Source organism: Paenibacillus sp. Aloe-11 (genome assembly GCF_000245715.1).
GTDB classification, from domain to species: Bacteria; Bacillota; Bacilli; order Paenibacillales; family Paenibacillaceae; genus Paenibacillus; species Paenibacillus kribbensis.
This window is the reverse complement of the sequence record NZ_JH601040.1, coordinates 64,581-112,022: the sequence shown is the minus strand read 5'-3', so window position 1 is coordinate 112,022 and position 47,442 is coordinate 64,581. Positions and strand designations below refer to the sequence as shown.

Sequence of the window (47,442 nt, the reverse complement as noted above, 5' to 3'; positions counted from 1 at the left end):
CCGGCAGCGGTATTGGCAACCTCGGTATTTGGCTGGTTTGTTTTGCAAAATTACAACGATACCATTGGCAGCGGCTGGTCCATCGCGGTACTAATCTTGGGGATCTTTGGCACAGCGTTACTGGTAATAGCACGACTGAAATCAGAGAAGCTGACGAAATTCGCCGTCATTGCAAGTGTACTCGCAATGTTCATCGGCCCTGTGTACTGGGCACTGACACCGATCACCTACGGGGGGAACAGCATGATTCCACAAGCCGGACCGACTCAATTTGGCGGTGGTGGAGGTGGTGGCGGAATGCCAGGCCGCAATGATGGCAATCGAGGCCAAAGCGCCAATGGACAACAAGCTGAAGGAACTCAAACAAGCACAGACACAGAACAGAGATCTTCTGCCCGCTCCAGAGGAATGGGTGGACCGAACGGAAGCCAAAGCTTAGATCAAAAAACGTTGAGCTATTTGCAACAGCATAACACAGGTGAAACCTACCTTTTCGCAGCAAGCAATTATTCAACAGCCGCTCCTTACATGATTGAAGCCGGACAAAAAGTGATTATTATGAACGGCTTTGTATCCTCCGATCCGGTGTATACCGTCGACAAGATCAAGGCGCTGGTCGAAAGCGGTCAGGTAAAATACTTCATGATCAATGGTGGAGGCGGCGGTGGACCAGACAGCGGCAACTCCGAAGTCACCACATGGATCAAAGAGCATGGCAAAGTAATCCCTACAGATGATTGGAAAACAACAACTGGCGAAGCAAGTACAGATGTTCAGGCATCCGACAGCGGAAGCGACAAAACGAACAGTAATTCAAATGCTCAGGATGGCCAAGGTGGACCTGGCGGAGACGAGCGTGGCGGAAGCGGTACTTTATACGAAATCACATTATAAATTAGGGAGGAATTACTCATGAGTGAACAAATTCGCTATTCCATAGTTATACCGATGTACAACGAGGAAGCCGTCATTACAGAAACCTATCGGCGGCTAAAACAAGTCATGGGCTCGATGGGCGAGCCCTACGAGCTGATCTTCGTAAATGATGGGAGTTCGGACCGCAGCGTCCAGCTCATCAAGGAATTCAGTCTCAGAGATGACACCATTGTATTGATTGATTTTTCCCGCAACTTCGGTCATCAACTGGCCATTACCGCCGGGATGGATTATGCGGTGGGAGAGGCGGTCGTCGTCATTGACGCCGATCTCCAGGACCCGCCAGAGCTAATTGTCGAGATGGCTAGCAAATGGAAGGAAGGCTATGAGGTGGTCTACGCCAAACGGCTGAAACGCAATGGCGAAACTCGCTTCAAGAAATGGTCAGCCAGCCTCTTCTACCGTGTGCTCAAAGCCTCCACGGACATCAATATCCCGGTGGACACCGGGGACTTCCGCCTGATGGACCGCAAGGTTATAGATGAGTTGAAGCGGCTGCCGGAAAATAACCGATTTGTCCGTGGACTGGTCAGCTGGATCGGCTTCAAGCAAACTGCTGTTGAATATGAGCGCGATGAGCGGCTCGCAGGCGAAACCAAGTATCCGCTGAAACGCATGATCAAGCTCAGCCTGGACGGGATCACATCCTTTTCGATTAAACCGCTCAAGCTGGCGGGTTACATTGGAGCACTGCTGTCGATGTCCGGCTTCCTGTATCTGATGTACGTGTTATTCCTCAACTTTTTCACCGATTCCTACGTGATGAAGGGCTGGTCGTCCATGATTAGCATCAGCCTGATCTTTGACGGTGTAATCCTGATCATTCTCGGTATTATGGGTGAGTATGTAGGACGGATTTATGATGAGACCAAAGCCCGTCCGCTCTACATTGTGCGTGAGCATCTGGGTGGACAATACGAAAACGGACCGACACATGCCAAGAAAGCTCCTGAACAACGTGACTCCCTGTATCAAGGAGCCCGAGACAGTCTGATTTCTGCCGGACGTACAGTACGCGGCAACAGTGCGGTATATCCCGGCCCCAAATCCGGTCATGGAGCATAACCCATGAAAAGTCGCATTGCCCCGCTGCTTCCTATAATCCGTTTTGGCATGGTAGGATTGGTCAATACGGGCGTAGATTACATCATTTTTATGCTACTGGCCTGGGCCGGGGTTCCGGTCCTGGTGGCGCAGATCATTTCGTATAGCTGCGGCACAGCCAACAGTTATATTTTAAACAGCAAATGGACATTCAACAAACAACGACCAGACGATACTAACAAAAGTCAATTACCCAAATTTATCGTCATCAACCTGATCATATTGGGTCTAACCGCCTTATTATTGCAACTGCTTCACGCTGGAACCGAGCTGCCTCTTGCCTTATGCAAGCTGATCGCCACCGCAGCCGGAATGATCATTAATTATATCGGGAGCCGATACTGGGTATTTGGTTCCCCATCCCGAAAGGAAAGTGAATCTCTATGAGAAAAATTACAAAAGCCGTTATTCCAGCCGCCGGACTAGGAACCCGTTTTCTGCCTGCCACAAAAGCTTTACCCAAAGAGATGCTTCCAATAGTCGACAAGCCGGCTATTCAATATATCGTAGAAGAAGCCATCAAGTCCGGGATTGAAAGCATCATTATCGTCACGGGTCGCAATAAGAAAGCCATCGAGGATCATTTTGACAAGTCTGTGGAATTGGAGCAAGTGCTGGAGAGCAAAGGTAAGTACGACCTTCTGCGCGAGGTTCAAAGCATCGGGGGCAAAGCAGTCATTCACTATATCCGTCAAAAAGAACCCCTCGGCTTGGGACATGCAGTACGTTGTGCCCGTCAGTTCATTGGCGATGAGCCCTTCGCTGTATTGCTGGGTGATGATATTATGAATTCCTCTACCCCGGCCATTCGTCAAATGATGGATGTCTACGAGGCGACGGGCAAGCAAGTGGTCGGCGTGCGTACGGTGGAAGAACAGGATGTAAGTAAATACGGCATTATTGACTCCACCCACCAGAATGGCCTTATACACGAAGTCGGTGGACTTGTTGAAAAGCCTTCCCCTGCAAATGCTCCTTCACGGCAGGCAGTCATTGGACGGTATGTATTGGAGCCTTCCATTTTCTCTATATTGGAAAACATGTCCACCGGTGCGGGTGGTGAATACCAACTGACAGATGCCCTCCACCAGGTAGCATTACAGAACCAACTCCTTGCCCTAGAACTGGAAGGCACGCGTTATGATATTGGTGATAAGGCTGGATATCTGGAAGCCGTGCTCCACATGGGCATGCAGCGCGCAGATTTGCGCCCTATGCTGGACTCCATGATACGTGAAGCGCTGGCTTCGCGATAAAATAGGGAAATCTCCTCTGAAATCCGATAGTTGCTGTGCAATCACAACAGTAGATGAATAAACATATAAAACTGTACAATGTAAGAGTACAGCAGCATCGGAATCTGCTCGGCCACCCGGTCGAGGCCAAGGAGGAAAAAGCTCTTATGATACCAAAAGGAAATCTGCAAAGTAACGTGGACCGTTTTAGTGGTTTTGCCGACAACTATGATCAGCATCGACCAGAAGCACCGTCACTCGTCGTGGAAATCATTAGTCGCTATTTGGAACGAAACGTAGAGCTTGTTGCCGATATTGGCTGTGGTACAGGGCTTTCGACCTTCATCTGGAAAGATGCAGCTCGGCAGATCGTCGGCATTGAGCCTAACCCGGACATGAGAGAGAAAGCTGGGCGTAAGCTGAAAACAGCAGGAACGACAATGGCAGAAGCCATCTCCTTCCAAAGCGGGTTCTCCAACAGCCTGCCTTTTGAGGATGGAACTGTAGACGTCATCACCTGCTCTCAGTCCTTTCACTGGATGGACCCTGAGAGCACGCTCCAGGAAGCGGGCAGAGTCTTGGCTCAGGGCGGCGTGTTCGCAGCCTATGACTGTGACTGGCCTCCGGTGCTGCAATGGCAGATAGAGCAGGCGTATACAGAGCTTATCGCCAAAGCGGATACCATTTTGGAGCAGGTAACCCCTGTAGAGCAACAAGCCCATAAATGGAGCAAAGATCAACATTTGGCTAATCTGCAGCGCAGCGGACAATTTCGCTACACCCGGGAAATTATCTTCCACAACCGTGAGCAGTGTGACGCCGCTCGCTATACAGGGCTTGCCCTGAGCCAAGGTGGCATTCAGAGTGTCTTCAAGCTCGGCAACCGGGCACTGGATGATGATTTGGCACGCTTTGTGAAGCAGGTAGAGGATCATTTTCAGGGCAAAACACTGGATATCCTGTTCAGCTACCGTATGCGGCTTGGCATCAAGTAGGAAAGGAATCAGGTTCTCAAAAAAAGACTCTTCTTCGCCTCGTAAATACGTGAGCGTGCAGGAGAGTCTTTTCACTTCAGTTCAGTTTGCTTTGTTTAGGAAGAGTGGACAGCTAAAATGTGCGACAACCGATCAGGATAGTCCGTGATAATGCCGCTCACCCCGGCCTCCAGCAGACGCTTCATTTCCTCCGGCTCATTCACTGTCCACGGATGGTAGACTACACCTATTGCCAAAGCCTCAGCTACGGCTTCTGGTGTAACAGCATGCTTGTGGGCATGAAGTGCTGTGACTCCAAATTGGGCTGCATACTCCGATGGACGAACCATAATCTCGATATACAGCGCACCCGTCCTAATCTCAGGAGCGAGCTGCGCACAGAGCGCCAGCGATTCGTGATTGAAGCTGGATAGGATCACCCGCCTTTCCAACCCGAAACGCCTCACGGCAGCAACGACTTCTTCCTCCATACCGGGATAGCGATAAATGCTATTTTTCAATTCAAGATTAATCACTGTATCAGAGGACTGCGCCAGTTCCAACAGCTCATCCAGCAATGGCACCCGCTCGTCCTGGAATTTCTCGTCAAACCAGCCGCCCGCATCCAGCGTATTCAGTTCTTGCAGCGTAATATCCCTTACATCCAGCGGTGAACCTGTCGTACGCTCCAGCGATTCATCGTGAATCAGTACCAGATGTCCATCTTGGGTACGCTGCACATCCGTTTCTATGCCTGTTGCTCCCAACTCCAGCGCGTGTCGGAACGCCGCCATCGTATTTTCAGGACATACCCCAGAAGCTCCGCGATGTGCAAAATTAATCACTTTTTCGGTCGTAGTCACAGCCTGATCCCTCCTGTCATTTCACAAGAAGATAATACGCGCTCATTGTTTCGGCTGTATAAAAAAAAGCCCGCCTTCTACTCCTGTATGCCATTACAAGATAGAATGCGAGCTTTATTTAGCTATAATGAGGCCTACTTATTATAGAAAAGAATTAATGAGACTTAGCGAGACGAATGACATTCCACGATGCTTTACCCAAGTGAGATTTTACAATTCCATCCTCCAGCTTGGCATTGCCGCCATTGTGAGGCGCAACCTTTTCCCCTGCGGGGCTGTTGGTCGCCTTGAGATCGTCATGCTCCAGCACGGTATGCTCTACAATGCGGTAGCCTTCAAAGCTGCGTACATCTACCGTCAGCTCCAGCGACTCGGACAAGTGACGGTTAACCGCAAAAATGGTCAGAGCGTCTCCCTCTTCATCATATACCACAGCGCTGTCCAGATAAGGGATGTCTGTGAAATCCTTGGAATCGTATTTTTCGGAGTCCACTACAGGCATCAACGATATTCCACGACCATAGCGGGACGCATGCAGGTACGGATAGAAAATCGTTTGTTTCCACGCTCTTCCGTTATTTTCGGTCATGATCGGAGCAATAACGTTGACCAGTTGGGCGAGACAAGCCATCTTCACACGATCCGCGTGACGCAGGAACGTAATCAGCATGCTGCCCACCAACAGTGCGTCCTCGAAGTTGTAGATATCTTCAAGCTGCGGCGGTGCCACAGACCATGGATCGATTTTTTTGTCCGCATCGTTGGAATGGTACCACACATTCCATTCGTCAAAGCTGAGCATCATTTTTTTCTTGCTGCGTTTCTTCGCTTTGATATAATCGCAGGTCGAAATGACCGTTTGAATAAAATGGTCCATATCCATGGAACGCGCCAGATAATTTGGAGTATCATTGTCGTGATTGCCGTAGTATTGGTGCAGGGAAATATAGTCGGCTACCTCATAGGTATGATCCAGCGTCGTCGCTTCCCATTCCGGGAACGTCGGCATCGTCGAACTGGAGCTGCCGCAGGATACAAGCTCAATGTCAGGATCAATCAGCTTCATGGCTTTGGCAGACTCTACAGCCAGACGGCCATACTCTTCCGCTGTCTTATGTCCGATCTGCCAAGGACCGTCCATTTCGTTGCCAAGACACCACGTTTTGATCTTGTGCGGTTGCTCTATCCCGTGACTCCGACGCAGATCACTCCAATAGGAGCCGCCCGGATGGTTGCAATATTCAACTAGATTACGCGCCGCATCAATTCCACGCGTACCCAGATTTATCGCCATCATCACTTCGGAACCAACATCCTTGGCCCATTTAAAAAATTCATTCGTACCCACTTCATTGGGCTCGACCGTTCTCCACGCCAACTCCAGCTGTCTAGGTCTGGACGCGACAGGACCGACACCATCCTCCCAATTGTAACCGGATACAAAATTACCTCCCGGATAGCGAATAATTGGAACATCAAGCTGTCTCACTAATTCTTTCACATCATTACGGAAACCCCCTTCATCACTGGATGAATGAGAGGGCTCATAAATACCGCCATATACCGCACGTCCGAGATGCTCTACAAAAGAACCATAAATGCGTTTATCGACTTCAGCAATACGAAAAGATTTGTCTACAATCATTTTTGCTTTTACAGCTGCTGCCATCTAAACCATCCTCTCTGAATGCGAAAATAAAATCTGTTGTACCTCAAAGACTAACAAGCCGTTTTATTTACGCTGTTAATATAACACACCATAATTATAATGGTCAATATTATTATTAAATACTTAATATTTTAGTTAAGTATAATGATAAACGATAAGAAATTGGTTACGCTTTCTGTGATTATCCGCTTGCCAGCAATTGTTCTATACATGTATAACAACGATCTATATCTTCCACGCTTTGGTTCCGAATGACCCATTCTTCCCTATATTCATGCTCTACCCGTACCGAAATTTGAATCCGTTCAGCTTCCGCGATCTCTATCAAAGAAAGCTCAATATCAATCCCTGATAGGCCTTGCTCCTTGGAGTAATCCGTAACATCCGAAGCCTCTGCACACAAAATGACGATATCCGCATAAGCGCTATAAGCCATTGTACCAGCGACATATATCCGTTCCTGTAATCCAGTGGTTGCATCGGCAGGAGGCAAATACTCCATGTCATGCAGCACCGCCGCAGGCTGATCCACTGCAATCCAGCTTTGGTATCCATCCCGGGTAAAGGCCTCTCTCAAAACATGCAAGAAATAAATGATGTCAGCGCCCCCGCTATAATACATATAAATAAGCGGAATATGAGAATCATCTATTGGAATCATCTCCTCCCGCTTCATCTTAAAACGCTCATCCGGCTGCCAGCAGCGCAAACGACGAAATGAACCATCCAGAACCGGGGTGTAGCATTGCTTATTAGGGATATGCACTATATGTTTTCCAAACCGTAAAGCCAATTGTTTCACATCCTGCCATGCCACCGGCTCCATATCCCCTAGCAAGACAATCGTATCCGCCAGGTCACCCATCCGTATTCCAGCTTTAATGTCCAAATCCCGCTCTGCCTGCTCCCGCATAATTACTTCTTTGATGACCGAAGCTGCTTTAGTACGGGGGAACTTAGTTTCATAGGCGACCCGAAAATAATAAGGTGCTTGTGATCCAACTCCGCAATCCTCCTTAAATACATATGCACGCCGTATCCAATCTGGATTTTTGTAACGCGCCACGGGGAATACATTATCCTGTATTGAATGATAGCTATACTTATGTAAAATATGTTTTAGCTTTTCTATAGAAGGAACGCGCTTGGACTGCTGGAGTACTTTACATACCTGTGCTGTAACGAATGGAGTGGCGTAGCTATTGCTGTTGGGGCATTGAACAGTCTCTCCGGCTGCACCTACCAGCTCATGTCTGGCAAAAGCGGTAAAATCGATACCGCTTGAGAATGCTTTATCAGCATCATATGTATATTGACCTGCTGTAAGTATGCCGCTACGATCGCAGCGCACTCCAATCACATTAGCAAAAGAGGCCGGATAAGTAAGAAGTCCTCCGTTTTGTGCAGCACATACCATAATTAATCCTGCCATAGCTGCATCATTTACAGCTTCCCGCAGCATGCTTCGATCCCGATAACTTACACTTCCCAGGCTGATATTGGCTACCTGCACACCATGCTTTACACACCAGTCCAACGCGGCACAGAGCTGAGCTGCATTTCCTTTTCGATGGTTCATTATTTTCACACTGCTGATGATCGCATCCGGAAAATACGTTTGTACAATAGCAGCACATAGCGTACCGTGATTTAAGCTACGTCCATCTTCTACACCTCCATGAGCTATTTCGACGTTATATAATAAATGCGTATTTAAAAAGCCAGCATAAACCCCGTCGTCAATAATGGCTACATGGATTTTGGCACTCATTTTTTCTCCCCCTGCCCTGTTCATTTCCATAAGAGTAAGCAGAGGGTGCCTCTGCGAACGATAGCGTTCGTCTGAAAGCACCCTCCTAATTTAGCGTACCATGCACATGATAGCCGGATCAGACTGCAATATTTACCTTCGTGCCTGCAGTCTTCGCTCCGTCTTTAGCCGAGTCCAGATAGGCAGTGAGCTCTTGTTCAGTCCACACCCTGCCTGTCTCTGCACTTGATTCCTTCTCATCCTTTGGTTCTTCCCGATCTGTAATCGCCGGTTCGTTATTCACTGCTTCGCTGATACGCTCATTGATATTCGCAGCGATTTCCATGATCTTTCCATTAAGTCCTTCTGCCTTCTCACGCAAAGCCGCTGATTTTGCAGGGTTAGCGTTTTCCCAGCCCTTAGCCTCGCTTCCCAATGTGATTTGTGCCATTTTAGCTATTTTGGCATTCTTCAACTCATTGTTTGCAGATACAATACTATGCATTGTATAGGTGATCAGACTTTGCTTCTGTTCCTCTGCAGTCTTGGGCGTATATTCTTCCCTTTTACCTTTCTGAGCCTCTTTTTTACTTTCCTCATCCATGCCTAAAGCCTTTTTTTGCTCTTCCAGTGACTGCTTTTGAATGTTCTCGTCAATTTGCTGAATCTGCTTATCTATCTCTTCCATTTCAGCTTTTACAGCTTCTGGACCGAGACCACGCTTGAGAGCATTACTTAAATAGTCCGAACGCCTTTCCATCAAATTTTGCTTTTGCTCTGTCAATTGTTGAATAACCTTGTTTTGTGGCTTGCCTATACTCTTCCTTTCAGCCTGAGCGGAAATGGAATGCCGTAGTCCAAGTCGGTTGTTATCTGTGGTGCGGAACGGCGATTGGTGAGATGATGTAAATGATACATTCATCCTAAAACCTCCAATTCTCTTCTAATAAGTGATTCTAGAGGTATATCGGATCTTTTTGTATGTTTTTGTATGTTTTATCATCATTTTCACAAATCCTTCATTCCTTTTCCACTGCCAGGCAGTCCGTTATCGTCTCGTACAAACTGTTATATGTAAGCAACCCCCCTCCCAATATACGCTCTTCCGGAATTCGGATAGTAAAGCTTTTTTCCACTTCAAATAATAGATACACCAGATCTCTGGGAAACAACCCCATAGCGGGACCAAGTAAAGTAGCCTCTTTATTTATCTCTCCCGCTTTTATGTTAAAAAGCTTCCAAAATATATTTTCCAGTTTTACTCCTGTTCCTGTTACATCCTGAGTAAAGTTCATGTTTTCCCCTCCATTACAACTGAACTACATGATGATCAACCGAAAAATAATGTAAAATATCCTTCGTCAGCTTATTCATATCTTCATCGTTGGACAGATTGAGTACAGGCACGGAATAATTGGAAAACTCTTGTTTTTTCTCTTCCACGAAACGATGATCGACAGATGCATATTGCATATTCACCGTGGAAGAAGAATAACTGTCGAATACATTGTTACATAAGGCGTATCCCAATAATGAAGAGGAAAAACGGTTTTCCATGTACTGTTTCACATGCTCCAAATATTTTATATTGTATTCATCATAGTGGAGGCAACAGATCAGACCATCCGGTCTGACAGCACGGGATACCAAAAATGAAGTTACTCCAAAATAATTCGTGAACGTATTGTTAAAAGGAACAATCCCGCCCGGAATGCCAACGAGTATTAGGTCAGGCTTTTCGCTCTGCTCTATTTTTTTCAAATATCGATTAAACATGATAATCTTCTGGGCTTCCGTCATACCGGCCTCAAACATAAACTGTGGAAAAGAATGTGCACCAATCAGCTCACCGCATCCATTAGACGTGATTTGCGACACCTGATACCCTTGAGCTTCAAGCTTCTGCCGAAGGTTAAGCTGCAAATTAAGCTTATGCGTTCGTTCGTTCAGCCCTAATACAAACATAACCGGTGTAAAAAAATCATGAATAACGGAGCCTGGGTCAGGCGGTGAGATATCCTTCGTGCGTACATCAAATGTATTTTTTAGAATTAGCTTATCATCATGCTCCTCACATGGTTCGATGAATTCCATACATGGGTCTGGCAAAGTGAAATTGCACAAGACTTTTTTGCCAAGTTGTCCAGCTTTCTTGATCACCGGGAGGTAAACCTCTGCGATATCAAGTTTAAAATTCGATTTCACCAGTAGGATTGCATCACAACGCTCTATTTCTTGCTCCAAACAAGACTCCGGCTTCACTATGAAGCCTGTCACTTCCCCCTTGTCCGTTACACAGGCATCTTTCCCGATCATCCCCGACCCTTGAAAAGAAATAAGTACAACTTCCCCATAACTTCCTAATAGATTCATGTTCCTAACCAGGGCTATCGTTTCATAATCAAACGGAAAAATGATTAATTTATTGGTCATGGAGACACCCCTCATGCTTTTTCAAAATCGAGAATCGTATCCTCAGAGAAATCATAGCCCAGCTCATTCATCATGCAAAAATCAAGCAAGGTGTGCCTAATATCGTTTTTGACTACGGAACAGTGACTCAGCTTCTTTTCTTTGGACAAGGTATGCAAATCATCTGCTACAGCAACACACAGCGTACAAAAACGGAAATTCCAACAGTTTTTACATGCATCCTCCGTGATTGTCCCTACATTTAAAATTTGGCTGATTTTATCCACTTCAAAGCCTGTGTCCACCTTTCCAATCTGCACCACCTCCGACTGTTCGCTCACCCGTTCACATGGATACAGGTTTCCATGCACATCCGCAAACAATCGCTGAACACCAGGCACACAGGGTCCGCCATGATGCGCTTCTATCGGCATCCCCGCAGAAGGCTTTCTATAATGAAACATTCGGAAATAAATCGAAATATAATAGTCCTTAATCAGCTTGGAGACATGTCCTTCATCCACTCTTCCAAACTTGGAGAGCATCATTTTAACAACCTCATAGCCTCTCTGTTCAATAAATTCATTCCTGTACCGTATCTCATCCTTCACATAAGCATCGTTAATGTAGGACGACTTCACACTGTACAGACTTTCGAAGGTTTCATAATTCGTATAAAAATCATTGATGCAACCAAAATCGTTGCGAGTATCCAGCACCACATTAAAATTAATCCATTCAAAGAGGCCCGGGTAATTGCTTTTAATCTTGTCCACATTGGCAATGATCGTATCGAAGGAGCCCCGCCCGTTAACAGCAAACCGTCTGTTTCTGTCATGATTCTCCCGATCTCCGTCCAGACTGATCGTAAGCACAAAATGATGTTCATCGAGAAAGGCCAAAATATCGTCATTAAGCAGCGTGCCATTGGTCGTCAAATGAAAGCCTACATCTCTATACGCTACCTGCTCCTGGATATATTCCACACATTGCTTGATCAACGGAAAATTAATGAGTGGCTCTCCCCCATAAAAACCAAAATCCAAACGGTCACTGTCTACTGACCTATCAATGACAAAATCTATGCACTTGCGCGCTGTCTCAAAATCCATCATCAGACTGGTATGACCTCGATTTTCATATCCTCCTGAATAAACGCAATAAGAACATCTAAGATTGCAATTTTGAGTGACCTGCAAGGTGAGAGTCTTCAGCTGATGCTGAAGCATATGCTCCAGGTGCTTCGTCTTGGGATGATTTATAATCTGCGGGCGCTGTGAGGATAAAAATCCGTTGTCTAACAAGTCACGGATATACTGCTGCAATTCAGGTGTAGTCTCCATCTGATCCAGGTCAAAGCTGGAATGCGAATTCAGAAAATGATAAGCCTCCTCTTTAATCCGCAAAATCAAGTTGGTATTTACATCATATACATAATGGTGGAGTCTCGTCTGAAATGTGTATATAAAGGGTTGGCACATATTCATGGTTCACACCTACTCTGTTTTGATGTGGACAGAAGAGCCTGAAAATTCCAGGCTCCTCCATACAGATACAAGCTTAATAATTACCAATTCCAGTTCCATTATCTCTGCGATAAGAGCCGTCGCTTTCTCTCTGAGTATTGGAACTTCGAGTCCGACTGCCCGCACAATAACAGGAGCAAGGACAATAACAGGAACAACCACAGCCAAATGCCTCAATCGTGTCGCCTACATTCGCACTTCTTTTCACAAGCTTACGCATGTTAAACTACTCCTCCCATTCATAATATGATTTAAAAGGGTGTTCACCCATACTAATTCCATACCAAGCATAAAATCACCACATAGAATCATTTGTTTTTTTCATCATTTGACTGTGGCCTCTTCATGCTCTAATACCCATTCTCTATAACCGGCATGGCAATTCATAAAATAGGAATGTGACCCTATTTGAGCGGGTTCGCCTTTCTCCAGCAAAATGACTTTATCGACATGCGCTAATACCTCGCTGCGATGTGTAACGATCATTACGGTCTTGTCACGTAAACGGGTCTTCAACAATTGCTGGACATTTAGCCTGGCTGCTGCATCCAGATTGGAAGTCACCTCATCAAAAATAATCAATGGCGCTTCTCTGACCAATGCCCGAGCCATGGCAATTTTCTGTCTTTGACCACCCGACAACCTGGAGCCATTCGAGCCTATTGGGAAGTCATCTGGCAAGCTCTGGACCAATTCTTCCAGACCAACCTCCACGATCATTGCCTCTATTGCTTCATTAGCAACTTCTGCGCCCAAGCGGATATTGCTGAAAATAGTAGTATCAAATAAATACACCTGCTGGCTGACCAAGGCTATTTGACTTCGATACTCATCTATTTCATAGCTTTGAATGTCAATGCCGTCATAAGTGATTATCCCCTGATCAGGCTGGCTGAATCTCATAATCAGATCCAGCAGCGTAGACTTCCCTGCCCCATTTGCTCCAATGATAGCTACCTTTTCCCCTCGGGCAATCCTAAAGCTCAAGTGGGCCAGAATGTGTTCATCCTTGGCATAGGAAAAAGAGACATGATGAAAGGCAATATGATCTTCGAGTGGCGGCTCAGTGAGGACAGACGATGGAGTAGCTAAATTAGATGCCTCTTCCTCTGCCCAATCCAAAAACTGATAATATCGAACGGCGGAAGGAACCACTTCAGCCAGCATGTAGCCAATGTTTAAAATAGCGAAAACAGGAGTGGTAACATAAGCACTGTAAGAAACAAAGGCAAAAATACCGCCTACAGTGAGCTGTAAACGAAAAATAAGATTAGCTCCAACAACGTACAGAAGCATCAGCAGCAGTTGAATTAAAACCGATTCCGAAGCGGTATTCCACGCGTCCAGGAGTGATATTTTCCGCTCTGAATCTACGATTCGACGCTGCCTGGATGAGAACTGCTGGTGCTTATGTGGAATAAGACCAAACATTCGCTGCTCCCTCATGCCTCCGATCGATTCCCCAAACCACTGGGCAAAATCACTACTGCCTTCAATTAAATCCCCCACCAGTTTTTTTCTACACTTCACAAAATGCTTCACAACAACATATTTGATAGGTAAAAAGCAAAGCACAATTACAGTCATTTTCCAGTTAATGAGCAGCAGACCACATAAACCACCAATCATGCTGAACGCCTGCATAATGATAAAAAATACTCCACTATCTGTGATCCTCGATACATTGCCTACATCCGTACTGATTTGATTAAGCAACTCTGCTTCATTGGTTCGGGTAAAATAGCTCATTCTAACTCTCGTCAGATGCAGATACGCCTTTTCAAATAAGGAAAAGGTAACCTGTGCGCTTAAGCCTGCCCGAAAGGTTTCTTTACACACGTTCAGCAGCTTATCCAAGCAAACGATTAAAAACGCAGCAGAAGTGTACAGAATTACAGCCTGCATATCCTCTTTCAAGAGACCTTGATCCACAATAATCTTGCTTGTCAAAGGCAATAATATATTCAAGCCCGCTGATACGATTAGACATGCCAAAATGATAGCGATTGTTTTCAAATGAGGTCTAAATGTTGTCGCCAAACGTTTGTATACTATTGATTCTTTCATCCTTTCTCCCCTCCCACCTGATGCATCCTCTCCCCCTATTAACTAATTCCGTCCCCGCATCAAAATCACCTTAAAATATCTCCTAACTGTTCTAGTAATTCCATACTTACGAGATTAAATATGATTTTTGTCATTATATTCAATTGGAATTAATGTATATGATTGGCATGCGCAAATGTTATTTATCTTTTTTATCCGTCCAAAGGGGGCTTGAACAAAATGCCGACCACGATGGTTATCGACTGTTGCAAAGAGGATCAATGCAGAGGTAGTTCCAGATGTTTTTACAGAAAAATTTGCGAACTTTATCTGAGTGAGGTATATCGTTTCTGTATGCATTTAATCAAGAATCAGTCTTGCTTTAAATTTATGGCAGAAGAATGTACACAAGATACTTTTGTAGCGGCAAGACAGCAATTGGTCAAGCTCAAGCATCACCCCAACGTAAAGGGTTGGCTGTACCTTACGGCTAAAAATCTCATTTATAAATCATTTAGGTGCTACTATACACAAAAAAAGCATGAAACTACGTTAGAATGTGAGAAGATTTGTGGTTTTTCAAATTCGGTAGAGGAGGAGTGGGAAAATCGAAGGCTTGGAGATATGGATACGGTTATCGTTAACATACTGATGCAGCTTTCAAAAAATGAATATACACTCTATCAAGACTACTTTTGTCGACATATGCCTGTACCCTTTCTCGCTGTCAAATATAATATTTCCATTACGGCTACAACGACTCGCATCTACAGACTGAAAAGAAAAATTCGTATATTATCCCATCAATATTGTTTGACTCATATATAAATATGTCCAGGTAGAGGAAAAATAGCGGAGCCCCTCTTTCAAAGAGAAGCTTAGCCATTCTGATATCCTAAAAAAGATGATATAATTAATACTAAACGGAGGGCTTATCAACTGGCTATTGTTTCTCAAAGGCGCAGATCCATCCAAATGGGAGGTTTTGAAAATGAACGAGCCAGGACTGGAAAAAGCCATGGACACACTGCAATTCTTGAGTCAGGATTCAGAAGCAAGACGTCAGTATGAAGCTCGGCAGAAATACCTGCACGATGAAGCCTCAATGATCGATAGAGCAGAATCTATCGGTATGGCGAAAGGTTTAGAGAAAGGTCTATCCAAAGGTAAAGAAGATGAGAAAAAGAATATCGCCAAAAATATGCTGTCCATGGGTCTGGACATAGCAAATATTGCAAAGGCCACCGGATTAACCGAGAAAGAGATCAAATCTATTTAAATATGAGAATTTCTACGAGGAGTGCCCTTTAAGTGGTGCTCTTCTTTTTTTATAAAACAACAAAACGGCAAAGTCTCCTCGGTTAAAAGGGAAACCCGCCGTTGTACTACTACTTAATACCCGAAATTGTATAGTTCTCGATAATATACTTTTGAAAAACAATGAAGATAATCATAATCGGTAAGACCATAAAGGTTGAGCCGGCCATCTGGAGCGCGAATTGGCTCTCGTTCTGTCCCTTGAGCAGCGACAGACCGACGGACAAGGTGTACAGCTTCTCATCGTTCGCAATAATGAGTGGCCACAGAAAGCTGTTCCAGCCACCAATGAAGGTCAGGATGGCCTGCACTGCCAAAATCGGTGTTGAAATAGGCAGTACAATTTGCAGAAAGGTTCGAAATTCGCCTGCCCCGTCCAGACGCGTCGCCTCCAGCAATTCTTCGGGAATATCCGACATGAACTGCCGAAACAGGAAGATGGCGAATGCTCCTACCAGACCAGGCAGGACGATCCCCATCATGGTATTGGTCAATCCCATCTGGTTCAGAATCAAATACACGGGAATCATCGTTACCTGCCCCGGAATCATCATCGTGGCCAGCACCAGATAGAACAGAAAACCTCTGCCCTTAAATTTGAATTTGGCAAACCCGTAGCCTGCCATGGCGTTCAGGAATAATCCGAAAAAGGAAGCTAATACAATGACCAGCGTATTGGTTAGATAGGTGCCAAAAGCCATGCTATCAAATAGTGTTTTAAAATTATCCAATGTGAAATGCTGCGGCCAGATGGTCGGAGGAATTTGGGTTACCTCCCCCTCGGTCTTAAAGGAGGATAGAATCATCCACGCAAAAGGCAGCACCATCAACAGACCTCCCACGGTCAGGAGAATCGCCACGAACGATTGAAATGTTTTTTCACCACTGCGCGAGTTGGCGCGGGCTTGCTGAACAGCTGTTTTCACGTTCATCACCTCTCTCTATCAGGACTCCGCTTTATTTTGCAAACGGAACTGAATCAGCGTCACCGCGATGATCGCAAAGAACAGAATAAATGATCCCGCCGCGGCATAACCGAATTTACTAAACTGGAAGCCGTTATTGTATATAAACAGAGATGCTGTCAGCGTGCCGTCAAGCGGTTTCCCTTTGGTCATGACGAACGGTTCCTCGAAAAATTGCAGCCAGCCGATCATCGTCGTAATGGAGACGAAGAAAATAGCGTAACGGAGCTGCGGAAGGGTGATATAACGAATTTGCTGCCATGTGTTGGCCCCGTCAAGCTGAGCCGCCTCATAGTAAGAGCCTGGAATTCCTTTGATGGCTGCAATAAAAATAATCATATTCAAGCCTATGCCCCGCCAAACCGCCAGCACAATCAGCGAAATTTTCGCCACGGTCGGATCGGTCAACCATGGAACAGGGCCCAGATTCACCAGGCCAAGCACATAGTTGAATAACCCGAGCGTCGGATTATACAGATAGCTCCATACGACCGCGACCGCAACCACATTCGTTACAGACGGCAGATAGAACACGACGCGGAATATTTTGAAAGCACGTGATTTACCCATATTAATCAGGATCGCAATGCTTAGCGAAAATAACAGCACCAACGGAACACCGATAATGACGAAGAACAGGGTATTACCCACGGATTTTATAAAAGAAGGATCTAGCAGCACATTCTTATAATTTTCCAGTCCGATAAAGCGAATACTATCATAATTAACGAGTCCTGACAGATCCATATCGGTGAAGCTGATCACGAGCGCCAGTAAAATCGGCAACAGCGAAAACAGCGTCAGCAGGATGATGGAGGGACCGATAAACAAGTATGGTGCAAGCTTCTGCGAGCTTCCTTTCATGTCTTCACTCCCTTTGACAATGACGGATACGGATCATTATTTTTTCATCATACTTGCAGCCTGCTGATTAAAGTCATCCATTTCCTTCTGGACGTCGGCTTGACCACGGTAAATGCGTTCGAAGCTCTTGATGAATTGCTGAGAAACCTCTTCCCATGCGGCCAGTTGCGGTAAAGATGCGGAATGCTCGAGCTGTTTGCGAATCGTTTGAAGCATCGGATCACTCTTCAGCTTGGCATCGTCCCATGACTTGGTAGCAGCAGGCAAGGTACTGGACAGCTCCATCCATTTCAGTTGCGTTTCCGATTTACTCATGAAAGCCATGAATTTGGCCGCTTCCTCTGGGTGCTTACTGAATTGCATAATCGAAAGGTTCGACCCGCCCAAAACAGACAGGTTGTTTACTTTGCCCGGAAGCTCGGCTACATTCCATTTGCCTTCCAGTTCCGGTGCTTTGCTCTTGATTTCTCTAATCATAAAAGGACCGCTGATAAACATCGGAACGATACCATCACCTTGCAATCCCTGAACGGAATCTATCCCAAGATCGAGGGCATTAGAGCCATTTTGAAAAAAGGTGTTCAAATACTTCACAGCTTCTACAAACGGTGGCTGGTTGAACAGCGGATTGCCCTGCTCATCGATCAGCTTGGAGCCGTTCTGAAGAGCGAACATAAAGCCCAGAGACTGCTCTTTCGCATTAATGGCAATACCGTATTTCCCTTTGCCACGCGCTGCCAGCTTTTGAGCAGCGTCAGAAAGCTCTTCCCACGTTTTAGGTGCTTCATTATATCCGACTTGCTTCAATAGATCTGAACGGTAGAACAAGATTTTCGTTTCGGTATACCAAGGAACACCTACAGGTTTTCCCTCAAATTTTGCCGTATCCACAGCACCCGGGAAGAAATTCTTCGGCTCCAGCTCAGGGTATTTGCTGACATAAGGAGTGATATCCGTCAATGCACCCGCAGCCGCAAGCTCAGGAACCCAAGACGTACCCAACTGAACCACGTCCGGACCGGATTTGGAGGCAACTGCCGTTAGCAGCTTATCGTGGGCGTTGTCCCAAGGCAGTGCCTGCACCTCTACATGAATATCGGGATTTTCTTTTTCAAAATCCTTCACAATCTCAGGCAGCAGCTTTCCTTCTGCCCCCATCCCCCATAGGGTGATGGTTGTCTTTCCGTTCGCATCCTTGCCGGATGACTCATCCTTGGACGAACAGCCAGCCAGTACGCCCCCCAGTAATAAAGTGCTTGCCAAAATGATCCCCAACGTTCTTTTCATCATACGAATTCCTCCCGACATGACCGCTTTCCCGATCACGAAATATGATAACGGATTTAAATACATACAATGGTTACAGCATACCGTTATAGCAATTATGTTCCAATATCTAAGGATCAAACTCATTAATAGAAACGTTTCGATAGTCATTATAGAACAAATTGAAACCGTATTCAATAGGAATATTATTTTTTTATTTCGCCAAAACAACGCCCTTATTTCATCTTAAACACGTTATTTTTCCCATAAAACAACCTCCAATATGGATTTGACTCTCGATTTGAAAGCGTATATAATCCAACTGAGTTCAACAATAGAAACGTTTCGATTAATAATGCAACAGAAAATTATGCATCCATACTAAGCTATTAGCCTGTTCAGCACTTTTATGAAACCATTTTCGCCAAAAAATCTCATGAATCTGAAAAAGAAAGCTGTCCACCAACGCAGCTTATGGAGGATTATGATGGAACAACAACTCAATTCCTATTTGCAAAGCATGACCCTTGAAGAAAAGGTCGACCAGTTGCTTCAGCTTGTGGGCGCCTTTTTCGAGGATGCCGGAACAGAAGGGCAAATTACCGGGCCTATCGCTTCTCTTGGCATCACCGAAGAAACCGTCCACAACGTCGGTTCCGTGCTTGGCCTCGCAGGAGCCAAGGAAGTGATTCGTGTGCAGCAGGCCCATCTGAGCAAAAACCGTCTGGGCATTCCGCTTCTAATTATGGCAGATATTGTACACGGCTTCAAAACGATTTTTCCGATACCGCTGGCTATAGGCTGCTCCTGGGATATGCGACTTGCAGAAGAGAGCGCTACCATTGCTGCAAGGGAGGCAGCTGTGTCGGGGATACACGTTACTTTTGCCCCGATGGTTGATTTGGTGCGTGACCCGCGCTGGGGCCGTGTTATGGAATCTACAGGAGAGGACCCTTACCTCAACAGCGAATTTGCCCGTGCGTTTGTGCGTGGCTTCCAGGGCAAGGATCTGACGAACGATACCGACCGGGTAGCCGCGTGCGTGAAGCATTTTGCCGCCTATGGAGCTGGCGAAGGCGGACGGGATTACAATACCGTTGATGTATCCGCATGGCAGCTGCGAGAGTACTATCTTCCCTCCTACAAAGCCGCACTGGATGAAGGCTGCGAAATGGTGATGACGTCCTTCAATACGGTGGAGGGTGTAGCCGCAACGGGAAACAAGCGCCTGATGCGCGATTTGCTTCGCGATGAATGGGGCTTTGATGGCGTACTCATCTCGGATTGGGCCGCCATCAAGGAGCTTATCCCCCACGGCATCGCCGAGGATGAGCGCGAGGCAGCACAGAAAGCATTGCTGGCAGGCGTGGATATCGAAATGATGACCTCCTGCTATAACGGGCATCTGCCTGAGCTGGTTCGCAGCGGACAGCTGGACGAAGCACTCGTCGATGAAGCGGTAATGCGTGTGCTGAAGCTCAAGCAAAAGCTGGGCTTGTTCGACAATCCGCTGCGCGGCGCGGACCCTGAGCGGGAACGTGAGATCGTATTCTGCGACGCTCACCGGGCGGTTGCCAAGGAGCTGGCGATCAAGTCATGCGTGCTGCTCAAAAATGATTCCGTTCTTCCATTGAAGCGCAGCCAGCATATTGCGTTGATCGGACCCTTTGCAGAGAGCGGTGATATCCTCGGCTCTTGGTCCTGGAGCGGTTCGCAGGACGAAGCGATTCGTGTGGTTGACGGATTTCAATCGAAAATATCCTCCTCGCTGCTCACAGTAGCGACAGGCTGTTCTATAGAAGATATGACCGCGGAGCAATATGCAGAGGCTCTGCAAGCTGCCAGCCAAGCAGAGATTATCGTGCTGGCGCTTGGGGAGCGCTCGGATATGAGCGGTGAAGCAGGCAGTCGCTCGGATATTCGCCTGCCCCAAGCCCAGCTGGAGCTGATAAAGCGCTTGAAAACGCTGAATAAGCCTATGGTAGCCGTCTTGTTTAATGGTCGCCCATTGGACCTGCACGGTGTCATTGAAGAAGCAGACGCCGTACTGGAGGCCTGGTTCCCCGGTGGCGAAGGCGGCGCAGCAATTGCCGATTTGCTGTACGGCGATGCCGAGCCTACGGGTCGCCTGACGATGTCCTTCCCGCAATCGGTTGGACAAGTGCCCGTGTATTACAATCATTTTAATACAGGACGTCCGCAGCTGGATCCGAATACCAAGGAACGCTACGTGTCCCAATACCTGGACGTACCGAACGAGCCTTTATTCCCGTTCGGATATGGCCTGAGCTACACCGAAGTAGCCTATGACAGCATACAGCTTTCCAGCGAAACCCTTGTGCCCGGTCAGGCGCTAACGGTTAAAGTGCGGGTAACGAACACAGGGGCTCGTCCCGTCGAAGAAACCGTTCAGTGCTATGTCCGTGACATCAGCGGAGATACGGTTCGCCCGATGAAGGAACTGAAGGATTTCCACAAAGTCCTTCTTGCCCCGGGCGAAAGCCGGGAAGTGGAATTTGCATTGTCCGAGCCGCAGCTGCGCTATCACCATGCAGACCTGAGCTTTAGCAGTGATAGCGGTGAGTTTGCTGTCTTTACAGGACCTAACAGCCGGGATACGACCGAAGGACGTTTTCAATTAGTGAAAGAAACCGGAAAGTGAGGCGCAACCTTTGATGAATACAAGTCTGGATCAAAATATTCTGCTGCGGGCAGGCGACCTGTCCTTTACCTTCCTGAGCAGTGGTGATGTGTACAAAATCGCTCATGGCTCAACCATGATCAACCAGTTGCTGACCAATTCGGTCGACGGTTCCCTGAACAATCTGTACTTGAGACTGTACCGTCCGTCCGGCGTGAGCATCACTCCCCTGCTTGGAGCTCGTTCACCTGGAGTGATCCGCCAGACAGATCGGCAGATTATTTGGGAAGGCTTCACTGCTGGTGTAGGCTATCAGGTAGCCTTTACACTAAGCAGTCTGGGAGTATGGTTCTGGGATATAGTCCTACAAGGCGATGACGTTGAAGCAGATATCGTGTACGGTCAGGATGTCGGCATTGCGGATACCGCTGCTGTACGCAATAATGAAGCCTATTTGTCTCAATATATTGACCATACAGTCTACCATGACGAACAAAGAGGCTACACGGTTTGCTCCCGTCAAAATCAGCCGCAAAATCAGGCATTCCCTTACCTCCAGCAAGGCTCGTTAACCCGTACCATCGGCTACTCGACGGACGGATTTCAGTTCTTTGGACTTTCGTACAAAGAAACGAATGAGCCGGAAGCCCTGCGCCGCGACTCGCTCGCCAATGAAGTGTACCAATACGAATTCGCCTATACAGCATTGCAATCCGAGCGGGTGAAGCTTGCCGGGGAAGCTCGCTTTACCTTTTACGGCCTGTTTCAGCCGAATCATCCTACGGCGGTGACGAAGCTGGAGTATCAGGAACTGGTGACAAAAGCACGCGAAGAAGTCGCTGCCATTTTGGCCATCGCTTCCGATGCTACCATTCCGGCACACGCCGCAGGTAATTTACAGGCAATGCGTGTAGCTCCAGCCCAAACGATCGGTGAGCCGCTGCACACCCTGGACCTGACCGATGCCGAGGTGGAACAGCTTTTCCCGAATCGGCAGGAGGAAGAACGGGATGGCGATACACTGCTATCCTTTTTTACGGACAGCTATGAGCATGTCGTACTCAAATCCAAAGAGCTTCGTGTAGAACGTCCCCACGGGCATATTTTAATGGGTGGGCATTACACAGGAGGCAAGGAAGAAACGATTACCACCACCTCCTATATGTATGGAGTATTCAATTCCCAACTCGTCATCGGGAACACGAATTTCAACAAAATGATCACAAACACGCGTAATGCGCTTAACATTCCCAAAACATCCGGACAGCGTATCTATGTCGGAATCGAAGGGAAATACCGTCTGCTCACGATGCCTTCCCTGTTCGAGATTGGCTTTAACTATGTACGCTGGTATTACAAAATCGCAGGTGATACGCTCATCATTACAAACCATACGAACGCCGACACACTAGAAGTAAGGCTGCACATGCGCTCGGCAAGCGGCAAAGCCTATCCGTTCCTCGTGACTCAGCAGCTATCCATGCATGTGAACGAATATGAGCTTCCGTTTCATATGGAACGAGAAGGTGACGACCTGCTCTTCCGGGCAGACTCCGCTTCACTGAGCGCCGAAGCCTACCCGGACCTGCTGTACCGCATGCAGGTACAAGGCGCTCCGCTACAGCAGGTGAGCGACGCTCGCGCACTGCTGCAGGGCGCAGCCTGCCCTGATCCATCGCTGGTCGTGCTGGAGCTGGGCGACAGCAGCGAATGGACCTGCACCGTGCAGGGCTGGCTGCATGGCCGCTCGGCCGGGAAAAACCATGCGCGCAGAGAGCGCCGCGTCTCCTTTGAGGACGAGCGTGAGCGCTATCGCGAATATTTGGCCGAGCTTATGAACGGCTTCCATCTAACGCAGGACGGTCATGAAACCAGCGAGCTATTCCGTGTGAACGCGGTGGCCTGGTGGTATACCCACAATATGCTCGTCCACTATTCCGTGCCTCATGGTCTGGAGCAATATGGCGGTGCAGCTTGGGGAACGCGTGACGTATGTCAGGGACCGGTGGAATATTTCTCAGCCGTACAAAAATATGATGAGGTCCGTTCCATTTTGTTGACTGTATTCAGCCACCAGTACGAGGACAGCGGAAGCTGGCCGCAATGGTTTATGTTCGACAACTATACCCGCGTGCAGCAGGAAGAAAGCCACGGTGATATTATCGTCTGGCCGCTCAAGGTACTGGGCGATTATTTGACCGCGACCCGGGATTACAGTATTCTGGGAGAAAATGTACCCTACACCCATCGGCATTCTTTCGATTTTACCAAGCAGACCGCGACCCTTATGGAGCATGCAAAGAAGGAAATCGAGTATATTCGGGCGAATTTCCTTCATGACACCCATCTGTCGGCCTACGGCGACGGAGATTGGGATGACACGCTCCAGCCGACCAACGCTCAGTTGAAGCAGTACATGGCGAGCAGCTGGACGGTTGCACTCACCTATCAGGTGATTAGCAGTTTTGCTGCTGCTTTGGAAGAGGCCCCGGCGGGCGCCGTCGACGAAGCAGACAGGATTGCCCAGGAGCTGCACCAGATGGCCGAGGGTATTCGCAAGGATTTTAACCGCTACATGCTGGAAAGCGGTATCATCCCAGGCTTCGTGTATATGGAGGAGCCTGGCCAGCCCAAGCTGATGCTTCACCCGTCCGATCCCGAGACGGGTATTCACTACCGCTTGCTGCCGATGACACGCAGCATGATCGGCCAGCTGCTCACACCTGAGCAAGCTTTGGCTCATGAGCAGCTCATCCGCGAGCAGTTCCTCTGCCCGGATGGCGTGCGTCTGATGAACCGCCCTGCGCAATACGACGGTGGTGTCAGCTCGCACTTCAAGCGCGCAGAGCAAGCGGCCAACTTCGGACGTGAGGTCGGGCTGCAATATGTGCATGCCCATATCCGCTTCGTGGAGGCGATGGCCAAGCTGGGGCGCAAGGATGACGCCTGGCACAGCCTGAAGCTCATCAATCCGGTTGGCATCCGCACGTCCGTCCCGAACGCTGAGTGGCGTCAGAGCAACGCCTATTTCAGCAGCTCGGACGGCAAATTCAATACCCGCTATGAGGCACAGGAACGGTTTGGTGAACTGCGTGGAGGAACCGTACCGGTCAAGGGCGGCTGGAGAATCTACTCCAGCGGTCCGGGGATCTACATGAACCAGCTTATTTCGAACGTTCTGGGTATTCGTCAGTCGGGCGAAGACCTGATTTTGGACCCTGTGCTGCCGGACGATCTCGACGGACTGGAATTTGAGTTTTCCTTTGCCGGGAAACCGATCACCTTTGTTTACCGTATGCTGCAGGAGCATCATAACGGTGAGCAAGGCCGTGCAGTATTGAACGGAATGCTGCTGGAAAGTAAGCCAGCCAATGATAATCGCTACCGCTCCGGCGCCATGCGCATCAAGCGCGACACTTTCGAGCAGGCGCTGGCAGACTATGATGGTATACATCGTCTGGAGATTATTTTATAAAGAGTTGGATTCGAATTATGCAAAATGCTAAACCAGGTATAGGCAACAAAGAGCGATGGCGATCTTGCAGGATCGCCCTTTGCTGCTTGCCTGCGAGGCTACGATATTTGAAATTAATTTGTGGTTAATAATAAATAAACAGAAACGGACGAAAAGGAGGTGGCGATGTGGTCAGCATTAAAGACATCGCCAAACAGGCGGGCGTTTCCATATCCACCGTATCATATGCTTTGAACGGCAGCGATAAGGTAACAGAAGAGACTTGCGCACGTATTTTGGCGATTGCCAAAGAGCTTAACTATGTGCCAAATGCCGCCGCACGTAATCTCAAGAAAAGACAAACCAAAATTATTGGCGTTTTCTTGACTGATTTTCGTGGAGACGTGTATGGAGATTTATTGTATGGCATCAAGGAAATTTTGAACCGCAAAGAATATGACCTCATCGTATGCAGTGGCAAGCAGTCTCACCGAATGCTGCCGGAGCGCATGATCGACGGAGCCATCGTGCTGGATCAGACGTTTGATAGTCAGGAGTTGCTAAGCTACGCCGAGCGGGGACATAAAATTGTCGTGCTGGACCGTGAGCTGAATCACCCTAACATTAATCAGGTGCTGCTGGATAACAAAGCGGGTGCCGCGCTCGCGATAGAGCATCTATTGGAATTGGGACACCGCAAGCTGTATGTTGTCACCGGACCAGACGGTTCTTACGATTCATGGCAACGGATGCAGGCGGTCAAACAGACTGTTGAACGGAGCGGCATTGCCGAAATGATCGAGATTCGTGGCGATTTTGAGAAATCGGGCGGCGAGCAGGCGGCCGAGATCATTTTGCAGCAGCATGTCAGCCCGGATTCGGAACCTGTAGCCGTCTTTTGCCTCAATGATGAAATGGCCGTAGGCTTTTATAATCGGATGACTCAGTCTGAGCTAACGCTCGGCAAGGATATTCATATCGTCGGCTTCGATAATATTGAGCTGGCACAATATATTCAGCCCCGCCTGACCACCATTGACTATTCCAAGCGCAAATGGGGCGCTGTGGCCGCCGAACAGGTTCTCAAAATCATTGCAGGGGAAGACGTGGATCATGAACGATTGTACGTTACGCTTGTCCAAAGAGAATCCGCAGGTGCAGTATGCATTCCGCAAAATAAACAGAATATGTAATGAAAAGAACTTCCACAGCCCCGGAGTACGGGTGGGAAGTTCTTTGGGTTATGCTCTTGCCCGCTCTACTACAAGCGTATTTTTAAAACTTTCCGTTCGTATTTTTCCACTCCGCTTTAGGCGGAACGTCCTGAACTACATCCCAATGCTCTGCTACTTTTCCGTTCTCCACACGCCACATATCATAGACAGCCGTTGAGGTTCCCTGTGGTGATTTGATTTCACTCACAACCAGCACGAAGTTTCCTTCTCCAATGACCATATGTACCTGATCATATCCAAAGGAAGCCCCCTGACCTCCCGCTGCGGAGAACGCTTGTTTCAGACCGGATACACCGTCACCAAAAAGAGGATTATGCTGGATGTAATGATCACCGTTATAGTAGCTTTCCAGTGCGGCGCGGTTCTTGCCAACCAGGATATCATCCACAAACTTGCGGATCAACGTTTTGTTCTTCTCGGTTTGGTTGCGATCTGTGATTTGTGTTGTTCCGTCAATCATTGTACGTCCGCTTGGATTAGCTGGAGCCGAATCCTGAATATTGTCCCAATGCTCAACGATTTTACCATTGCCGTCAAAACGGAAAATATCAAAGACAATGCTTGTTTTACCTGCGATGGACTCTTTATAATGAACCGCTACATAGTTACCATCCTGAATGACCCGGTGTATTTCAACCTGTACATTGGTTCCCTTCAGTTGGCTGATTCCTTGCAGCAAGGCGTCTCTTCCGCTGGCGAAGCCCAGATTGTGCTGAATGTACTGATCTTTGCTGATCCAGGTCTCGGCCGCTTTTGTATCTCCGGTTTCAAAGCTTTTCAGGATTTCAATGACCTTATCCTTATTGCTCACCCCGATTTGCACCGTTTGGCTGGCTGGGTCCCAGGCCACTTGCTTGCCCCACGCTTCTTTGATAACATCAACTGGAACATAGGTTATCCCTTGTTTAGTCAAGATGGGCGAGGTGGACAGCGGTACCTTAATCCCGTTGATTTGCGCTTCTGGATTGCCTGACACCAATACAACCGTCGCCTGATCATAACGAATGGTCGTGCTTTGACGCGCCGTATTGAACGCAATATGCTTGGAATCCAGTGGAATCCCCAAACTGGAAGCCAATTGTCTCAAAGGAATCAAAACCTGCTGATTTTGCACGATAGGAGCAATCTTGTAAGCCTCTTTCTTGCCATCTACCCAAACCTGGATACCTGTAGCGGGTTTTATCTCGGCTGCCAAGGCAGGCACAGCAGAAGATAGCACGAGCAAGCCAGCAAGTGCAGCAGTAACCGTATGTTTTTTCATGAATGTAAGCCCCTCTCATTTTGTAAAATAAAGTATAGAAAAAACATTTGCTTTTATGTAACTATTATAGTTACATCTAGTCGCAAAAAGCAACTCTTCCCCGCCTACCTAACTTTAAACCCGATTTAAATCTTTTGAAACCTCCAAACACAAGGTTTTGTTCTCTATTCAAAGTCAGGATATGACCGGAATGCTTATACCAGCAGATCTGCTTTTGTTTCACCTGAGGTTCAACATAAATTTCTTTAACCCTTTAAATAGCGGTAAGCATTGACTATCAACGGGAATGCACCGTTGTAGTTTTAACTCGTTTCATTAGCAAGGTAGTACATAATAAAGCCAACAGCAAGAAGACCATAATGGCGGATACTACGCCTCCCCATCCGAACCATAGCCAAACTTCTCCAACGGATGTTCCTCCAAAACTGGAGCCCATATAGTAAAAAAACAAATAAAGTCCCGAAGCTTGAGCCTTGTTGCTTACGGCTCTTTGACTAACCCATCCGCTTGCAATCGAATGACTTCCAAAAAAGCCGAAAGTCAATATAGGCAATCCCGCAATTTTAAACCACAGATAAGGCTCCAGAGTCAGACAGGCGCCGGCCATGGTGATAATCAGGGAAATCACCAGCGCCTTTGATCTTCCGAATTTTTGTGCCAGCTTCGCCATCCAGATTGAGCTGACCGTACCCACCAGAAAGAACAGATAAATCCACGCCAGTAGTGCTTTTGGAACATGATACGGAGGACCGCTTAATACATAGCCAACATAGTTGTACATAGCAATGTTGCTTGCCAGGATCAGAAAGCCGATACCGAATAAGCATAATAGTGCGGGATCTTTAAGATGAGACATAAAAACAGCCGCAAGTTTATTGCTATTCAGTGTACTTGACTGAAAGTGCTGTGACCTGGGTAAGGTTATCCCAAAAATAATACTTCCGCATAAACTGATTATACTGATGATACCCAAACCAACATGCCAGTTAAACAAGTCACTACTAACAGCCGTAATCACCCTTCCGGCAACAGCTCCGAGTGAATTTCCACTAATATACAACCCCATGGCCACCCCTAAACTTTGCGGCACAACTTCTTCCCCCAGATAAGCCATTGCAATGGAAGGAAGCCCCCCCAACGCTACACCCTGTATAATTCTTAACACCAAGAGTGATTCAAAGCTCGAACTAAACACCGTTAGGATGGAGAGCAGGGACGCTGTTAGCATGGAAATAAACATGACGTTCTTCCTTCCCCATTTTTCGGATAAAGAGCTAAAGAACAACATACTTACGGCAAGAGACATGGTGGTGCCTGAGAGTGCGAGGCTTGCAGTAGTCGGTGAAATATTGAATTCTTTGGTGAATTCAGCAAGTAAAGGCTGTGTACAGTACAGGATGGCAAACGTGTTAAAACCCGCAGCAAAAAAGGCCACATTTGCTTTTCTAAAAGCAGAAGTGCCTTGTTCAAGATAACTCATGTATAAGCCCCCATCGTGTTCTCAATTCAACCTGTTATTATGGTATCATCAACAAAGACCAAAGTATAATTTATTGTATTTATGTTTTTAATGCATTTTAGTAATAGATATTCTTGAGTGAACTGAGGGGGTTATATGTGTGGATATTCAGCAATTGAAATATTTTCAGGTTTTGGCGGCATGCCAGCATGTAACTCGGGCTGCGGAGATGCTGAGCCTCTCTCAACCCGCATTAAGCAGATCCATCGCCAAACTGGAAGAAGAACTGGGAGTTCCCTTATTTGAACGTTATAACCGTTCCATCAAATTAAACCGGTATGGTCAAATGTTCTTGGTACGTGTGGAACGTGTAATGAAAGAGCTGTCAGAGGGTAAGCAGGAACTATTTGAAGTTACGCACCCCGAACGCGGCGAGATTTCTCTGGGATTTATACACACTTTAGGGACGAACCACATTCCTAATCTAATTGGGGAATTCCGTATTGGCTTTCCTCATATTCAATTTCAACTCGTACAAAATCATAGTTATTCTTTATTAAATCAATTAATGAACGGGGAATTGCATATGTGCTTGTTGGCTGAACCCAGAGATCCGGAGCCCTCTATTGAGTGGACACCCTTATGGAAAGAAGAAATTCTCGCCGTTGTACCTTCTTTTCACCGACTTGCTAAAGCTGCATCCATAAAATTGGATGAATTGGCTAATGAATCTTTTATTTTGTTAAAAAAAGGGTATGCCTTGCGTCAAACCACCGATCTCATGTTTCAGGAGCACGGCATTGACCCCAACATTACATTTGAAGGTGAAGAAGTTGCCACTGTAGCAGGACTTGTTGGTTCGGGTCTGGGCGTGTCGTTACTACCTGACCTACAAGGATTAGACACCAATAAGGTTGCCCAAATCCGTTTAAAAGCACCTGAAAGTCATCGAACCATCGGCTTGGCATGGATGAATGAAAGATACTTGCCACCTGCAGCCATAAACTTTAAAAATTTTATTATAAATAAAATGCACCCAATAAATTAACGCACAAAAGCGGGTCCTATCGCCAAGCAATGTACGCTTGTGAACAGGAAACCCGCTTCTTTACATCGTTATATCATGATTGAGTTATATCGTTATACCGATAACGTTCTCCGAAACTTGATGAAGCTCCCAATCCGCCAGATTGAGATATATACGAGCGCCATCGTAATCGCCAGCATGCTAATCTCGCTTGTACCCAAACTGCTGAGGTACTGGGTCAAAACGACGCGAATCAAGATAATGGCAATAATAATGTATTTAAAATATTGGTTCGGCTTGGGATAAATGAGACCGTCCTCTCGTCTTTCATACGCCGTATGCAGCAAAATGACATAGCCAAAAGCAACCCCTAGCAGCCCGGCGACCAGCAGCTCCCAAAAGGCGGGAAACGCATGCGTCTGACCGGGAATATGCAGCAATTGATATACAGATATCATCATAACCGGGAATGCGATAAACAAGGGAAGCAGAATCCGGATTCCGTTTCCTTTTACCGGTCCCCTTCTTCTTTTGGTTCTGAGCCAGATCATCAGCCCCACCAGAACCGCCATCAAGGCATATATGAATATCGTCATCATGGTGAAAATCCTTTCTAATATAAATAGTCATTGGCTCGATGCTAAATCGACAGTTTTTTCTCCAGCAAATAAGCGTTCAAGCGGATTAATACATAGGCAGCAACCCAACTGATCAACACCGCAACCAGGAAGTGCCAGGTAAAAGGAAACCATTGCCCTGCCTGAACATGGCCAAATTGCTCATAAATCCGCTGATCACCTGACCAATAAAAGACACTCCCGCCACCCATCAAAAGGACCCACAGCATCGGACTAATCGGACGCAAGGTACTGTATCGGGTACTGGCCGTCAGCAGACCCAACGCAACAACAAACGGTGTGAAAGCGATAATCATCACAAACCAGTCCAATCCGGCTATGATAAAGGACGCTGCATCCGCAAACGTATAAGGCTCTATGGTTGATGAGATGAACAGCGCGAACAAAGAACCCGCCACAAACAGGAACAATATCACGACAATGGTTTGTAAAATGGCAGCAATCCATTTGGCGCTGATCAGCCACATGCGCGGATAGGGTAGGGTCAGCCACCATCCGTAGGTGTCATTTTCCCATTCTCGTCTCAGACTTCCCACACCCATGAAAATGATCATATACGGCAAGCCCAGGGTCACATACCACAGCCTTGTCAATTCGAGTTGGTTGTGTAGCGCGAAATACAAGGAAATAACGAACGCCGCAATTAGAAATAGTGAGAAATACACAAGTCTCCACGATCTGGGCAGTCGATTGCGGCTCTGCTTTCTCCAGCTTCCTTTATTCCGAAATTCATGGCGTATCAAATCTTTGAACAGCCCTGATGAATTCACGCCTTCCACTCCTTTTTGTACAAATTGCGGAACACCTGATTCAGCGATCCATGCTCTGCACGCAGATCATCCGAATCACCAGACCATATGACCCGTCCGCGGTCCATCATGACCGTGTAATCAAACAAGCCCTCCACTTCCTGAATGTCATGCGTGCTAATGAGTATAGACTGCTGCCGATCCTGCAAATAATCTATAATCCCGGCTACAATCGCCTCTCTGGAGAGGATATCAATGCCCGCAAACGGTTCATCGAGGATCATGAGCGGAACCTCACGCGCCAAACACAAGATCAGCAGCACACGTGCCTCCTGCCCGCGACTCAGCCCGGTCATTTTTAGCTCCAGCTCCACGTCCATATGATCAGCAAGCTTATGCGCATCCTTCATATTGAAGCCAGGCAAAAAGGACTGCCCCCACTCCAACGTCTGTTGAACCGTATGATTGGGATACCAACGGGCCCGGTCAGGAAGATAGGATATGCGGCGGTTGGTTTCCCAGCCGGGCTTTTGCCCCAGCACGTGAAGCTCGCCCTCGTCGGGCCGAATCAACCCGGTGATCGCCCGAAACAAGCTTGACTTCCCGCAGCCATTGGGTCCAAGCACCCCTACGATGCGTCCCGCCGGAATGACGACATCCAAGTGGTCCAGCGCTTTTTTACTGTCATATTGCTTTGTCAGATGACTCGCAACCACAATAGATTCCGTCACGCCCTTTCGCCTCCTTTCCTATCATTCCCGCTCTGCTTGCTGCTTATATACTGCTGTACATCCTCCCAGGACAGTCCCAGACTACTCATTTGTCCGAGAAACTGATCGATATATGTCCTGGCCAGTTGCTCCCGGAAGCTGTTAATCCGCTCACTGGACGACGTGACATAGGTGCCTAGTCCACGTCGCTTCTCTGTTAGCCCGTCCCGCTCCAGCTCCTGATATGCCCGCATCACCGTATTCGGATTCATACGCAATTCCTGAGCCAGATCACGAACGGACGGCATTTTACTTCCCATTTCAATCTCCCCTTTGGCGATGGAGCTTCGTACCTGATTCAATACTTGTTCATATAATGGTTGGCTAAAGTCAATTAAAAACCGGAACGAGCCAACCCGTTGCTCTTCCATGGGTATTTCCCCCTAATCGGCTGCATCTATCGTGCCTGTAGTGTATTATATCACTTAATACACGTAATACAAGTTTATTTTAACTGAAATTTTAGTCATGCCACCTAATTTTTATTCAGTAAATGCTCAGCTTGCGCTCAGATAGCATTCAAGTTGATATCTTATGATGTATCACGTACCAAACAAACCATAACCGAAAGGTGGAAAATGAAGATGAAGATCAGCAAGAAAGCAATTTTGGCTGGAACGATGGCATTGGCATTTTTAGGAGGCGGTGCACTGTATTCCACAGGCGCAGCCCATGCTGCTTCAACTACACCTGAGAAGGCTCCCATTGCAGACAAAGCACAAGCACCTAAGGGAAACCCCGGCGATGCTAATGGCCCTAAAATGGCAGGAGGAAACTTTGCCGAAAACAAAGCTCTCCTGAAATTATTGAAATTGTCCTCCAGCCAATTGGAAACACAGTTGAAGGCAGGTAAATCCCTTGCTACAATCGCCAAAGCACAAGGCGTGAGCGTGAATGCCGTTGTTGATGTGCTGGTTTCTGACATGAAAGCAAAGCTGTCTACGGAAAAACAAAACGGCAAAATTACAGACAGCGAATATAATCAGCGTGTTTCTAATCTAAAGCAAATGATTACAGATATGGTGAACGGCGTTAAACCGTCCAAGCCACCAGTAGATGGAGATAAAGCCGATCCTGGCAAGGCTCCTGCTAAAGGAGATGCAGCCAAAGCTCCTGCTAAAACAGATGCGGCTAAAACCTCCGTCAAGAAGAAATAGTCAAAGCTCCTGTCGACATAGTCACTCCATGTAAATAAAATTCCATCCGGCTTCCCTGTACGGATCGGAAAAAACATAAGCCTGTCCTCTGCTGCCATACAGCAGCAAGGGACAGGCTTATATCTCCATAAAGCAAAAAAGACGCCTCAGCGCCGTTAGTGGCTATGGGGCATCTTTTACTACAAACATGCATCCGCTTAGGATTGTTTTGTATGATTAAAGCTCGTATTATTTAATACGGCCAGCTTTTTCTCGCCCTTTACCATGGCAGAACCGCAAATGGGGCATGTCGGCTCGACAGAAAAAGCGAAGTTATCCCGCATCCATCCGTTGCACGTATCGCTAGCGCAATTCCAGACAGCTGTAATTTCCTCAGGAATCTCATCCATTGGCTTTTTCCGTGAATTGTACATAAACATCCCTCTTTCTTCATGATTTATAAAGCGATAAGATGTAATCAGTTCAAAAACGGTCTTGTGAACAGATAAAAACAAATGCCCCAAACGCTATGTTCGGGGCATCTGAAGTAGGCTGTAATCTAAATTACAGTTTTACAACGTTCTCAGCTTGTGGTCCACGGTTTCCTTCAACAACGTTGAATTCTACGCGTTGGCCTTCGTCCAAAGATTTGAAACCTTCGCCTTGGATTGCGGAGAAGTGTACGAATACATCGCTTCCACCTTCAACTTCGATGAAACCGAAACCTTTTTCTGCGTTAAACCATTTAACTGTACCTGTTTGCATGGAATTACCTCCAAAATATATTTATATGACCTTTATTTTTTACAAATAAAAATTCACATATTGCACAAGGTTATTTCAACCTAAAACAATAACCCTCTACAATACGTGAATCTCAGGTCACAATTTCAATATACTCATATTACCATAAGTGTATTGAAAACGCAAGCACTGGTGAAATTAAATTATGCAGAGTGCTCTTGTCCTTTATTGATTTTAAGCCATATTTTCAGTAGAACGAAAGCCAGTCATTTAACGTCTACCTAAAACATTATATCCACACTTTTCTTTAATTATACCAGTGAACAAAAAATAAATATACAAAACATTTCGCAGAAGACGAACTTTTAAAAATATGCCCGTCTCCTGCGTTTGTTCTGCTCATATTACTTCATCGGAATCACAGCTCCGACAATTCTTTAATTTCCTCTGCTGTCAGCGCTTTGTTATATATTTGGACCTCATCGAGACTGCCATTAAAATAAGCATCGGCGGCAAAGCGGCTTTTACCGAGATAAGCCTCGCTTGTCAGCAGCTCTTTTGGATTAAAGGTCATACTGTCATTAACAGCCACTTCCTCACCGTTTACATACAGCTTCCCGGTATTCCCCTCTAGTGTAACTGCTACATGCGTCCACTGGTTTAAAGGTAAGGCTGATTTGGCAAGCAAGCTTTGATCCGTACCTTCATGAATCGTAAACTGGAGCACGCCGCCTCCTTGGGAAGGAGTCAGAAACATATGGCGGGCCTGAGCATTTCCAAAGTCAAAAATTCGTTGCCACGCTCCACCACCCTTCCAATTCACCCAGGCGGAAAAGGTAAAATCGTCTGCATCTGTGACTGTCGCCGGTAGCTGCACGTAGCCATCTTTGCCGTTCAGCACAAGTGCGCCGCCAAGCTTTCCATCCTTGTCCCATGCTGCACCACCATAGGTGTTGCCGTCAAAATGGTTATATGTGCTGTCCACGACATGTGTCCCTTGATCTTCATTCCAGGAATAGTTCGCGAGCTGTGGACCTTGAGCCTGTGCGGGAACCATGGCTGTAAAGCTTTTCTTCGCTGTTGCCTTGTCCTTCTTAATGGTCGCCGTCAATGTGACTGCCACAGGCGGAGAGCCCGCTTCGGGACGGTACACTTCACCTGTCACGGAAATGTTCTCAGGGCGTGAGGACTCCCACGAAATAGTGGTATCCTGTGCAGCCTGAGTAGGCAGCGTCAAATCATATAAAACATTGCTCAAATCGCCCAGACTCAAATCCTTCTGCACAGCAGCCACGATCTTGCTGGCCTTTAGTTCCTGCTTTAACGTTCCCCAGACCGCAACACCCCTGGAGGACAGGGCAGTGAAAGCAAGCGTCTTTTTGCCCGTGTCTGGATCGACATGTCGCAGGAATACACCTTTATATTTCGTACCATCCGCTGTAATCTCCAACTGGTTGCCTGTGCCAAGCTTCCATGTACCATTCGCTCCTCCAGACAGCCTCCCGCCGCTATCCAAGCTAACGGTCACAGCTTGCTTAATATTGGCCGAGATTTCTTTCCCGTGATTGACATACGAGTATTGACCGATAACATCCTTTTCCGACAACTTCTTCAGTGAGTCCTCATCACCCGAATAACGATAAGGAGCTACTACAGGCCAACCGTCAGTGTTCATGAACATCTCATGCACCCGTACCTCATACTGCTCGCCTCTGCCCGGAAAACGAGAGTGGAAAATCAGAAAATGCTTTTTCGTCTTGGGATCATAATAAGCCGAGTTATGTCCGGGCGAAACATAGCCAGTACCCAGTCCTGTACCCGGATCGCCAATTTCTCTTGGAATCAGGTAATTGCCTATCAGCTTGACACCGTACGGCTCAATGGAAGCGTCATCAAAAAGAGGTTTGTCAGAATTCGCCTTGACCTTGATCATGTCGTTCCCCTCGGCGTCATAGTAAGGACCATCCGGGGTTTTGGAGCGAGCCACACGAAGGTTGTATCCGCCATCTGCCGATAAGCCGCCATAAGACAGGAACAAGTAGTAATAGTCCGTTTGCGGACTGTACTGTATGTACGGCCCTTCCATACGGGCATGGTTACCGCCTGTCAGCTTTTTCCCATATCCTTGTCCAGGCAGCGGTTTTCCTGTTTTTTCATCCATCTTCAGAATGAAAATACCTCCTGAGTAGGAGCCATACACCATCCACAGCTTGCCGTTCTTATCATAAAAAGTGTCCGGGTCCACGACATTCGGATGCTTGGTCGCGTCATAGATTGTCCCATCCTCACCCGGTTGGCCCCACATGCCGGATTTCAGGAAGATACCTTTATTTTTATAAGGCCCTTCAATTTTATCGGCAACCGCTACACCCATTGCTGAACGCGGGGAGTCGCCCTTGCAGGCGTTATAGTACATGTAAAACTTGCCATCGGCCAGTTGAATAACATCCGCTGCCCACAGCGTGTCTGTCTGCGCCCAATCCAGCGCTTCTTTTAATTCCTCTTTGACGTTAGGAATCAGTGCATTGCCATTTGCTACTCCTGCGGCAATCGTATCCCAATTCATCAGATCCTTGGACTTGGCAGCCGCAAGATGGGAACCAAAAATGTAAAATGTATCTTTCACTTTCAGAATGGATGGATCATGTACGGAAGTTTCCTTAAAAGAAACAGTCTTTTTGCTTTGAATTGAAATGTTCTCTTGGCTTAGATCTTGGAGGGCAATCTGCCCCGCAGCTTGAATCCCCTCTGTATTCGGATTGAGCGTTTGTTCGGCGCCTGCAAAAGAGGCAGGCAACAGCAGCGCACCCGCCAGAGAAGCGGCCGTTACCTTGCGAAAAAATAATGGCTTCATAAACTATCTCCTCTCGTTTTTGAACATACCTGATAAATTAGGCGTTTAATTTATTCCCATCCGTTGATCATCACCTATAAAATAAGTAAAGACCATCACCCCCCAATAAAATTAAAACGCTTTCAATTAAACCGTACCTTTATATTATGCAAAGGAAATGGGAAATTCAATATGTAGTTTTATATTTTCATGAACTTTTTAATAAAATCATTAATTATACTAATTTAGCTTTGCGAAGCCTCTTTTCCCCCTTTCCAACACTGTAGATTTAATGGTTTTGCATAAGTTAACTTCAACTACCTGTTAAAGTACTAAAGCCAGGACGCATCTTTAGCGCATCCTGGCTTTAATATTTATATAAATCTATTGTGCTTTCCAATTGAAACCAATACGCTGTCATTCCAGCCAAACTTCAAATGGTACCGACTGCTTCTATTTCCGTTTACGTTACAGTCTTTGTTATTTGTTGCTTCCGAAATCAAGCGTATGGCCAGTCTCTATTAACGTTTTTATATTACTTAGAATATGCCACCATGCACTGTCGCTAGGTTCATAGGAAGGATCGTCAGGATGCCACTCATCATGGATAAGAGACAGCTTCGTGCATCCACCCACTGGCTCTAGCAGCCAGGAAATACGGGATTCATAGTTCTCTTGCCCTTTCAGGTAAGAGGGGCCTACCTTATGCGTAAAACGCAGGGCTTTCAAGGGAGCGTACTCCAGCAGCGTCCCGTACACGTGAACGGTTTCCTCACCTTCAGCGCCCGGCCCGATATACTCCAGCAATTCCCCCTCCTTGAAGCTGGAACGGATTATGCTTCCGTAATAGATTTGCTGCACGTACTCCGGGGAAACCAGGCTGGCCCATACTTGTTCCGGCGTTCCCCCAATATAGAACTCATATTTCAGTTCTTTCATGCTTCATTCCTCCTTAATCATATGTGCTTGTACTTTCATGCATGCTTAAGACACGCTTACACTATACAAAAAGGACACTGACAGCTACGGTCAGTGTTCCCAAGGAGATAAAATTAATTTTCGTAATGGCGAGCCATTTCCGTGGCGACTACCACCAACCGCTGCTTCAACGCCGCTGGCTCCCGAATATGCAGCGTTTTTCCATAAGGCAACAGAAAATATGGGGCATAGGTGAATAACGAGCTTTCGTCCAGTAGAAACCGGGCCCAGCCCTCCTGCCGCTGCTCCAAAGTATGCCCGAATAGCCAGTGACTGCAAAGATCATTTAATACCACTTCAGATGACTCAATTACCACAGCAACCAACTTGTCCTCTTTTTCCCGGGCGGGAAGCAAGCTCTGCAGAAGATAATCACGCGCAGAGAAATCGACAGGACGTATGAAGCTTGTGCCGCTACACCGGAGTCCGGTAATTCTGTCGACACGGAAGCTACGGATCTCCTGTCGGTGGTGGCAATAAGCAACGATGTACCACTGCCCCTTCCAAAGTACAAGCCCATAAGGATCAATGGAACGTAAGGAGACTGTTTCTTCATTTCCCTTGCGGTATTCCATTTCCAGAGTATCTCCGTTCGCTATGCCTGATTCAAGCTCTTGCAAAATTTCCGCCATTGCCGCATTAGAGGTATAAAGCGTTTCAATCCCGCGCTCATGGCTCTCCATCCGCTCAATTTGTTGGACGTTGCTGTAACGCTTCAGTTTATCCAGCGCCCGGTCAAGAGCTTGGACATACGGATATCCCGTCCCACGGACGAAAGCGGCTGCCTGGACAAGCGCCTTCTGCTCTTCGGCATCGAAGAACAGCGGTGCTTCGACGAAGTTATCAGGCAGACAGTAGCCACCACCAGGCCCGGCATCGGCAATAACCGGAACCCCACTGACACACAGCGCATCTATATAACGGTATACCGAACGAACGCTGATTTCCAGCGCTTCCGCTAATTCGCCCGCGGTTCGTCTACGCTGCTTTAACATCCAGAGAATGGATAACATATGGTCTGCTTTGGACATCAGTCGGTCTCCTCCCAGCAGTTCAATTACAATCAGTTTAACGCGAAAACTTGGTATCGCCAACAGATTACATATCCCTTCTTCCCTTCCCCATCAAAATTCCATCAATAAGTTTATCAGGAGACCCCTGCGTCCATACTGGATTAAAAAGCATCCTCAAGGAGAGGGAGAACGTTCATGCGTTTTCGGAAAAGAAGCACCCCTAGAAAGTTTAATAAATTGCCTGTCCAGAATACTGAGAAACAGCCTACATATTCAGGGGAACCGTTCAGTGCAAGTCTTGGACAAAACCTTCAGCGGATCAGACAAACCGTAGGTAACAGTACGGACATCATCATCAGAGAAGTTCGCATTGGCAAGGATGGTGACCAAATCATCGCTATTCTCTATACCGACGGTTTAGCGGATAAAAATATAATCTCCGACTTCATCATGGAGTCAATAATGTTGGATAATAGCCTGTCCAGGGACGTAGAAAGCAGGATTCAAACCTCTTCTAATGTCATGCAAATTTTGAAAGATTACGCCCTGACCATCGGTGGCATCCATGATATCACCGACTTTAAAGACCTATATAACGCGCTATTGTCGGGAGATGCAGTCATTTTAATTGACGGTCAGACTGAGGGAATCGTAGCCAGCGCACGGGGATGGAAGGATCGAGGGGTTAGCGAGCCTGCCTCAGAAAATGTCGTTCGCGGGCCGCGGGAAGGTTTTTCAGAAACACTGCGCACGAATACGGCCTTGATCCGACGCAAAATTAAAGATCCAAATCTGTGGCTGGAAACCAAACAAATCGGCCGCGTGACCAAGACCGATGTGGCCGTCATGTACATCAAGGGGATCACGAATGATAAGTTAGTCGCAGAGGTACATGAGCGGCTGAATCGTATTGATGTAGACGGCATTCTCGAAAGCGGGTATATCGAGGAGTTAATCCAGGATGAAACCTTTACCCCTTTTCCGACCGTGTACAACTCCGAACGCCCGGACGTCATCGCTGCCGAGCTCCTGGAAGGGAAAATTGCCATATTGGTGGATGGGACCCCCTATGTACTGATCGTCCCCGCACTGTTTGTTTCCTTCCTGCATGCGGCTGAGGACTATTATCAGCGTGCAGACATCAGCAGCTTCATAAGGTTTCTTCGTTACATCGGGGTCTTTATTTCCCTGCTTGGACCGTCCTTATATGTAGCCATCACTACGTTTCATCAGGAAATGCTGCCAACTTCATTATTGATCGGTTTGGCCGCACAGCGGGAAGCCGTACCCTTCCCTGCCTTTATTGAAGCGCTCATGATGGAACTGACTTTTGAAATATTGCGGGAAGCCGGGGTCCGCATGCCCAAGTATATCGGAGCGGCCGTCTCTATCGTAGGCACGCTTGTCATCGGACAAGCGGCTGTCCAGGCCGGGATCATATCAGCGGCGATGGTCATTGTCGTATCCATTACGGCAATTTCCAGCTTCGTTCTTCCTGCCTATAATATGTCCATTGCTTTTCGTATGCTGCGATTTCCTCTGATGGGGCTTGCCGCTTCATTCGGATTGTTCGGAATTATTGTCGGAGGCATTGCACTCATCCTGCATATGTGCAGCCTTCGTTCGTTTGGCGTTCCATATATGACCCCTTTAGCGCCTCTGGTTCCGTCAGACACCAAGGATACCTTATTTCGGCTCCCTCACTGGATGATGATTTCCCGTCCCAGGTTAATTAATCAGAAGAACGTGAATCGCCGGAACAGTACCCCGCCCCGAAAATCGCGAGAATGAAATAGAGAGGATCGGCACAAATGGAAAGGAGTCGAAAATCGTGAAACGGAAGGCCGCCTGTCTGCTCCTGATTCTTACAATGACCTTGCTTCTCACTGGTTGTTGGAACCGCACGGAATTAAATGAGCTTGCCATCGCTGTCGGTATGGGAATCGATAAGCTGGGCGATCAATTCCAGGTTTCCGTCCAAGTCGTAGACCCGGGTCAGGTATCAGCTAAAGGTGGTGGTGGGATTGGGCGGGCTCCCACCACGTTATATACAGCCAAAGCCGAGACCATTTTTGAGGCCGTCCGGAAAATGACGAAAACAAGTCCTCGAAAAATCTATTTTTCCCATCTTCGCATCTGTGTGATTGGTGAGACGATGGCCACGGACGGCATGGCCAAAGCTCTTGATTTTATGTCAAGAGACCATCATTTCCGCACCGACTTCTACTTGGTATTGTCAAAGGATGCAAGTGCGGAGGATGTACTGAAAATTTTAACACCCCTGGACCCGATTCCGGCAAATGACTTGTTTTCCGCCTTGGAAATATCTGAAAAAAGCTGGTCACCTAGTATGACTATAACCTTGGATGAATTGATTGCAGCTCTCACCAGTCAAGGAATAGAGCCTGTCTTGACAGGGCTTCAGATCGTTGGCAATAAAGAAGTGGGAGAGACCAAAGAAAATGTCGAAAAGATCGCCACTGCCGCCCAACTAGAATATTCCGGAATGGCTGTGTTCAAAAAAGACAAATTAATCGGCTGGTTAAATGAGGACGAAAGTAGGGGCTACAACTATATTACCGGTAAAGTAAGAAGCTCTGTAAATCATGTTGCCTGTCCCAAAGGCGGCAAAGTAACCATAGAAATTATTCGAACCCAAGCTACCATAAAAGGAGCGGTCAATCGGGGGGAGCCCCGAATCAATATTAAATTGCAGGTTGAAGCCAACGTGGGAGAAGTCGAATGTATCGGTCTGGATCTGACCAAGGTGAGCACGATTTATGACATTGAGAAGAGAGGGGAAGAAAAGTTAGAAGAGACTATGAGAGCAGCCGTCAGAAAAGCGCAAAAATCGTACAAGTCTGACATCTTTGGATTCGGCGAAGCCATTCGTCGCGCTAACCCGAAGGCCTGGAATACACTTAAAAACAATTGGAGCCGTGAGTACTTTGCAGACTTGCCCGTAAATATCAAGGTCAATTTCAAGCTTCGGCGCTTGGGCACAATTGGCAGCTCATTTCTGAATAATATTAAGGAGTAAATTCCCGTGCCAGGTCCTGGTTGAGATATAACCCCTGCATAGACCATTACCATGGAAAAGAAGGTGCTGAAATATGCTGTCTAATATGGTGAAAGTGCTGGGCATACTGGTGCTTGCTGCTGTGATCTGCTTGTTAGAGGTCCCCTACATGTGGAAAAAGGGGTTAAAAAAAGAGCTTTGGTTGTTTTCCATCCTCCTTCTACTTGGGATCGGGATCAGTAGCGCCAAGGCATTATCCTGGACAATTCCCACTCCTCTAGACTGGATCACAGCCCTGTATAGACCATTCAGCGATTTCCTAATCCGTATTGGATTAATCAAATAAAAACGAGGTGAAAACGGTGCCTGGACAGACCAAAATTTCCGCACACCAGCTCATGGTCTTAACCATTTTATTTACGATAGGAAGTACAATCCTCATCATCCCTTCAGGCATGGCGCTTGTAGCCAAACAGGATGCGTGGATTGCCTCGCTCGTCGGAGTTGGGTGCGGGCTTCTTATTGTGTATTTGTACATCAAAATTACAGATCTGTATCCGCAGATGACCCTGGTTGAAATCATGGAAGCCCTACTGGGAAAATGGTTAGGCAAAGCCGTTGCTCTCCTGTTTTTTTCATTATTATTTATCAATGCTCCTGCTCCGGTTTTATTTTATTTGGGGAATTTTATGACCACCCAAATGATACCGGAAACACCGATTCAGGCGGTAAACATTCTTTTTGTGGTTATTGTATTATTTGCTGTTCGTCTGGGGCTGGAGGTGCTGGCCCGTTCTGCTGAAATGATGTTTCCATTATTTGTCCTGCTCTACCTTTCTTTTACGGTTTTAGTGGTGTCCAATATAAAGCTGGAAAACGTACAACCTGTGCTGGAGGCGGGAGTCGGGCCTATCTGGCCTGCAGCGCTGTCCTTTGTGAGCACTGCGTATCTGCCTCATATCGTTTTGCTAATGATTTTTCCAGCTTCTGCAGATCGTTCCGATCAAGCCCGCAAAGCTTTTATCATTGGGAGCTTGATTGGCGGATTGATACTGGTCGTGAGCATTACATTGGCTATTTTGGTGCTAGGCCCTGAAATAACGGCAAACAATATATATCCAAGCTATGCGTTAGCCAAAAAAATCAATATTGGTCATTTTCTACAGCGCATTGAAGCGATCATGGCTACCATGTGGTTTATTTCGCTCTTTTTCAGACTCACGCTGTATATGTACTCCATTGTGACAGCAATAGCCCAAATTTTTCAATTGAAAAGCAGTCAGCAGCTGGTGCTTCCTCTCGGGATCATTTTAGTCGTGATGTCCATTACCGTATATCCCAATGTTCCTTATCAGCAAACTTATGATACAAAGACATGGATTCCTTATGCACTATCTATAGGTTTATTTTTACCATTGTTGCTGCTCGGGGTACATGCTCTAAAAAGGTTGTGGACAACGAAGGATAAGAGGCCGACAGCCAAATGATCACATCCTGTTTTGGTGATTTGTGAATTTTTTTGGGTGTTACCTGTTTATAACGTCCTCTTTTAGTTTATTTTAAACGAGTCTTAAGCTGGCGCTAAGATTGGGCGTGTATGATGTATTTAACGATCTGGTTACTACATAAGCCGGATGGACTAAAGGCATAAACATGACTCCCGTTGGATATCCATATACCGTTCGCACTCTGTCACAATTTTAATGAAACAAAAGGAGATTTACACTTATGAATCGAAAACGAATAATGGTCATCTGCACACTGTTGCTGGCGTTGTCGATTGGGCAGTCCTCTACATGGGGAAGTCGGGCTAATGCTGCTGCACTGGCTCCGGAGAGAGCCCCGCAGGTACAGGATAATGAAGCGTCCAAGGATGATAAGCTGCTGGATACATTGGGCATATCCTCGGATGAACAATTGTATGATGCGCTATATAACGGTCAAACCTTGGCAGATATTGCCTCAACCCATAAACGGGACGCTCAGGCTATCGTTGACTTGCAGGTAGCTCAGTTAACGGAGCAATTGGATCAACGACTGGCCAATAAGAGCATTACGCTGGAGCAATATCAAGCTCATAAGGCAGAATTGACACAGGTCGTTGCTAAAAGTGTGTTTGGGCTGTAAACTTGAGACGCGAAAAAGGCGCTGACCCCACGGGGAATCAGCGCCTTTTTGTTATCTATATTTAGCCTACACTTGATGTACTCTGATCAGATTCGTCGCACCGGCCTCTGCAACAGGAACGCCCGCTGACAGCACGATGGTATCCCCTTTTTGGATATACCCTGCATTCAAGGCATTGCGGATTGAGGATTCGAACATTTCATCCGTTGTCGCTACTTTATCCCCTTTGACCGGGAATACTCCGGACAACAGACAAATTTTAGCGAACACCGTATTGTTCGGGGTAACCGCAATAATCGGAGCCTTCGGACGGTATTTGGACACCATCCGCGCCGTGAATCCGCTGGCAGTCGAGGTAATAATCGCTTTGGCATCCAGCTCAAGAGAGGAGCTAACCGCACCCTGACTGATCACTTCGGTAATGTTCGTGCTTTGGCGCGCTCTGCGCTTATCGAACTGCTCCTGGTAATCAAACTGCGATTCCGCTCTGGCAGCTACCGCAGCCATTGTACGAACGGACTCGACAGGATATTTACCTGCGGCAGATTCACCCGACAGCATCACTACATCGGCTCCTTGCATAACCGCATTAAATACGTCACTTACTTCAGCTCTCGTCGGACGCGGGTTGACTTGCATGGATTCCAGCATGTGTGTAGCTACGATTACCGGTTTGCCGACCAGATTACACTTGTCGATCATTTCTTTTTGCATCACAGGCACGTCTTGAATCGGCACTTCAACGCCCAAATCACCACGGGCTACCATGATACCATCCGAAGCCGCAATAATATCATCCAGGTTTTCCATGCCTTCAGCATTTTCAATTTTGGAATAAATTTGTACATGCTCGGCTTGATGTCCTTTCAAAATCTCACGGATTTCACGGATATCGTCGCCTTTACGCACAAAAGAAGCCGCAATAAGCTCGATACGCTGCTCCACCCCAAATTGGATGTGCTTCACGTCGCGCTCCGTCACGCCTGGAAGAGTCGTATGAATCCCTGGCAGATTCACACCTTTTCTCGGCTTCAAAACACCGCCGCTTACAATATTACAAATCATTTCAGTACCCTCAACAGAGGCTACAGTCAGATCTACCAAACCATCGTCAATCAAAATGCGGTCGCCTGGTTTAATGTCCTTTGGCATATCCGGGTAATTCACCGAAATACGGTGCTCGTCCCCCAAAATCTCTTCTGTAGTCAGAATCAGCTGGCTGCCTGGTTTCAGCAGACAGGATGCTTCTCTCAGCTTGCCGATCCGTATTTCAGGTCCTTTGATATCCATCATGACAGGAATAAAGGTACCCAGTTCCTTCGCAGCCTGTCTCACATTTTCAATACGTTTAACGTGATCCTCCAGTTCCCCGTGAGCCATGTTCAAGCGGGCTACTGTCATACCGGCCTGAATCATTTCCTTTAACAAATGAACGGAGTCACAGGCAGGTCCCATCGTACAAATAATTTTCGTTTTAAGCATAGAAATGTCATCCTCCTGAATGTCTTTACTATTTGGTCGTAATTCCAGTATGGTTTCTATTCCATCTTGCTGTTCTATCTATTTACACTTTTTATGACTTTTATTTTACCTATACCGGTGCGACAAGACTATGAACTATAGTATGATGACTGTATTATAGTACAGTATAGTGAATTTTTAAGACATGGAGAGTGGCTTCATGATTACAATCTTGGACATACGACAGGATCATGGCGTAGACTGGTACGAAAAGGCTGGTCCAGGTAGCGACAACGACAACCTCATGTTCGTTTTGGTCACCTTTGGAAAATGTGTATATTGGGTGAACGATCGCAAGTTCATTCTCGGCAAGGGAGAGGTCCTGATTCTGCCTGGACATCTACCCTACTATGGCAAGAGCATCCCTACGCTTTTTCATACCAAGTATGTGATACATTGCCGCAAAACATGTACGCATAACGTACTTCCCATATTGAATATAGACAAGCCGCTGTCGATCAAGCTCGGATGCTACGATATGCTGCATGAACGGATCAAGTCGGTATATTACCAATGGACGGAGCGCCCAAGCTACTATGAGCTGATGGCTGACTGTCTACTGACCGAGACGATGATTTATACCAATCAGGAATGGAACAAAGGCGTCATTTCCAGCGAAAAAGAACGGCATGTGGAGTATATGAAACAGTATATCCAAAATCATTATCGGGAAAAAGTGACGAAGGAAGAGCTTGGCGACGTCATCCGCAAAACACCCAATTACGCCGCCACACTGCTACGTGAGGTAACACGCCAAACCATCAGCGAGCATGTACATACGCAGCGCATTAAAACGGCCATCTACATGCTGACCGAGTCCCGGCTGACGATTCGTGAAATTTCAGAGTATGTCGGCTATAGTGATGTCTCCTATTTTCATCGAATCTTCAAACGGTTAACAGGCTGCTCCCCGTCCGAATTTCTGGATGAGCGCTCTTCGATCGTTTAGAGCATGTCTCGAACCTGTCTAAGCCATAACAAACCATCACATGTACGCTTTGCAAACCAAACTTTAATCTCTCATTCGTTGTATTCTTACTCGCTGATCATGCCGGGTGGACGGCCGTTAAGCCGGCGCCCGGCATGTTTGCTTATGCTCTTTTACGGTTCCGGTCGGCCGACGGGTTTGGTATGATGATCGTATCATGACACAGCGCTGCTGAATGGGAGGATGTATGGATACGTACCGCTGTAGACCGGTTTTGATCGTTTTGCTACTGGTTCTGTTTACTGCGGCCTGCAGGTCCGGGGATGAGACGCAGTATAAAGTCATCTATTCTTCAGACATTAAGCCTCAGCCCTCAGCCGAAGCCTCCGAAGCGCCTTATGCCTACACGATCGGCATGGTGCCCAAAGCCACCGGGAATTCTTACTTTAATCAAGTGGAGGACGGAGCCCGGGAAGCGGCCAAGGACCTTGGGGTGAAGCTGATCTACGAAGGTTCGCCCGTCGCCGATACGGAGCAGCAGATCCGTTCGATCCGCAATCTGATGGCGAGGGGCGTAGACCTGCTGGCGGTTTCAGCGAATGATTCGCAGAAGCTGGCGCCGGTGCTGAAGGAAGCACAGAACCGCCATATCCGGGTTATTACCTGGGATTCGGATGCCGCCAAAGATACCAGAGAGCTGTTCATCAATATGGTCGATCCCGAAACGTTGGGGCGCCATCTTATGGATGCGCTTGCACTGCAAATGGACGAACAAGGACAGTATGCGATCCTCACCGGAACAGCGGGGGCGTCCAATATGGGCGAGTGGGTGAAATGGATCAAGGTTCAGAACGAGGAATATTATCCGCGCATGACGCTGGTGGCGACCGTGGCGACCGACGATGACTCGCAAAAAGCCTACAGCGCCTCGGTCAAGCTGCTGCAGACGTACCCCCAGCTGAAAGGGATGATCGGCAGGTCT

At 47.1% G+C, this 47,442-nt stretch carries 40 protein-coding genes and 2 pseudogenes; 18 read left to right on the top strand and 24 right to left on the bottom strand.

All coding sequences use genetic code 11. The features are described from left to right. The 5 genes and pseudogenes from WG8_RS27660 to WG8_RS01615 form a co-directional block, all read left to right on the top strand. Positions 1-894 (top strand): annotated as a pseudogene (locus tag WG8_RS27660) (4-amino-4-deoxy-L-arabinose transferase); the annotation flags it as partial. An 18-nt stretch (positions 895-912) separates the two neighbouring features. Further along, positions 913-2,001, top strand: a complete 1,089-nt coding sequence (locus WG8_RS01630; protein WP_007428319.1) for a glycosyltransferase family 2 protein — start codon at positions 913-915, stop codon at positions 1,999-2,001. Positions 2,002-2,004: 3 nt separating this feature from the next. Continuing rightward, positions 2,005-2,427 carry a GtrA family protein gene (locus tag WG8_RS01625; protein ID WP_007428318.1) on the top strand — a complete coding sequence of 141 codons (423 nt, stop codon included), beginning with the start codon at positions 2,005-2,007 and terminating at the stop codon, positions 2,425-2,427. After that, on the top strand, positions 2,424-3,296 hold the full coding sequence (galU, locus tag WG8_RS01620) for a UTP--glucose-1-phosphate uridylyltransferase GalU (protein WP_007428317.1): 873 nt from the start codon (positions 2,424-2,426) through the stop codon (positions 3,294-3,296). The genes WG8_RS01625 and galU overlap by 4 nt, the downstream gene beginning before the upstream one ends. 146 nt (positions 3,297-3,442) lie before the next feature. Beyond that, positions 3,443-4,270 (top strand): class I SAM-dependent methyltransferase, encoded by an 828-nt coding sequence (locus WG8_RS01615; protein WP_007428316.1) that lies wholly within the window; start codon positions 3,443-3,445, stop codon positions 4,268-4,270. Between the two features lie 95 nt (positions 4,271-4,365). On the opposite strand, the gene WG8_RS01610 is transcribed toward WG8_RS01615, so the two are convergent. The 9 genes from WG8_RS01610 to WG8_RS01570 all read right to left on the bottom strand — a co-directional run bounded on the left by WG8_RS01610 (position 4,366) and on the right by WG8_RS01570 (position 14,536). Then, positions 4,366-5,112, bottom strand: coding sequence for a glycerophosphodiester phosphodiesterase (locus tag WG8_RS01610; protein ID WP_007428315.1), 747 nt, complete (start codon positions 5,110-5,112; stop codon positions 4,366-4,368). Between the two features lie 154 nt (positions 5,113-5,266). Beyond that, entirely contained in the window at positions 5,267-6,781 is a 1,515-nt protein-coding gene (arfA, locus tag WG8_RS01605) for an arabinosylfuranosidase ArfA (RefSeq protein WP_007428314.1), read from the bottom strand. A 181-nt stretch (positions 6,782-6,962) separates the two neighbouring features. Next, a complete protein-coding gene (locus WG8_RS01600; RefSeq protein ID WP_007428313.1) occupies positions 6,963-8,552 on the bottom strand; it encodes a S8 family serine peptidase in 1,590 nt (529 codons plus the stop codon). Between the two features lie 118 nt (positions 8,553-8,670). Continuing rightward, on the bottom strand, positions 8,671-9,453 hold the full coding sequence (locus WG8_RS01595) for a hypothetical protein (protein ID WP_007428312.1): 783 nt from the start codon (positions 9,451-9,453) through the stop codon (positions 8,671-8,673). Positions 9,454-9,550: 97 nt separating this feature from the next. Beyond that, complete coding sequence (locus tag WG8_RS01590; RefSeq protein WP_007428311.1) at positions 9,551-9,826, bottom strand: peptide maturation system acyl carrier-related protein; 276 nt, start codon at positions 9,824-9,826, stop codon at positions 9,551-9,553. Between the two features lie 13 nt (positions 9,827-9,839). Next, the gene (locus WG8_RS01585; RefSeq protein ID WP_007428310.1) at positions 9,840-10,964 is read right to left on the bottom strand and encodes a TIGR04066 family peptide maturation system protein; all 1,125 of its coding nucleotides are present in this window, start codon (positions 10,962-10,964) and stop codon (positions 9,840-9,842) included. 11 nt (positions 10,965-10,975) lie between these two features. Beyond that, complete coding sequence (gene ccpM, locus WG8_RS01580; RefSeq protein WP_232289030.1) at positions 10,976-12,430, bottom strand: Cys-rich peptide radical SAM maturase CcpM; 1,455 nt, start codon at positions 12,428-12,430, stop codon at positions 10,976-10,978. A 73-nt stretch (positions 12,431-12,503) separates the two neighbouring features. Beyond that, positions 12,504-12,689 (bottom strand): CLI_3235 family bacteriocin precursor, encoded by a 186-nt coding sequence (locus WG8_RS29450; protein ID WP_083837526.1) that lies wholly within the window; start codon positions 12,687-12,689, stop codon positions 12,504-12,506. A 104-nt stretch (positions 12,690-12,793) separates the two neighbouring features. Next, positions 12,794-14,536, bottom strand: a complete 1,743-nt coding sequence (locus WG8_RS01570; protein WP_007428307.1) for an ABC transporter ATP-binding protein — start codon at positions 14,534-14,536, stop codon at positions 12,794-12,796. A gap of 219 nt (positions 14,537-14,755) precedes the next feature. Here WG8_RS01570 and WG8_RS01565 point away from each other — a divergent pair, with 219 nt between their 5' ends. Further along, positions 14,756-15,343 (top strand): RNA polymerase sigma factor, encoded by a 588-nt coding sequence (locus tag WG8_RS01565; RefSeq protein WP_043890677.1) that lies wholly within the window; start codon positions 14,756-14,758, stop codon positions 15,341-15,343. 94 nt (positions 15,344-15,437) lie between these two features. After that, positions 15,438-15,794: pseudogene (locus WG8_RS01560) on the top strand (Rpn family recombination-promoting nuclease/putative transposase); the annotation flags it as partial. 109 nt (positions 15,795-15,903) lie between these two features. On the opposite strand, the gene WG8_RS01555 reads toward WG8_RS01560, so the two are convergent. From WG8_RS01555 to WG8_RS01545, 3 genes are read right to left on the bottom strand one after another with little or no spacing between them, the layout of a single operon-like run. Continuing rightward, positions 15,904-16,764 carry a carbohydrate ABC transporter permease gene (locus WG8_RS01555; protein WP_442950067.1) on the bottom strand — a complete coding sequence of 287 codons (861 nt, stop codon included), beginning with the start codon at positions 16,762-16,764 and terminating at the stop codon, positions 15,904-15,906. Between the two features lie 12 nt (positions 16,765-16,776). Next, positions 16,777-17,661 (bottom strand): carbohydrate ABC transporter permease, encoded by an 885-nt coding sequence (locus tag WG8_RS01550; protein WP_007428304.1) that lies wholly within the window; start codon positions 17,659-17,661, stop codon positions 16,777-16,779. Between the two features lie 36 nt (positions 17,662-17,697). After that, positions 17,698-18,951: an extracellular solute-binding protein gene (locus WG8_RS01545; protein WP_043890676.1), complete on the bottom strand. Its 1,254-nt coding sequence runs from the start codon at positions 18,949-18,951 to the stop codon at positions 17,698-17,700. 463 nt (positions 18,952-19,414) lie between these two features. Here WG8_RS01545 and bglX point away from each other — a divergent pair, with 463 nt between their 5' ends. The 3 genes from bglX (at position 19,415) to WG8_RS01530 (ending at position 26,215) form a co-directional block, all read left to right on the top strand. Then, the gene (gene bglX / locus WG8_RS01540) at positions 19,415-21,589 is read left to right on the top strand and encodes a beta-glucosidase BglX (RefSeq protein WP_007428302.1); all 2,175 of its coding nucleotides are present in this window, start codon (positions 19,415-19,417) and stop codon (positions 21,587-21,589) included. Positions 21,590-21,602: 13 nt separating this feature from the next. Further along, positions 21,603-25,043, top strand: coding sequence for a GH36-type glycosyl hydrolase domain-containing protein (locus tag WG8_RS01535; protein ID WP_007428301.1), 3,441 nt, complete (start codon positions 21,603-21,605; stop codon positions 25,041-25,043). A gap of 167 nt (positions 25,044-25,210) precedes the next feature. Next, the gene (locus WG8_RS01530; protein ID WP_007428300.1) at positions 25,211-26,215 is read left to right on the top strand and encodes a LacI family DNA-binding transcriptional regulator; all 1,005 of its coding nucleotides are present in this window, start codon (positions 25,211-25,213) and stop codon (positions 26,213-26,215) included. Positions 26,216-26,297: 82 nt separating this feature from the next. On the opposite strand, the gene WG8_RS01525 is transcribed toward WG8_RS01530, so the two are convergent. After that, a complete protein-coding gene (locus WG8_RS01525) occupies positions 26,298-27,518 on the bottom strand; it encodes a stalk domain-containing protein (protein ID WP_007428299.1) in 1,221 nt (406 codons plus the stop codon). Positions 27,519-27,795: 277 nt separating this feature from the next. Beyond that, positions 27,796-28,998: an MFS transporter gene (locus WG8_RS01520; protein ID WP_007428298.1), complete on the bottom strand. Its 1,203-nt coding sequence runs from the start codon at positions 28,996-28,998 to the stop codon at positions 27,796-27,798. Positions 28,999-29,137: 139 nt separating this feature from the next. Here WG8_RS01520 and WG8_RS01515 point away from each other — a divergent pair, with 139 nt between their 5' ends. Next, on the top strand, positions 29,138-30,025 hold the full coding sequence (locus WG8_RS01515) for a LysR family transcriptional regulator (protein WP_007428297.1): 888 nt from the start codon (positions 29,138-29,140) through the stop codon (positions 30,023-30,025). A 92-nt stretch (positions 30,026-30,117) separates the two neighbouring features. Here WG8_RS01515 and WG8_RS01510 read toward each other — a convergent pair whose 3' ends face one another. Genes WG8_RS01510 through WG8_RS01495 form a run of 4 tightly spaced genes read right to left on the bottom strand, consistent with a single transcriptional unit; the run spans position 30,118 to position 32,532 of the window. Beyond that, on the bottom strand, positions 30,118-30,603 hold the full coding sequence (locus WG8_RS01510) for a cytochrome c biogenesis protein CcdC (protein WP_043890674.1): 486 nt from the start codon (positions 30,601-30,603) through the stop codon (positions 30,118-30,120). 41 nt (positions 30,604-30,644) lie between these two features. Continuing rightward, positions 30,645-31,412 (bottom strand): ABC transporter permease subunit, encoded by a 768-nt coding sequence (locus WG8_RS01505; protein ID WP_007428295.1) that lies wholly within the window; start codon positions 31,410-31,412, stop codon positions 30,645-30,647. Further along, on the bottom strand, positions 31,409-32,122 hold the full coding sequence (locus WG8_RS01500) for an ABC transporter ATP-binding protein (protein ID WP_007428294.1): 714 nt from the start codon (positions 32,120-32,122) through the stop codon (positions 31,409-31,411). Before WG8_RS01500 ends, WG8_RS01505 begins: the two co-directional genes overlap by 4 nt. After that, positions 32,119-32,532 carry a GntR family transcriptional regulator gene (locus WG8_RS01495; protein WP_007428293.1) on the bottom strand — a complete coding sequence of 138 codons (414 nt, stop codon included), beginning with the start codon at positions 32,530-32,532 and terminating at the stop codon, positions 32,119-32,121. Before WG8_RS01495 ends, WG8_RS01500 begins: the two co-directional genes overlap by 4 nt. Before the next feature lie 213 nt (positions 32,533-32,745). Here WG8_RS01495 and WG8_RS01490 point away from each other — a divergent pair, with 213 nt between their 5' ends. Then, positions 32,746-33,318 (top strand): hypothetical protein, encoded by a 573-nt coding sequence (locus tag WG8_RS01490; RefSeq protein ID WP_007428292.1) that lies wholly within the window; start codon positions 32,746-32,748, stop codon positions 33,316-33,318. 197 nt (positions 33,319-33,515) lie between these two features. Here WG8_RS01490 and WG8_RS01485 read toward each other — a convergent pair whose 3' ends face one another. The 5 genes from WG8_RS01485 to WG8_RS01465 all read right to left on the bottom strand — a co-directional run bounded on the left by WG8_RS01485 (position 33,516) and on the right by WG8_RS01465 (position 38,883). After that, positions 33,516-33,731 carry a cold-shock protein gene (locus WG8_RS01485; protein ID WP_007428291.1) on the bottom strand — a complete coding sequence of 72 codons (216 nt, stop codon included), beginning with the start codon at positions 33,729-33,731 and terminating at the stop codon, positions 33,516-33,518. 130 nt (positions 33,732-33,861) lie between these two features. Further along, a complete protein-coding gene (locus WG8_RS01480; protein ID WP_007428290.1) occupies positions 33,862-34,062 on the bottom strand; it encodes a cold-shock protein in 201 nt (66 codons plus the stop codon). Between the two features lie 397 nt (positions 34,063-34,459). Then, on the bottom strand, positions 34,460-36,895 hold the full coding sequence (locus tag WG8_RS01475; protein ID WP_007428289.1) for a LamG-like jellyroll fold domain-containing protein: 2,436 nt from the start codon (positions 36,893-36,895) through the stop codon (positions 34,460-34,462). Between the two features lie 459 nt (positions 36,896-37,354). Beyond that, positions 37,355-37,813, bottom strand: coding sequence for an SRPBCC domain-containing protein (locus tag WG8_RS01470; RefSeq protein ID WP_007428288.1), 459 nt, complete (start codon positions 37,811-37,813; stop codon positions 37,355-37,357). A 113-nt stretch (positions 37,814-37,926) separates the two neighbouring features. Next, positions 37,927-38,883, bottom strand: coding sequence for a helix-turn-helix transcriptional regulator (locus tag WG8_RS01465; RefSeq protein ID WP_043890673.1), 957 nt, complete (start codon positions 38,881-38,883; stop codon positions 37,927-37,929). Between the two features lie 177 nt (positions 38,884-39,060). Here WG8_RS01465 and WG8_RS01460 point away from each other — a divergent pair, with 177 nt between their 5' ends. The 4 genes from WG8_RS01460 (at position 39,061) to WG8_RS01440 (ending at position 44,011) form a co-directional block, all read left to right on the top strand. After that, positions 39,061-40,656 carry a spore germination protein gene (locus WG8_RS01460; RefSeq protein WP_007428286.1) on the top strand — a complete coding sequence of 532 codons (1,596 nt, stop codon included), beginning with the start codon at positions 39,061-39,063 and terminating at the stop codon, positions 40,654-40,656. A gap of 40 nt (positions 40,657-40,696) precedes the next feature. Continuing rightward, positions 40,697-41,905: a Ger(x)C family spore germination protein gene (locus WG8_RS01455; RefSeq protein WP_007428285.1), complete on the top strand. Its 1,209-nt coding sequence runs from the start codon at positions 40,697-40,699 to the stop codon at positions 41,903-41,905. Positions 41,906-42,246: 341 nt separating this feature from the next. After that, on the top strand, positions 42,247-43,371 hold the full coding sequence (locus WG8_RS01445) for a GerAB/ArcD/ProY family transporter (protein WP_007428283.1): 1,125 nt from the start codon (positions 42,247-42,249) through the stop codon (positions 43,369-43,371). A gap of 241 nt (positions 43,372-43,612) precedes the next feature. Next, entirely contained in the window at positions 43,613-44,011 is a 399-nt protein-coding gene (locus WG8_RS01440) for a hypothetical protein (protein WP_007428282.1), read from the top strand. Between the two features lie 66 nt (positions 44,012-44,077). Here the strand turns inward: WG8_RS01440 and pyk are convergent, their stop codons facing one another. Next, positions 44,078-45,493: a pyruvate kinase gene (gene pyk / locus WG8_RS01435; RefSeq protein ID WP_007428281.1), complete on the bottom strand. Its 1,416-nt coding sequence runs from the start codon at positions 45,491-45,493 to the stop codon at positions 44,078-44,080. Positions 45,494-45,692: 199 nt separating this feature from the next. Between pyk and WG8_RS01430 the strand changes: the two genes are divergently transcribed. Together WG8_RS01430 and WG8_RS01425 are read left to right on the top strand one after the other, a co-directional pair. Then, positions 45,693-46,481: a helix-turn-helix domain-containing protein gene (locus WG8_RS01430; RefSeq protein ID WP_007428280.1), complete on the top strand. Its 789-nt coding sequence runs from the start codon at positions 45,693-45,695 to the stop codon at positions 46,479-46,481. A 226-nt stretch (positions 46,482-46,707) separates the two neighbouring features. Then, positions 46,708-47,442: substrate-binding domain-containing protein (locus WG8_RS01425; RefSeq protein WP_007428279.1), on the top strand; the 735-nt coding region annotated here is incomplete at its 3' end.

Excerpts from the sequence above, each read along its gene's own strand:
- WG8_RS01630 (WP_007428319.1), top strand. The coding sequence starts at position 913 with ATGAGTGAACAAATTCGCTATTCCATAGTTATACCGATGTACAACGAG.
- WG8_RS01625 (WP_007428318.1), top strand. The coding sequence starts at position 2,005 with ATGAAAAGTCGCATTGCCCCGCTGCTTCCTATAATCCGTTTTGGCATG.
- galU (WP_007428317.1), top strand. The coding sequence starts at position 2,424 with ATGAGAAAAATTACAAAAGCCGTTATTCCAGCCGCCGGACTAGGAACC.
- WG8_RS01615 (WP_007428316.1), top strand. The coding sequence starts at position 3,443 with ATGATACCAAAAGGAAATCTGCAAAGTAACGTGGACCGTTTTAGTGGT.
- arfA (WP_007428314.1), bottom strand. The coding sequence starts at position 6,781 with ATGGCAGCAGCTGTAAAAGCAAAAATGATTGTAGACAAATCTTTTCGT.
- WG8_RS01600 (WP_007428313.1), bottom strand. The coding sequence starts at position 8,552 with ATGAGTGCCAAAATCCATGTAGCCATTATTGACGACGGGGTTTATGCT.
- WG8_RS01595 (WP_007428312.1), bottom strand. The coding sequence starts at position 9,453 with ATGAATGTATCATTTACATCATCTCACCAATCGCCGTTCCGCACCACA.
- WG8_RS01590 (WP_007428311.1), bottom strand. The coding sequence starts at position 9,826 with ATGAACTTTACTCAGGATGTAACAGGAACAGGAGTAAAACTGGAAAAT.
- WG8_RS01585 (WP_007428310.1), bottom strand. The coding sequence starts at position 10,964 with ATGACCAATAAATTAATCATTTTTCCGTTTGATTATGAAACGATAGCC.
- ccpM (WP_232289030.1), bottom strand. The coding sequence starts at position 12,430 with ATGAATATGTGCCAACCCTTTATATACACATTTCAGACGAGACTCCAC.
- WG8_RS29450 (WP_083837526.1), bottom strand. The coding sequence starts at position 12,689 with ATGCGTAAGCTTGTGAAAAGAAGTGCGAATGTAGGCGACACGATTGAG.
- WG8_RS01570 (WP_007428307.1), bottom strand. The coding sequence starts at position 14,536 with ATGAAAGAATCAATAGTATACAAACGTTTGGCGACAACATTTAGACCT.
- WG8_RS01565 (WP_043890677.1), top strand. The coding sequence starts at position 14,756 with ATGCCGACCACGATGGTTATCGACTGTTGCAAAGAGGATCAATGCAGA.
- WG8_RS01555 (WP_442950067.1), bottom strand. The coding sequence starts at position 16,764 with ATGAACGTGAAAACAGCTGTTCAGCAAGCCCGCGCCAACTCGCGCAGT.
- WG8_RS01550 (WP_007428304.1), bottom strand. The coding sequence starts at position 17,661 with ATGAAAGGAAGCTCGCAGAAGCTTGCACCATACTTGTTTATCGGTCCC.
- WG8_RS01545 (WP_043890676.1), bottom strand. The coding sequence starts at position 18,951 with ATGATGAAAAGAACGTTGGGGATCATTTTGGCAAGCACTTTATTACTG.
- bglX (WP_007428302.1), top strand. The coding sequence starts at position 19,415 with ATGGAACAACAACTCAATTCCTATTTGCAAAGCATGACCCTTGAAGAA.
- WG8_RS01535 (WP_007428301.1), top strand. The coding sequence starts at position 21,603 with ATGAATACAAGTCTGGATCAAAATATTCTGCTGCGGGCAGGCGACCTG.
- WG8_RS01525 (WP_007428299.1), bottom strand. The coding sequence starts at position 27,518 with ATGAAAAAACATACGGTTACTGCTGCACTTGCTGGCTTGCTCGTGCTA.
- WG8_RS01520 (WP_007428298.1), bottom strand. The coding sequence starts at position 28,998 with ATGAGTTATCTTGAACAAGGCACTTCTGCTTTTAGAAAAGCAAATGTG.
- WG8_RS01510 (WP_043890674.1), bottom strand. The coding sequence starts at position 30,603 with ATGATGACGATATTCATATATGCCTTGATGGCGGTTCTGGTGGGGCTG.
- WG8_RS01495 (WP_007428293.1), bottom strand. The coding sequence starts at position 32,532 with ATGGAAGAGCAACGGGTTGGCTCGTTCCGGTTTTTAATTGACTTTAGC.
- WG8_RS01490 (WP_007428292.1), top strand. The coding sequence starts at position 32,746 with ATGAAGATCAGCAAGAAAGCAATTTTGGCTGGAACGATGGCATTGGCA.
- WG8_RS01485 (WP_007428291.1), bottom strand. The coding sequence starts at position 33,731 with ATGTACAATTCACGGAAAAAGCCAATGGATGAGATTCCTGAGGAAATT.
- WG8_RS01480 (WP_007428290.1), bottom strand. The coding sequence starts at position 34,062 with ATGCAAACAGGTACAGTTAAATGGTTTAACGCAGAAAAAGGTTTCGGT.
- WG8_RS01475 (WP_007428289.1), bottom strand. The coding sequence starts at position 36,895 with ATGAAGCCATTATTTTTTCGCAAGGTAACGGCCGCTTCTCTGGCGGGT.
- WG8_RS01470 (WP_007428288.1), bottom strand. The coding sequence starts at position 37,813 with ATGAAAGAACTGAAATATGAGTTCTATATTGGGGGAACGCCGGAACAA.
- WG8_RS01465 (WP_043890673.1), bottom strand. The coding sequence starts at position 38,883 with ATGTCCAAAGCAGACCATATGTTATCCATTCTCTGGATGTTAAAGCAG.
- WG8_RS01460 (WP_007428286.1), top strand. The coding sequence starts at position 39,061 with ATGCGTTTTCGGAAAAGAAGCACCCCTAGAAAGTTTAATAAATTGCCT.
- WG8_RS01440 (WP_007428282.1), top strand. The coding sequence starts at position 43,613 with ATGAATCGAAAACGAATAATGGTCATCTGCACACTGTTGCTGGCGTTG.
- pyk (WP_007428281.1), bottom strand. The coding sequence starts at position 45,493 with ATGCTTAAAACGAAAATTATTTGTACGATGGGACCTGCCTGTGACTCC.
- WG8_RS01430 (WP_007428280.1), top strand. The coding sequence starts at position 45,693 with ATGATTACAATCTTGGACATACGACAGGATCATGGCGTAGACTGGTAC.